The organism is Streptomyces deccanensis (genome assembly GCF_022385335.1).
Classification (GTDB): Bacteria; Actinomycetota; Actinomycetes; order Streptomycetales; family Streptomycetaceae; genus Streptomyces; species Streptomyces deccanensis.
This window is the reverse complement of record NZ_CP092431.1, coordinates 8190543-8247249: the sequence shown is the minus strand read 5'-3', so window position 1 is coordinate 8247249 and position 56707 is coordinate 8190543. Positions and strand designations below refer to the sequence as shown.

Annotated in this window: 50 protein-coding genes (1 of these 50 running past the window's edge); 21 read left to right on the top strand and 29 right to left on the bottom strand. The window is 72.0% G+C overall.

What is annotated here, in order from left to right:
* Positions 1–335: 335 nt before the first annotated feature.
* Positions 336–1016: a HemK2/MTQ2 family protein methyltransferase gene (locus tag L3078_RS36425; RefSeq protein WP_239758186.1), complete on the bottom strand. Its 681-nt coding sequence runs from the start codon at positions 1014–1016 to the stop codon at positions 336–338.
* 140 nt (positions 1017–1156) lie between these two features.
* Positions 1157–1372: a hypothetical protein gene (locus L3078_RS36420; protein WP_239758185.1), complete on the bottom strand. Its 216-nt coding sequence runs from the start codon at positions 1370–1372 to the stop codon at positions 1157–1159.
* A gap of 157 nt (positions 1373–1529) precedes the next feature.
* Here L3078_RS36420 and L3078_RS36415 point away from each other — a divergent pair, with 157 nt between their 5' ends.
* Both L3078_RS36415 and L3078_RS36410 read left to right on the top strand, forming a co-directional pair.
* Positions 1530–1952: a CBS domain-containing protein gene (locus L3078_RS36415; RefSeq protein WP_239758184.1), complete on the top strand. Its 423-nt coding sequence runs from the start codon at positions 1530–1532 to the stop codon at positions 1950–1952.
* A gap of 30 nt (positions 1953–1982) precedes the next feature.
* On the top strand, positions 1983–2204 hold the full coding sequence (locus L3078_RS36410; protein ID WP_239758183.1) for a DUF6480 family protein: 222 nt from the start codon (positions 1983–1985) through the stop codon (positions 2202–2204).
* Positions 2205–2216: 12 nt separating this feature from the next.
* Here L3078_RS36410 and L3078_RS36405 read toward each other — a convergent pair whose 3' ends face one another.
* Positions 2217–2633 (bottom strand): ATP-binding protein, encoded by a 417-nt coding sequence (locus L3078_RS36405; RefSeq protein ID WP_239758182.1) that lies wholly within the window; start codon positions 2631–2633, stop codon positions 2217–2219.
* A 268-nt stretch (positions 2634–2901) separates the two neighbouring features.
* On the opposite strand from L3078_RS36405, the gene L3078_RS36400 reads away from it, so the two are divergent.
* Complete coding sequence (locus tag L3078_RS36400) at positions 2902–3264, top strand: hypothetical protein (protein ID WP_239758181.1); 363 nt, start codon at positions 2902–2904, stop codon at positions 3262–3264.
* Positions 3265–3320: 56 nt separating this feature from the next.
* Here L3078_RS36400 and L3078_RS36395 read toward each other — a convergent pair whose 3' ends face one another.
* From L3078_RS36395 to L3078_RS36380, 4 genes are all read right to left on the bottom strand, one after another.
* Positions 3321–4286 (bottom strand): YihY/virulence factor BrkB family protein, encoded by a 966-nt coding sequence (locus tag L3078_RS36395; protein ID WP_239758180.1) that lies wholly within the window; start codon positions 4284–4286, stop codon positions 3321–3323.
* Between the two features lie 10 nt (positions 4287–4296).
* Positions 4297–4722, bottom strand: coding sequence for a DUF6003 family protein (locus tag L3078_RS36390; protein ID WP_239758179.1), 426 nt, complete (start codon positions 4720–4722; stop codon positions 4297–4299).
* Between the two features lie 112 nt (positions 4723–4834).
* Positions 4835–5584 (bottom strand): DUF1775 domain-containing protein, encoded by a 750-nt coding sequence (locus L3078_RS36385; RefSeq protein ID WP_239758178.1) that lies wholly within the window; start codon positions 5582–5584, stop codon positions 4835–4837.
* 175 nt (positions 5585–5759) lie between these two features.
* A complete protein-coding gene (locus tag L3078_RS36380; protein WP_239758177.1) occupies positions 5760–6410 on the bottom strand; it encodes a hypothetical protein in 651 nt (216 codons plus the stop codon).
* A gap of 288 nt (positions 6411–6698) precedes the next feature.
* On the opposite strand from L3078_RS36380, the gene L3078_RS36375 reads away from it, so the two are divergent.
* From L3078_RS36375 to L3078_RS36365, 3 genes are all read left to right on the top strand, one after another.
* A complete protein-coding gene (locus L3078_RS36375; protein WP_239758176.1) occupies positions 6699–8471 on the top strand; it encodes a hydroxysqualene dehydroxylase in 1773 nt (590 codons plus the stop codon).
* A gap of 93 nt (positions 8472–8564) precedes the next feature.
* Entirely contained in the window at positions 8565–10313 is a 1749-nt protein-coding gene (locus L3078_RS36370; RefSeq protein WP_239758175.1) for a SulP family inorganic anion transporter, read from the top strand.
* 74 nt (positions 10314–10387) lie between these two features.
* On the top strand, positions 10388–11173 hold the full coding sequence (locus tag L3078_RS36365; RefSeq protein WP_239758174.1) for an MBL fold metallo-hydrolase: 786 nt from the start codon (positions 10388–10390) through the stop codon (positions 11171–11173).
* A gap of 38 nt (positions 11174–11211) precedes the next feature.
* Here the strand turns inward: L3078_RS36365 and L3078_RS36360 are convergent, their stop codons facing one another.
* The 3 genes from L3078_RS36360 to L3078_RS36350 all read right to left on the bottom strand — a co-directional run bounded on the left by L3078_RS36360 (position 11212) and on the right by L3078_RS36350 (position 13871).
* Entirely contained in the window at positions 11212–12126 is a 915-nt protein-coding gene (locus tag L3078_RS36360; protein WP_239758173.1) for an alpha/beta hydrolase, read from the bottom strand.
* Positions 12127–12286: 160 nt separating this feature from the next.
* Positions 12287–13096, bottom strand: a complete 810-nt coding sequence (locus tag L3078_RS36355; protein ID WP_239758172.1) for a VOC family protein — start codon at positions 13094–13096, stop codon at positions 12287–12289.
* A 109-nt stretch (positions 13097–13205) separates the two neighbouring features.
* A complete protein-coding gene (locus L3078_RS36350; RefSeq protein ID WP_239758171.1) occupies positions 13206–13871 on the bottom strand; it encodes an SDR family NAD(P)-dependent oxidoreductase in 666 nt (221 codons plus the stop codon).
* A 156-nt stretch (positions 13872–14027) separates the two neighbouring features.
* Here L3078_RS36350 and L3078_RS36345 point away from each other — a divergent pair, with 156 nt between their 5' ends.
* The 4 genes from L3078_RS36345 to L3078_RS36330 all read left to right on the top strand — a co-directional run bounded on the left by L3078_RS36345 (position 14028) and on the right by L3078_RS36330 (position 18489).
* Positions 14028–15398, top strand: a complete 1371-nt coding sequence (locus L3078_RS36345) for an MFS transporter (protein ID WP_239758170.1) — start codon at positions 14028–14030, stop codon at positions 15396–15398.
* A gap of 84 nt (positions 15399–15482) precedes the next feature.
* Complete coding sequence (locus L3078_RS36340) at positions 15483–16373, top strand: PaaX family transcriptional regulator (RefSeq protein WP_420864137.1); 891 nt, start codon at positions 15483–15485, stop codon at positions 16371–16373.
* Positions 16374–16696: 323 nt separating this feature from the next.
* Positions 16697–17362: a response regulator gene (locus L3078_RS36335; protein ID WP_239758169.1), complete on the top strand. Its 666-nt coding sequence runs from the start codon at positions 16697–16699 to the stop codon at positions 17360–17362.
* Complete coding sequence (locus tag L3078_RS36330) at positions 17359–18489, top strand: sensor histidine kinase (RefSeq protein WP_239758168.1); 1131 nt, start codon at positions 17359–17361, stop codon at positions 18487–18489. Before L3078_RS36335 ends, L3078_RS36330 begins: the two co-directional genes overlap by 4 nt.
* Positions 18490–18521: 32 nt before the next feature.
* Here the strand turns inward: L3078_RS36330 and L3078_RS36325 are convergent, their stop codons facing one another.
* A complete protein-coding gene (locus L3078_RS36325) occupies positions 18522–19187 on the bottom strand; it encodes a TetR/AcrR family transcriptional regulator (protein WP_338059543.1) in 666 nt (221 codons plus the stop codon).
* Between the two features lie 204 nt (positions 19188–19391).
* On the opposite strand from L3078_RS36325, the gene L3078_RS36320 reads away from it, so the two are divergent.
* Positions 19392–20906: an MFS transporter gene (locus tag L3078_RS36320; RefSeq protein ID WP_239758167.1), complete on the top strand. Its 1515-nt coding sequence runs from the start codon at positions 19392–19394 to the stop codon at positions 20904–20906.
* A gap of 22 nt (positions 20907–20928) precedes the next feature.
* On the opposite strand, the gene L3078_RS36315 is transcribed toward L3078_RS36320, so the two are convergent.
* On the bottom strand, positions 20929–23340 hold the full coding sequence (locus L3078_RS36315) for a SpoIIE family protein phosphatase (protein WP_239758166.1): 2412 nt from the start codon (positions 23338–23340) through the stop codon (positions 20929–20931).
* 227 nt (positions 23341–23567) lie between these two features.
* Here L3078_RS36315 and L3078_RS36310 point away from each other — a divergent pair, with 227 nt between their 5' ends.
* A complete protein-coding gene (locus L3078_RS36310; protein ID WP_239758165.1) occupies positions 23568–25331 on the top strand; it encodes a serine/threonine-protein kinase in 1764 nt (587 codons plus the stop codon).
* Here the strand turns inward: L3078_RS36310 and L3078_RS36305 are convergent.
* Entirely contained in the window at positions 25318–26811 is a 1494-nt protein-coding gene (locus L3078_RS36305; RefSeq protein ID WP_239758164.1) for a hypothetical protein, read from the bottom strand. The two genes, L3078_RS36310 and L3078_RS36305, sit on opposite strands and share 14 nt — an antisense overlap.
* Before the next feature lie 151 nt (positions 26812–26962).
* Between L3078_RS36305 and L3078_RS36300 the strand changes: the two genes are divergently transcribed.
* Positions 26963–28717 (top strand): acyltransferase, encoded by a 1755-nt coding sequence (locus L3078_RS36300; protein ID WP_239758163.1) that lies wholly within the window; start codon positions 26963–26965, stop codon positions 28715–28717.
* Between the two features lie 342 nt (positions 28718–29059).
* Entirely contained in the window at positions 29060–30025 is a 966-nt protein-coding gene (locus L3078_RS36295) for an alpha/beta hydrolase (RefSeq protein WP_239758162.1), read from the top strand.
* An 81-nt stretch (positions 30026–30106) separates the two neighbouring features.
* On the opposite strand, the gene fxsT is transcribed toward L3078_RS36295, so the two are convergent.
* The 8 genes from fxsT to L3078_RS36255 form a co-directional block, all read right to left on the bottom strand.
* On the bottom strand, positions 30107–34093 hold the full coding sequence (fxsT, locus tag L3078_RS36290; protein ID WP_239758161.1) for an FxSxx-COOH system tetratricopeptide repeat protein: 3987 nt from the start codon (positions 34091–34093) through the stop codon (positions 30107–30109).
* On the bottom strand, positions 34090–35427 hold the full coding sequence (gene fsxC, locus L3078_RS36285) for an FxsC protein (protein WP_239758160.1): 1338 nt from the start codon (positions 35425–35427) through the stop codon (positions 34090–34092). Before fsxC ends, fxsT begins: the two co-directional genes overlap by 4 nt.
* Positions 35428–35431: 4 nt before the next feature.
* The gene (locus L3078_RS36280) at positions 35432–36088 is read right to left on the bottom strand and encodes a TIR-like protein FxsC (protein WP_239758159.1); all 657 of its coding nucleotides are present in this window, start codon (positions 36086–36088) and stop codon (positions 35432–35434) included.
* Positions 36089–36258: 170 nt separating this feature from the next.
* Positions 36259–38712: an FxsB family cyclophane-forming radical SAM/SPASM peptide maturase gene (locus tag L3078_RS36275; RefSeq protein WP_239758158.1), complete on the bottom strand. Its 2454-nt coding sequence runs from the start codon at positions 38710–38712 to the stop codon at positions 36259–36261.
* A 33-nt stretch (positions 38713–38745) separates the two neighbouring features.
* Positions 38746–38901 carry an FxSxx-COOH cyclophane-containing RiPP peptide gene (gene fxsA, locus L3078_RS36270; RefSeq protein ID WP_005482117.1) on the bottom strand — a complete coding sequence of 52 codons (156 nt, stop codon included), beginning with the start codon at positions 38899–38901 and terminating at the stop codon, positions 38746–38748.
* A 195-nt stretch (positions 38902–39096) separates the two neighbouring features.
* On the bottom strand, positions 39097–39996 hold the full coding sequence (locus L3078_RS36265) for an ATP-binding cassette domain-containing protein (RefSeq protein WP_239758157.1): 900 nt from the start codon (positions 39994–39996) through the stop codon (positions 39097–39099).
* 8 nt (positions 39997–40004) lie between these two features.
* Complete coding sequence (locus tag L3078_RS36260) at positions 40005–41081, bottom strand: ABC transporter permease (RefSeq protein WP_239758156.1); 1077 nt, start codon at positions 41079–41081, stop codon at positions 40005–40007.
* Between the two features lie 5 nt (positions 41082–41086).
* Positions 41087–42103 (bottom strand): sugar ABC transporter substrate-binding protein, encoded by a 1017-nt coding sequence (locus L3078_RS36255; protein WP_239758155.1) that lies wholly within the window; start codon positions 42101–42103, stop codon positions 41087–41089.
* A 535-nt stretch (positions 42104–42638) separates the two neighbouring features.
* Between L3078_RS36255 and iolD the strand changes: the two genes are divergently transcribed.
* Both iolD and L3078_RS36245 read left to right on the top strand, forming a co-directional pair.
* Entirely contained in the window at positions 42639–44516 is a 1878-nt protein-coding gene (iolD, locus tag L3078_RS36250) for a 3D-(3,5/4)-trihydroxycyclohexane-1,2-dione acylhydrolase (decyclizing) (RefSeq protein ID WP_239758154.1), read from the top strand.
* Between the two features lie 80 nt (positions 44517–44596).
* Positions 44597–45367 (top strand): GntR family transcriptional regulator, encoded by a 771-nt coding sequence (locus tag L3078_RS36245; protein WP_239758153.1) that lies wholly within the window; start codon positions 44597–44599, stop codon positions 45365–45367.
* A gap of 43 nt (positions 45368–45410) precedes the next feature.
* On the opposite strand, the gene L3078_RS36240 is transcribed toward L3078_RS36245, so the two are convergent.
* Entirely contained in the window at positions 45411–46562 is a 1152-nt protein-coding gene (locus L3078_RS36240; RefSeq protein WP_239758152.1) for a Gfo/Idh/MocA family protein, read from the bottom strand.
* A gap of 111 nt (positions 46563–46673) precedes the next feature.
* Here L3078_RS36240 and L3078_RS36235 point away from each other — a divergent pair, with 111 nt between their 5' ends.
* The gene (locus tag L3078_RS36235) at positions 46674–47690 is read left to right on the top strand and encodes a LacI family DNA-binding transcriptional regulator (RefSeq protein ID WP_239758151.1); all 1017 of its coding nucleotides are present in this window, start codon (positions 46674–46676) and stop codon (positions 47688–47690) included.
* Between the two features lie 15 nt (positions 47691–47705).
* On the opposite strand, the gene L3078_RS36230 is transcribed toward L3078_RS36235, so the two are convergent.
* Positions 47706–48194: a MarR family winged helix-turn-helix transcriptional regulator gene (locus L3078_RS36230; protein ID WP_239758150.1), complete on the bottom strand. Its 489-nt coding sequence runs from the start codon at positions 48192–48194 to the stop codon at positions 47706–47708.
* Positions 48195–48337: 143 nt separating this feature from the next.
* Here L3078_RS36230 and L3078_RS36225 point away from each other — a divergent pair, with 143 nt between their 5' ends.
* Positions 48338–48712: a DoxX family protein gene (locus L3078_RS36225; protein ID WP_239758149.1), complete on the top strand. Its 375-nt coding sequence runs from the start codon at positions 48338–48340 to the stop codon at positions 48710–48712.
* A 3-nt stretch (positions 48713–48715) separates the two neighbouring features.
* On the opposite strand, the gene L3078_RS36220 is transcribed toward L3078_RS36225, so the two are convergent.
* The 5 genes from L3078_RS36220 to L3078_RS36200 all read right to left on the bottom strand — a co-directional run bounded on the left by L3078_RS36220 (position 48716) and on the right by L3078_RS36200 (position 52927).
* A complete protein-coding gene (locus tag L3078_RS36220; RefSeq protein WP_239758148.1) occupies positions 48716–49141 on the bottom strand; it encodes an ankyrin repeat domain-containing protein in 426 nt (141 codons plus the stop codon).
* A 78-nt stretch (positions 49142–49219) separates the two neighbouring features.
* Positions 49220–49831 carry a hypothetical protein gene (locus tag L3078_RS36215; RefSeq protein WP_239758147.1) on the bottom strand — a complete coding sequence of 204 codons (612 nt, stop codon included), beginning with the start codon at positions 49829–49831 and terminating at the stop codon, positions 49220–49222.
* Positions 49828–50700, bottom strand: coding sequence for a carbohydrate ABC transporter permease (locus tag L3078_RS36210; protein ID WP_239758146.1), 873 nt, complete (start codon positions 50698–50700; stop codon positions 49828–49830). Before L3078_RS36210 ends, L3078_RS36215 begins: the two co-directional genes overlap by 4 nt.
* Positions 50697–51638 carry a carbohydrate ABC transporter permease gene (locus tag L3078_RS36205; RefSeq protein WP_239758145.1) on the bottom strand — a complete coding sequence of 314 codons (942 nt, stop codon included), beginning with the start codon at positions 51636–51638 and terminating at the stop codon, positions 50697–50699. The genes L3078_RS36210 and L3078_RS36205 overlap by 4 nt, the downstream gene beginning before the upstream one ends.
* Entirely contained in the window at positions 51635–52927 is a 1293-nt protein-coding gene (locus L3078_RS36200) for an ABC transporter substrate-binding protein (RefSeq protein ID WP_239758144.1), read from the bottom strand. The genes L3078_RS36205 and L3078_RS36200 overlap by 4 nt, the downstream gene beginning before the upstream one ends.
* Positions 52928–52996: 69 nt before the next feature.
* Here L3078_RS36200 and L3078_RS36195 point away from each other — a divergent pair, with 69 nt between their 5' ends.
* Positions 52997–54346, top strand: a complete 1350-nt coding sequence (locus L3078_RS36195) for a Gfo/Idh/MocA family protein (RefSeq protein ID WP_239758143.1) — start codon at positions 52997–52999, stop codon at positions 54344–54346.
* A gap of 47 nt (positions 54347–54393) precedes the next feature.
* On the opposite strand, the gene L3078_RS36190 is transcribed toward L3078_RS36195, so the two are convergent.
* A complete protein-coding gene (locus tag L3078_RS36190) occupies positions 54394–55626 on the bottom strand; it encodes a cytochrome P450 (protein ID WP_239758142.1) in 1233 nt (410 codons plus the stop codon).
* 236 nt (positions 55627–55862) lie between these two features.
* Here L3078_RS36190 and L3078_RS36185 point away from each other — a divergent pair, with 236 nt between their 5' ends.
* Both L3078_RS36185 and L3078_RS36180 read left to right on the top strand, forming a co-directional pair.
* Entirely contained in the window at positions 55863–56318 is a 456-nt protein-coding gene (locus L3078_RS36185; RefSeq protein ID WP_239758141.1) for an SRPBCC family protein, read from the top strand.
* A gap of 76 nt (positions 56319–56394) precedes the next feature.
* Positions 56395–56707: the 5' portion of a class I SAM-dependent DNA methyltransferase gene (locus L3078_RS36180; RefSeq protein WP_239758140.1), read on the top strand. 338 nt of this gene lie beyond the right edge of the window; only the first 313 of its 651 coding nucleotides appear in the window; the start codon lies at positions 56395–56397; its stop codon lies off the right edge, out of view.

Sequence of the window (56707 nt, the reverse complement as noted above, 5' to 3'; positions counted from 1 at the left end):
GGGCTCGGGGTGCCGGCGACGCGCGGGTACGAGCGGATCCAGGGCCTCATGCGCGCAGGACCCCGTCAAGGAACGCGGGGCACCGACGGGTGACGAAGCTGCCGCCGACGCGAAGTCCCCATCGTCGCGGGCCCGAGGCGCCCGACGCCCTCGCCGACCGGCTCGTCGCCGCCGCGCCGTGCGTGGTTCTTCGCCGCGCCGTGCGCGATTCGTTCGTCGAGCCGTGCGCGGTTCGTTCGCCGGGGCGTGGAGGGTGTCGGTGTGGGCCACGGTCCGTGTGGTCGGCGGGCGGCGTTCCGCGTGTCCGGCACGCGTGGGCCTGGCGTGTCGCGCCGTCACGGGCGTTCGGCGCGGATGACGACCAGTTCCTCGTGGCTGTCGGTCTCGTCGATCAGGCCCTGGCGGACGAGCCAGGGGCGGCGGGAGCGCAGTACCGGGCCGTAGGGCACCTCGGCCCGGTCGACGACCGAGGCGCGCAGTCCGCCCTGCTCGAGCCCCCGCAGTGTGGCGTCGGTGCCGCACAGGCCCGAGTGGACGACCAGCAGCACCCCGCCCGGTCGCAGCATCCCGGGTGCCGCCACGCAGAGGCGGTCCACGAACACCCGGCCGTCCCGTCCCGCCTCCCACGCCCGCGCCGGGCCGCCGCGCGGCACCCGGTCGGCGGGCGAGGGCACGTACGGCGGATTGCTGATCACCAGGTCGTACGCGCGTCCGGCGACCGCCGTGGTGAGGTCACCGTGCCGGACACGGACCCGCCGACGGGCGAGCAGCGCGTTGACCCGTGCCGTGAACACGGCGAGCCGCGAGATGTCCACGGCGGTCACCCGGGCGCCCAGACGCGCCGCCTGTACGGCGACGGCGCCGCTGCCGGTCCCCAGGTCGAGTACGTCGGTGGACGCGTCGACGTCCTCTCGGCACAGGGCGCGCACGAGCAGTTCGGTGTCCCACTGCGGGGCGTACACACCCGGCGGGGTGAACAACAGCGTCGACGTCGACATCAGCGTGAGCGCCGCCATCGGTCACCTCCGTTCTCTCGGGCACAACGGCGACACCGCCGCCACGAGCTGCCCGGTGCCGGATCGGCACACCCGACACACCCGACACACCCGTATCGCGCCTCACGCGAGTACCCGGGGATCCGGGGACCACACGGCGACTACGGGTGGTCCGGCTGCTGACCCGGCGGCACCCCTCCTCCCTTGCCGCCGCCCTTGCCGCCCTTGCCGCCCTTGTCCGTGCCGTGGGCGTGGCCGCCCTTCGTCTCCGACTGCCGGGCCTTCAGTTCGGCGCTGTCCTGCGGTGTGGCACCGCCCTTGTCACTGCGCCGCTGTTCCGGCTGCTGCGGGTTGGACATCTGTGACACCTCGCTCACTTCAGGAATGGTCAGGGTTGGTTGGGATGGTTGAGACCGGCGGGTTCCCCTGAGGAGGCTTCCGATGCGAGCGCGTGGGGTTTTGTCGCTTATGGGGTACTCGGGAGACCGAGCGGCGGCGAAGGCGCCGTCCCACTCCACGGAGGGATGGGTTCCCATGACTACGCATGTCAGCGAGCTGATGACAAGCGCCCCGGTGACCGTCGAACCGCAGACGTCGGTGGCGACCGTGGCCCGGATGATGCGGGACGAGGACATCGGCGCCGTTCTGGTCACCGAGGGCGAGCGGCTGCGGGGGCTGGTCAGCGACCGCGACCTGGTGGTCCGCACGCTGGCCGAGGGCGGCGACCCGGACCGGACGACCGTGGCCGACGCGTGCAGCGACGACCTCGTCACGGTGGGCCCCGACGACGACGTCAGCCGAGCGGTGGAATTGATGCGCGAGCACTCGGTCCGTCGTATGCCGGTCGTCGACGCGGAGCAGCACGCGGTGGGCATCGTCTCCCTCGGGGACCTGGCCATCGAGCGCGACCCCGAGTCGGCCCTCGGCGACATCAGCTCCACCAAGCCCAACAAGTAGCCGCTCACGCCGCCGAAGGGAGCGTGCGCCATGACGAGTCCTGATCCCGGCCCCCGGCGAACGCCCGGAGCCGACGTACACGGTGGGGTACCGCCCGGTGAGACACCACCCGGCGAAGGGGGGACCTCCGGGATCTCCCATCCGGAGCCGCCCGCACCACGCACGGGATGGGGCTCGATGTCCCTCGTGCTGATGATGGTGGTGGTGGCACTGATCGTGGTCGGCCTCGTCGGTATGGCCGTGGTCCTCTGATCTCCCCCGCCGCTACCGGCCGCTGCCGGGGGGCGGCGGGTCCGCCAGGGCGATGCGTGCCGTGATGCGCTTGCCGACCGGTTCCTGCTCGATGAAGAGATCCTCGGTCACGGCCTTGACGATCTCCAGCCCGTGCTGCCCGACCCGGTCGGGGTCGGCGGCCCGGGCCGCGGGCACCGTGGGATCGCTGTCCCAGACGACGATGTCCACGCTGTCGGCGGTGACACGCAGTTCCAGGAGCACGGGCCCGGGGGCGTACTTGCGGGCGTTGGTGACCAGTTCACTGACCACCAGCTGCGTGAGGTCCCGTACCCGTGCCGAGACGACCAGTCGATGGTCGGCGTGGGCGCGGTCGAGGAAGGCGAGGGCGTGGTGGCGGGCATCGGCGATGCAGCCGTCCTCGCCACCCAGGGCGTATCCGGCCCGCATCAAGCACCTCTCCGGTCCGCTACAGCCGTCACCGTCGGCATTCGATCCCACGTGTCCCGCCCTCATTCCCCCCTCACATACGCGCCCGTACCCGCGATGGTTTCATCCATGCCACCCCATCGGCCTCGGGAGGGCCGGCCTCGCCCGGACCGGACGAGCGGCGAAATGGCCGGAAGGTGCCGCCCCTGCGAGTTCGGAAGCGGACGCCCGGGGCATTCGGACGGCGGAGACGTGCTTGCGCTCATGGAGCCTCAGGGGAGGAGAGGTCATGTATCTGGCACGGGGAGGGAGCGCGGACGGCACCGGGTTGCTGTGGGCCATGGGCGCTCTGGCGCTGTACCTGCTGATCAGTTACGGGCTGCACTACCGGGCCCGGGCCCGACGCGGCTCCGGGCGGGCCGCCCGGGAAGCCCTGCACGACCTGAAGGACCGCGAGGACCCTCAGCCGCAGCAGCGCTTCGTCAGCCGCATGATCATGCTGTGCGGCGGGGCGGCCACCGGTCTGGCCGCCTTCGCGACCAGTGGCGTCGTCCGCGTCGTGGCCGTGGGGCTCACCGCCGTGGTGGGCGTGGCGGTGTGGGCGTACTACGACCACCGCGTGGAGACGCGCACCCCGGCCACGGACCGATGACCCGCCCGCCCCGACCGGGATCACGGCCCCGGCCGGCGTCACAGCCCCGGCCGGCGTCATGGTCCCGGCCCCGGATCCGGGCGTACCGCCTCCGTGATTCCGGCGCGGGCCGCTTCGAGTTGGGCGGCGAACGCGATGCCCAGGAACAGCACCACACCCGTGAGGTTGGCCCACAGCAGGAGGGCGACGAACGCCGTCAGCGGTCCGTACACGGCGCCGAACGATCCGCTCTTCGCGACGTAGAGCGCCAGCAGCCACGTGGCCGTGACCCACAGGACCAGGTGGACCGCCGAGCCGAACGCCAGCCAGGTGTAGCCCGGTTGATCCCTGCGCGGGGCCCAGCGGAAGATCACCGCCGACGCGACCCAGGCGAGCAGGACGCCCAGCGGCACGTCGAGAGGGCCCCACCAGTCGAGCCACCCCTGTGACCAGTTGAGGGCCTCCACCACCGCGGCCCCCACGGCGTCCCCGGCGACGAGCACGAGGAATCCCAGCACCATCGGCATGCCCGCCGCGAGGGCGAGGAGCAGCGCCCGCCCGTACTTGGCCAGGAAGGGCCGGTCGCGTTCGACGCCGTAGATGCGGTTGGCGCCCCGCTCCACCTGCCCCATCGCCGAGGCGAGGTTGAGCAGGGCGAAGGCCAGTCCCAGCCACATGGCGACGGCGTTCCAGAAGCCGGAGCCGGCGCTGCGCGCGGTGGCGTCCAGCGCGTCCTCGACCAGACTCGCGCTGGCGCCCGGCACGATCCGGCCCACGGTCAGCTCGATGATCCGGCCCACGCTCTCCGTGTGCACGGTGGTGGCCACGCCGACCAGCGCGATGGTGAACGGCACCAGGCCCAGCACGATCTGGAAGGCGAGCGAACGGGAGTGCGAGAAGCCGTCCGCGTAGCGGAACCGGGCGAACGCGTCGAGGAGCAGCCGGCGGCCCCCGTAGCGCCTCAGCGCGGTCAGCGCCTCGTCGCCGGACAGTTCCTCACCGATCATGTCCCGTGTCTGCGGGACGTGGACCACGGTCCCCATCGCGGGCGTCTCAGCCGCTCGCCGCGGCCGTCACCGTGTCGGGGTCCATCCCCGTCAGTTCCACGATGCGGTGCGGCGGCACGCCCGCGGCCAGGGCGCGGCCGATCAGGCCGTCCCGGCCCTCCGCGCTGTCGCGGTAGGCGAGCAGTTCCTCCTCGATCCGGGCGAGCGGCTCCGGCGCCAGTCGGTGGCGGACCCGGCTCAGTTCCTCGTCGCTCAGCGGGACGGGCAGCCGTTCCGCCCCCTCGGGAATGGACCCCGTCTCCTCCGGCGGCAGCAGGCGCAGGCGCGCGGAGGTCGGCGTGGTCCCCTGGGCGTCCAGCCACGCGCGCACGGCGGGAGTCTCCATGCAGGCGAGATCCTCGACGGCGGCGGGGGCCACGCCGAGCGGCACGGACTCGTCGTCGAGCAGGAACAGATAGGCGTCGTCGGTCATCCTCGATCCTTTCCCCACGGCTGCTGACCGACATCCGCATACCCCCTCGTGGCCGATTAACCGTCCGACGGGCCCGGGCTCACCCGAACCGGGCCCGCGTCGACTCCCGGGGTCAGGCGGTGGTGCCGCGACGGCTCCGGAACCACCACACTCCGCCGCCGACCGCGACGAGGACGGCCGCGCCGATGCCCAGCGGCACGGCCGGGGAGAGACCGTCGTCGCCGTCGGTGCTCTCCGCCGCCGGCTCGGCGGCCGGCGTCCCGGCCTCCGACTCCTTCGTGGCGTCGGTCGTGGGGGCGGCCGTCGTGGGTTCCGCGGAGGGCGTGGGCGTGGGGCTGACGAGCTTCGCACCGGGCGCGGCGGGCTTCAGGTCCAGCCGGGGCGCGGGGTGGCCGTGCCCGTGGCCGTCGCCCTCGGACTCCTCCTCCAGTTCGATCCAGCGGTCCACCTTGCCGTCGCTGTAGGACTGCAGGGTCTTGAAGGCCAGCGACTTGGCGTCGGGCAACTGCCGTACGGTGACGACGTATTCGACGTCCTCCCCCACCGCGCGCTTCTCGCCCGAAACGGTGTAGCCCCGGCTGGTGGGGGCGAACTTCCAGCCGTCCGGGCCCTTCTCGTAGGTGATGTCGCCGGGGGCGATGCCCTCGGGCAGGACGACCTCCAGCTTGGTGATGCCGGCGGAGGCGGACTCCGACTCCGCGGAGAAGGTCAGTTCGACGTTCTGGTCGAGGGCGCGGGCGCCCTCCGCCTCGACCTCCGCGTGGGCCGCGGCGGGCCCCGCGCCGGCGAGGACGGACGCGAGGGCGACGGCGGTGAGCGCGGCGGAACGACGCAGGGTGCGCGGCATGGTGGAGCGAGGCACGGGGGAACTCCCTTGAACGGGCGGGCTGAAGACTGTGGTGGGACACGAGGCGGCCCCCGCGCACGCGGATCGGCCGGGGGGCTGATGCGTCGGGCACGCGGGTGCGGCGCCTGCCCGGGGCCGTGGAGCCGACAGAGCGTCGTCTCCGGAGGCGTCCCCGGGTGACCGGCTGTCGTCAGACGGCGACAGCGGTCCCGACCGGCGGCCCCCGGGAGGTGATCGCGTGGATGAGGAGGTAGCGCCGCGGCTCGCGGTCCGTACGGGCGCGGCGGGCGCGGACCCGCGGACGGTACGGCGGGGCGGACGGCCGCAGGACCAGGCGGAGCGGCGCGGTCAGCCAGCCGGAGAGCGCCCGCAGGATGCGGAAGGCGGCACGCTCACCGTGGGCGAGCCAGAGGCCGCAGAGCAGCGCGGCCAATAGATGGGCGGCGAGCATGCCCGTCGGGGGCAGGTCGCCCATGACGTGATGCGTCGCGTGCGCGACCCCGGCGCCCGCGTGGTCCATCGACGGCGACGAGGGCGGGGCTCCCGTCGGGTGGTCCATCGGCGCCATGGCGGGTGCGGCGCCCGTCGCCGTCTGGGCGAGCGAGAACATGACGTGGAGGGCGGCCTGGGCCGTGACCGCGGCGGAGCCGACCAGGAGCGGTCCCCGCTCCCGGGCGCCCGACCACCAGGCCGCGCCGCCGGTCGCCACCGCTCCCGCGACCATCGCCCACCAGGGCACCGGGGTGCCCGACATCATGACGTGCCCGAGGGAGGTGAGCAGCACGCAGACCGCCGCGAACACGGCGGCCCTGAGCGTGCGGGAACACCCCCCAGCGGTCATCGAGCCACATCCTCGCAGTCCTGGTCCCATGCGTCACGAGAGGGTACGTGAACGCCCCGGGCCCCCCACTCAATCCAGCCGCGGTGACACACGCCACACCGGCTGGGCCCGTGGGCACGCGATGGGAAGCGACCGTGCGCGACCGTATGCGGCCCTACGCGGCCCCCGTGGGCGGTTTCTGATGCGGCATCAAGCCAAAGTGACGCGGGCCGCGTCGGTCGCCTTCCGGGATCCGTGTGCCGCTCCTATCTTCGTACGCCAATGGTTACCGACGGTAAGGGGTGGGCGATGGGCACATGGGCCGGCACCACACGCAGAGGGTTCCTGGGTACGGCGACGGCCGCCGGTGGCGCCGTCGCCCTGGGCACCACCGGGCGCGCGGCGGCCCGGGAGGCTGCCGCCGCACCGACCGTGGCCGTCCTGGGCGGGGGTGTCGCCGGGCTCACGGCCGCGCACGAACTCGCCGAACGCGGTTTCCGGGTGACGGTCTACGAACGCAAGGCGCTCGGCGGCAAGGCCCGCAGCATGGACGTGCCGGGCAGCGGTACGGGCGGTCGTGCCCCGTTGCCCGGGGAGCACGGCTTCCGCTTCATCCCGGGGATCTATCACAACCTGCCCGACACCATGCGCCGCATCCCCTTCCCGGGCAACGCCCAGGGCGTGCACGACAATCTCGTGGCCCCCAAGGAGATGCTGTTCGCCCGGTCCGGCGGCCGGGAGGACATCAGGATCCCGCTGCCCTGGCCGGACAACAGCCCCGCCGAGCTCACCCCCGACGAGATCCGCCGCGCCGTCACCTCGGTGCTGGACACCGCCTTCCACCTCCCGCTCCACGAGGCGCTCTACTTCGCCAACCGCTTCCTGGTCTTCCTCACCAGCTGCGACGAACGCCGCGACGAGACCTGGGAGCGGACGCCGTGGTGGGAGTTCGTACGGGCCGGGCAGATGTCGTTCGACTACCAGCGGATCCTCGCCGTAGGCATCACCCGCAACATCGTGGCCACCAAGGCGGAGGAGGCCAGCACCCGGACGGTCGCCACCCTGCTGGAGGCCTTCGCCTTCAACCTGCTGGGGCGGGGCGCGGACGGCCCGCTGGACCGAATCCTGAACGCGCCCACCAACGAGGCCTGGATCGACCCGTGGGTGACACACCTGAGGTCGCTCGGCGTCGAGTTCCGGGTCGGCTGGAGCGTACGGGACCTGACGCTGGAGGGGGGCCGGATCGGCGGGGCCGTCGTGGAGGACCCGGCGGGCGCCCGGCGGACCGTCACCGCCGACCACTACATCTCGGCCATGCCGGTCGAGCACGCCCGGCGCACCTGGAACGCCGCCGTGCGCGCCGCCGATCCCCAACTGGCCGCGTGCGACCGGCTGCAGACCGACTGGATGACCGGCATCCAGTTCTATCTGACCGAACGCACGCCGATCCTGCACGGTCATCTCGACCTCATCGACTCCCCCTGGTCGCTCACCGCGATCGCGCAGGCGCAGCACTGGCCGGGCCACGACTTCCCCGCCGACTTCGGCGACGGCACGGTCGCCGACTGCCTCTCCGTAGACGTCTCCGAGTGGGACCGGCCGGGCATCCTGTACGGGAAGACCGCCAAGCAGTGCACCCGCGCCGAGGTCGCCCGCGAGGTGTGGGCGCAGCTCAAGGCCGCGCTCAACGACACCGGCCGTACGGTCCTGAAGGACTCCGTGCTGCACTCCTGGTTCCTCGACCCGGCCGTGGACGGTCTCGGCACCCCGAACCCGGTCAACGACGAGCAGTTGCTCATCCATCCGACGGGGACCTTCCACCACCGGCCACGGTCCGCCACACGGATCCCCAACCTCTTCCTGTCCGGCGACTACGTGGCCGTACCCATCGACCTGGCCACCATGGAGGGGGCCAACACCTCGGCCCGGCAGGCCGTCAACGCCCTGCTGGACCGGATCGGTTCGTCCGCCGAACGGTGCGCCGTCACCCCGCTGTACCGGGCGCCCGAGTTCGAGGCGCTCAAGCGCCACGACCGCACCCGGTTCCTCCTGCGGCTGCCGAACCTGTTCGACCTGGGCTGACAGCGCGGTCCGGCACGAGGGGCGACACCTCACCGCCCGGCGCCGGGGTCTCGCCGTTCGCGTGCCACGCTTGCCGGGACGGAAGGACGGTCTGTGACAGCCGAGCACAAGAGTCGAGGGCTCCTCTCCCGGGTGCGGGCGGTTCCCGGGGTCCGCGCGGTGGCGTCCTACCGGCGCGAGTGGCTGGTCAAGGACCTGGTCGCGGGGGTCGTCCTGACCACGCTGCTGGTGCCGCAGGGCATGGCGTACGCCGAACTGGCGGGCCTGCCGCCCATCACCGGTCTCTACACGACGGTGCTCTGCCTGCTCGGGTACGCGGTGTGCGGGCCGTCCCGGATCCTGGTGCTGGGCCCCGACTCCTCGCTCGGGCCGATGATCGCCGCCACCGTGCTGCCGCTGGCGGCGGCGGACGGGGACCCCGACCGGGCCGTCGCGCTGGCGTCGGTGCTCGCGCTCATGGTGGCGGCGATCATGATCCTGGCGTCGGTGGCGAAGCTCGGCTTCATCGCCGACCTGATCTCCAAACCGACGATGATCGGCTACATGAACGGCCTGGCCCTGACCATCCTGATCGGTCAGCTGCCCAAGCTGCTCGGCTTCAAGGTCGAGGCGGACGGTCTGATCGGCGAGTGCGCCGGCTTCTTCCGGGAGCTCGCCGACGGGGCGGCGGTACCGGCCGCCGCCGCGGTCGGCATCGGCGGGATCGTGGTGATCCTGGTCCTCCAGCGTTTCCTGCCGAAGGTCCCCGCGGTGCTCGTGATGGTGGTCCTGGCGATTGCCGCGGCCACGGCCTTCGACCTCGGCGCGCACGGCGTCAGCCTGGTCGGCGAACTGCCCGACGGTTTCCCGCCGTTCACGATCCCCGACGTCCGGCTCGCCGACCTCGGGCCGCTGCTCGGCGGGGCCCTGGGCATCGCCCTGGTGTCCCTCGCCGACACGATCTCCAACGCGTCGGCCTTCGCGGCCCGTACCGGGCAGGAGGTCCGCGGCAACCAGGAGATGGCCGGGGTCGGGGTGGCGAACCTGGCGGCCGGTCTCTTCCAGGGCTTCCCGGTCAGCACGAGCGGGTCCCGGACGGCCGTGGCGGAGCGCGCGGGAGCGAGGAGCCAGCTCACCGGGGTCGTGGGAGCGGCCCTCATCGTCCTCATGCTGCTGCTGGTTCCGGGCCTGTTCCGCCATCTGCCTCAGCCGGCGCTGGCCGCCGTGGTCATCACCGCGTCGCTCTCGCTGGCCGACGTGCCGGGGGCCGTACGGCTGTGGCGGCAGCGGCGGGAGGAGTTCCTGCTCTGCCTCGCCGCCTTCCTGGGCGTGGCGCTGCTCGGCGTCCTGTCCGGCATCGCCGTCGCCGTGGGCCTGTCCGTCCTCAATGTCTTCCGGCGCGCCTGGTGGCCGTACAACACCGTGCTGGGGCGGGTGCGGGACCTGGAGGGCTACCACGACGTCCGCTCCTACCCGCAGGCCCGGCAGCTGCCGGGCCTGGTGATCTACCGGTTCGACGCCCCGCTCTTCTTCGCCAACGCCAAGGCCTTCCGCGACGAGGTCCAGCGCCTGGCCTCGGCCGAGCCGCGGCCGAGCTGGATCGTGATCGCGGCGGAGCCGATGACCGACGTCGACACCACCGCCGCCGACGTCCTGGAGGAGCTCGACGAACAACTCAACGCCCGGGACGTCCATCTGGTGTTCGCCGAGCTCAAGGATCCCGTACGACGCAAGATCGAGCGGTACGGCCTGACCCGCACCATCGACCCCCGGCACTTCTTCCCCACCGTGGAGGCGGCCGTCGCCGCGTTCCGTCTCCGCACCGGAGCGGACTGGGCTCCGCCACCCACCGAGCAGCGCTGAAGCCGGGGTCCGGGCCCGGTGCCGGCCGTACGCTGTGCGCCAGGTCTCCCCGACACCCGTAAGGCGGTACTGCCGTGAAGGTGCACCACCTCAACTGCGGGACCATGCTCCCGCTCACCGGCGCGCTGGTCTGCCACGTCCTGCTCGTCGAGGCGCCGGGGGGACTGGTGCTGGTGGACTCCGGGCTGGGGCTGCGTGACATCGCCGAGCCCGGGCGCCGGGTGGGGTACTCCCGGCATCTGATCAGGCCCGTGCTCCGGGCCGAGGAGACTGCCGCGCGTCAGGTCGAGGCCCTCGGGTTCCGGCGGGACGACGTACGGCACATCGTCGTCACGCACTTCGACTTCGACCACATCGGCGGCGTGGCCGACTTCCCCCAGGCCCAGGTCCACACGACCGCGGCCGAGGCCCTGGCGGCCATGGTCTCCCCGTCCCGGCGGGAACGGTCCCGGTACCGGTCGGCGCAGTGGGCCCACGGACCGAAGATCGTCGAGCACACTCCGGACGGCGAGGCGTGGCGCGGATTCGCCGCCGCCAAGGAACTCGACGGCGTCGCCCCGGGAATCGCCCTGGTGTCCCTGCCGGGGCACACCCGCGGCCACGCCTGCGTCGCGGTCGACACCGGAAGCGGCTGGATCCTGCACGCCGGCGACGCCTTCTTCCACCGCGGCACGCTCGACGGACGCTCCCCCGTCCCGCGTGCGCTGCGCACCGTGGAGAGCCTGCTGGCGCACGACCTGAAGCAGGTGCGCGCCAACCACGCCCGCCTCGCCGAACTGCACCGCCGCGCCGACGCCGATCTGACCGTCGTCAACGCCCACGACCCCGTCCTGTACGAACGCGCCCGCACCGCACGCTGACCAGTCGGCCGCCCGCGCCGCCCCGGGGGCTCCTGCCGTCAAGCCGCCGCGTCGGGGACCGTCGCGTCGAAGGCCGTGCGCAGGGAGGTGGCCATCAGGTCGATCGCCTCCTTGCCGGCCGGCACCGGGCCGGTGTGGGTGAAGTAGTGGTCGACGCCCTCGAAGACGCGGTGGGTGACCGGGACCCCGGCGGCCGCCAGGGCCTCGGCGTAGGCGTCGCCCTCGTCGCGCAGGCGGTCGTTCTCGGCGGTGATGACGAGGGCGGGCGCCAGTCCGGAGAGGTCGTCGACGAGGCCGGGTGAGGCCAAGGGGTTGGCGAGGTCGGCCGGATTCGGGACGTAGGCGGCGGTGAAGATGCGCATGAGCCCCGGGGTGAGCAGCGGCTTGGCGATGCGGGACCGCTTGGTGGCCGGGTCGGCGACCTGGTCGAGCAGCGCGGAGTCGATGATCTGCAGACGCGGGGTGAAGGTGCCCCGGGCGCGGGCCGTCTGGCAGACCACGGCGGTCAGGTTGGCGCCCGCGCTGTGTCCGCCGACGGCGACCCGCGAGCCGTCCCAGCCCTGGGCCTCGCCGTTCTCCACGACCCACGCGACGACGTCGTAGGCCTGGGTGACGGCGGTGGGGAAGACGCGCTGCGGGGCGACGGCGTAGTCCACGTTGACGACGACGCAGCCGGCCGTCGCGGCGATGTAGCGGCAGATGTGGTCGTCCTGCTCGGGGCGGGCCACGATGAAGCCGCCGCCGTGGAAGTTGACGTAGACGGGAGCCGGGGTAGCGGCAGTGGTCGGCGGGCGGTAGACGGTGCAGTCGACCGGGCCGGCGCCGGTCTCCACCCGAAGGGCTTCCGTCCGCTTCGGGACGTCGGTGAAGCGCAGGTCCTGGTGGACGCGGGACATGACGCCGCTGAGCAGCAGCTGGACCCCTCTGGCCTGGATTCTGGCACCGAACGACATTGATCGCACCCGCCCATCGTTCCAACATTGAAATAACAGGATTCCTGTTGGTGGGATGATGGACGCTGTTCCCGTTTTCCGCAACGGTGAGCACGCCACCGTCCCGGGGACGGTGGCGTGAGGAGGTACGTGGGAGGGGTGCGGGCGGGGTGCGGGCGGGTCAGCTCTCGGCGGCGAGGACGACGAAGTCGGCGTCCGACGGGTCGAGGCAGACGGCCAGCCGCCCGACGCCCGGCGCGTCCTCGGGGCCCATCTGCACACTGCCGCCGTTCCCGGTGACCGCCGCCACGGCCGCGTCACAGTCGGTGACGGCGAAGACGGGGTGCCAGTACGGCCGTCCGCCGTTCAGGCTGAGGTCCTCGGCGCGGAGCTGCATCAGGCCGCCCTGCATCCGCTCCTCGGGGAGCCCGGCGGGGGTGACGAGCGTGTACGAGCCCCCGTCGCCCGGCATCGGCATCTCGCCGAACTGCCAGCCGAGCACGCCGCCGTAGAACTCCTTGGCGGCCGCGACGTCGGTCGTGTAGAGCTCGGTCCAGGACAGCGAGCCGGGCTCGTCCGCGAGTTCGAAGCCGGCGTTCGTCCCCGGCTGCCAGACGGCGAACTGGCCGCCGAGCGGATCGCTGTACTGCGCCATCCGCCCCCAGTCGCCCAGGTCCCTCGACGGCACCCGCACCGTGCCGCCGGCGCCCTCGACGGCCCGCGTCGTGGCGTCCGCGTCGGTGACGGTGTAGTAGATCATCCAGGCCGAGCGCGCGCCCTGTTCGGTGAGTTCGCCGAGCCCGCCGACGACCTTGCCGTCCTTGCGGAAGACTCCGCCCGAGCCCTCCGCCTCCTCCCCCTCGGCCTCGCCGCCCATGGGCTCGTACTCCCAGCCCAGCACCGCCCGGTAGAAGGCCGCCGCGGCCGGGATGTCGCGCACGCCGAGGTCCAGCCAGCAGGGGGAGCCGGGCTTCAGGTCAGTGGTGATCACGGGATTCCCCTTCGCGTTCTCGGTGCCTGTGCCTGTACCTGTACCTGTGCCTTCAGCCTGACACCGCGCGCGGACGCCCGCGCGCCGACTGTACCGACCGTGCCGACCGTCAGGCGTCGAGGTCGTCGGCGAAGTGCCGGAAGCCGTGGCGGTCGCGGTGGATGCCCCAGAGGGTGTCGGCGAGGACGGCCGGATCCTTGCGCGGGTGCCCGGGGACGATCGCGCCGGGCACCACCAGCTGCGCGACATGGACGCCCTCGGCCCCGAGGGTGTCGTGCAGCAGGTGGCCGTAGGCGCTCTCGGCGGCGAACGCGATGGACGTCCCGGCCCGGTCGGGGTGCGGGACCACGGCCGTGCCGCCGTTGACGAACAGGATCGTGCCGCGGCCGAGGGCGCGCATACCGGGCAGCACCTGCCGTACGGCGGCGACCGCGCCGTAGACGGAGAACTCGATCGGGCCGACCAGGTCGGTGTGGCTCGTCTCCAGCACGGGCCGCATGAAGTCCGGGTGCGGCAGCGGGCTGTACTGGAGGACCTCGATCGGACCCAGCGCCGCGTGCGCCGCGTCCAGCGCGGCGGTCAGGGCCCGCGGGTCACGTACGTCGGCGGCGAACCCCTGCGCGGTGACGCCTTCGTCGGCCAGTTCGGCGGCGAGTGCCTTCGTTCGCTCCGGGTCCCGGGCGACCAGCGCCACGGCGAACCCCTCACGGCCGAAGCGACGGGCGACGGCCGCGCCGAGACCCGGCCCGGCTCCGATGACGGCGATGGTGGTCATGGCTTGTGTGCCTCCCTGACGGAACGGGCTCGACGGTCCCCACGGTTGTTGACGGACCCCACTGTCCCCGAGCTGTCAATGTTGTGCACTTTCTTGACGACGATCAGACAAGCACCTAAGTTCGCGGTGTCCTTCCCCCGGCCCAGGGAGACCGCGATGCCCTCGTCCCCCGTCGCTTCACCACCCCCGAACTCCGCACAGGCCGAACAGACCGAACGCACGCGTCAGTTGCGTCGCGTGGCGCTGTCCGGACTGCTCGGCACCGCTGTCGAGTTCTACGACTTCCTCGTCTACGGAACGGTCGCCGCGCTGGTGTTCGGGGAGCTGTTCTTCCCCGGCGCGGATCCGGCCGTGGGCACGATCGCCGCGTTCGGCACGTTCGCCGCCGGGTATGTCGCCCGTCCGCTGGGCGGGATCGTGTTCGGGCACTTCGGCGACCGGCTGGGCCGTAAGTCGATGCTGCTGCTGACGATGGGTCTGATGGGCGGCGCGAGCTTCCTCATCGGTCTGCTGCCCACCTACGACACCATCGGCGTGTGGGCGCCCGTGCTGCTGATCACCCTGCGGGTGGTGCAGGGCGTCGCCATCGGCGGTGAGTGGGGCGGGGCCACGCTGATGGTCGTCGAACACGCCGGTGAGCGGCGGCGCGGCCTGTGGTCGAGCTTCACGCAGATGGGAGCGCCGCTGGGCTCCCTGCTGTCCTCGCTGGTCGTGACGCTCGTGGTGGCCATGCCCAGGGACCAGTTCGCGGCGTGGGGATGGCGGGTGCCGTTCCTGCTGAGCGTGGTGCTGCTGGGCGTCGGGCTCTTCGTCCGCCTCAAGGTCGTGGAGAGCCCCCTCTTCACCAAGGTCAAGAAGGACCGGGCGGAGGCCCGGATGCCGATCGTCGACGTGCTGCGCCGGCCGCGCGCGCTGGTGCTGGCGGCGTGTGTGGGGATCGGCGCGTTCACCGCGCAGTCGCTGCTGACCAGTTATCTGATCGCGTACGCGACGGGGATCGGCTATCCCCGGCCGCAGGTGCTCACGGCGTTGACGGTGTCCGCGGCGGTGGCGCTGGTGGTGCTGCCGTGCGCGTCGGCGCTGTCCGACCGTGTCGGGCGCCGCCCGGTGGTCCTGGCCGGTGCCGTCGCCTCTGCCGCCCTCGCCTTCCCGGTCCTGGCACTGGTGGACTCCCGCTCGCCGGGGCTGCTGATCCTCGCGGTCGTGCTGGGGCACGGCATCGCCCAGTCGGTGATGTACGGGCCGCTGGGGGCGCTGCTGACCGAGATGTTCGGCACGCGGGTCCGCTACACCGGGGCCTCGCTGGGCTATCAGCTCGCCACGCTGATCGGGGCGGGGTTCTCCCCGATGATCGCCGGGAGCCTGGTCGCGGCGAACGGGGGTTCCGGGACGCCGGTCGCCCTGCTGATCTGCGGGGGTGCCGCGATCACGGCGGTGACCGTGTGGTTCGTACGCGAGACGCACCGGGAGTCCCTGGGCGAGGCGACGGTCGCCGAGGACGCCGTGAAGGAAGGGGTGGCGTCCTAGAAGGTGGCGCTTCTCGTGCGGTTCCCCGCACCCCTTCCGGGGCGCGGGGAACCACGTACGGCGGGCGGTCGTACGCTTGCCCCCGTGGAGGACTACGACATCCTGGACACCCCGGACAGCGGCACCCCCGACGGCGACGCCTCGGACGGCCCGCAGCCGCGCCCGCAGTCGCTCATGCTCGCCTTCTTCGGCAACCACGTGCTGGAGGAGGGCGACGGTGATCTGTGCGTGTACTCGGGCAGCATCATCGACGTGCTCGGCCGCGTCGGCGTCGGTGAACAGGCCGTACGTTCCACCCTGACCCGGATGGTCAACCGCGGTCTGCTGCGGCGCCAACGCGAGGGCCGCAAGATGTACTTCGGCCTCAGCCCGCAGGCGTCGCGCGTCCTGTGGGACGGCCACACCCGCATCTGGGAGCAGGGCGCGGTCAACGACGACTGGGACGGCACCTGGACCCTCCTCGGCTTCTCCCTCCCCGACTCCTGGAAACGCCAGCGGCACGACCTGCGTTCGCGGCTGACCTGGTCCGGGTTCGGCGCCCTCTACAGCGGGCTCTGGATCGCTCCCGGGAACGTCGACATCGCCGGCGTCGTCGCCGAGCTCGGGCTCACCGACCACGTCAAGATCTTCCACGCCCAGGCGGACGTGGCCACCGACATCGAGCTGATGATCCGCGACACCTGGGACCTGGAGAGCATCGCCGCCCGCTACGTCACCTTCGACAAACGCTGGACGGCCCTCCTGGGATCGGGGGCCGGCCCGGGCGGCGATCCGATCGGCACCCGGCTGCGGCTGGTCAGTGAGTGGCTGTGGACCATCCGCACCGACCCCCGGCTCCCCGCCCGGCACCTCCCGTCCGACTGGCCCGCCCGCCCGGCCGAGGAGACCTTCCGCCACCTCGCCGAACTGACGGCCACCCCGGCCCGGCGGACAGCCGTCGAGCTGCTCGACACGGTGCCGCTGCGCCGGGACTGACCGGCCCGCCTCCGCGAGCCACCGGGACCACCGGGACGCCCACGGAGGCCACCGAAAGCCACCGGTCGGCGGATCCGTAGCGGCGGCTCGGCTCGGCCTCGCAGAGCCCCGGAGAGCCGCAGCCCCTCCTGTCGTCCGCCCCGGCGTCGGCCCCGCTCTCCCCCCGTACGGCTGGAACGCTCCCCCCGAGTGGCGGGAGTGTGGGGCCCGGTCGTCGTTCGGGGGCGGTGCCGCTCTACGGTCGGAGGGGTGGCAGTGGACGGTGAGGTGCGGGCGGCGGCGCGCGCACGGGACGACGAGGCGGGACGCGTGTGATCCGGGTGATGGTGGTCGACGACGAGGCCCTGGTGCGGTCCGGCTTCAAGCTGATCCTGAGCGCGGCGCAGGACATCGAGGTCGTCGCGACGGCGACGGGCGCGGACGCGGTCGAGACCGTGCGGCGGGAGGCGCCGGACGTGGTGCTGCTCGACATCCGGATGCCGGACGTCGACGGCCTGACCGTGCTGCGGGAACTGCGCGCGCTGCCGGAACCGCCGGTGGTGGCGATGCTGACGACGTTCGACGCCGACGAGTACATCCTCACCGCGCTGCGGTCCGGCGCGGCCGGCTTCCTGCTCAAGGACACCGAGCCCGAGCAACTCGCCCAGCTGGTGCGGACGTTGACGGCCGGCGGGGTGGTGATGTCACCGAAGGCCTCCCGGGCCGTCTGGCAGAGCCACCCCGGGGGCCAGGCAGTCGACGACCTGGAGGCCGCCCGTGTGGGACGGCTCACCGGACGCGAGCGGGAGGTGCTCGTGTTGATCGCGGAGGGTCTGTCGAACGCCGACATCGGTGCCCGTGTCCACCTCAGCGCGGGCACGGTGAAAGATCATGTCAGCGCGATCCTCGGCAAGTTGCGGGTGAGCAGCCGGGTGCAGGCCGCGCTGCTCGCACAGCGGGCCGGGCTGCTCGACGGCGGCTCGCGGTGCTCGCCGGAGGCGGGCCGATGACCTCGCGGAGACCGGGGGCGTGGTGGGCCCGGGTGCCGGAGCCGGTGGTGGACGCCGCGGTCGTCGCGATCGCGGTCGTCGACCTCGTGCTCAACCTGTGGGACGCCTCGCCCCTCGCCACGGCGATCGCGGCCGGGGGCTGTGCCGCCCTCGCGCTGCGTCGGCGGTTCCCGCTCGCGGTCTTCGCGTGCACGCTGCCGGCCGCCCTGTTGCTGGAGGTCATGTTCGCCCCGTTCGCGGCCCTGTTCACCCTGGCGGAACGGTCACGCGACCGCCGTCTGCTCGGCATGTGCGCCGTGCTGTTCGCGCTCGCCTCCGCCACCCCCTGGCCGCTGAACGACGTCAGCTCGCACGACCGCAACTGGACGGTCGTGTTCTTCTTCTACCAACTCGCCACCGCCGCCGCCCCCGTCCTGCTGGGCCAACTCGTGCAGGCGCGGCGGGACCTGGCGGGCCGGCTGGTCGAGATCGAGGACGCGCGGGAACACGAGCGGCTGTTGCACTCGCAGGCCGTGCTCGCCCGCGAACGCGCCCAGCTGGCCCGTGAGATGCACGACGTCGTCTCCCACCAGGTCAGCCTGATCGCCGTGCAGGCCGGCGCGCTGCAGGTCGCCGCCCGGGACCCGGAGGCCAAGGAGGGCGCCCGCACCATCCGTTCCCTCAGCGTCGACACGCTCGACGAACTGCGCCACATGGTGACCCTGCTGCGCGCCTCCGGCGGCCGGGCCACGGAACTCACGCCGCAGCCCACCCTGGCCGACCTCCACCGGCTGGTCACCACCAGCGGGATCGAGACCGACCTGACGGGTGAACTCCCGCCGGACATCGGCACCCCCGCCCAGCGCGCCGTCTACCGCACGGTGCAGGAGGCCCTCACCAACGTCCGCAAGCACGCCCCGGGCGCCACCGCCACCGTACGGCTGTGGTGTGCCGACGACGGCGCGTCCTTCGGTGCCACCGTCACCAACACTCCCGCCGTCCGCCCTTCCCTGCCGCTCCCCGGTTCCCGGCAGGGCCTCGTCGGGCTGCGGGAACGCGCCGAACTCCTCGGCGGCACCCTGGAGTCGGGCCCGACGGCCGACGGCGGCTGGGAGGTGGAGCTGCGGATCCCGGCCCACGCGGAGTGACCTCCCGGGGCCCCGGCAGGACGGCCCCGGACTCAGGAGCGCCCCTTCCCGCCCGTCCCGAGCAACCCGTCGAGCACGAGCGACGCCAGTGACTCCGCCGTGGCGGCGATCCGTTCGGGAGAGGAGGCGTCGGTGCGGCCGAGGCGGCGGGCGAGGGGCACGTCGAGCATGCCGGAGACCGTCGGGACGACGGCGAAGAACAGCACGTCCATCGGGACGGGGGCCATCCGTCCGGCGGCGACGAGACGATCGACGCAGGACGCCATCTCGCCCACGACGACACCGATGTAGTTGTCGTAGAGGTAGTCCAACCGCTCGGTGTCCTGGTTGAGTTCGTCGACGAAGAGACGGCCGACCAGGGGGGTGTCGGCGGCGGTCCGGTAGAAGGCGGTGATCAGCCGCCGCAGGTTCTCCTCGTCGTCGAGCGAGGGGTCGGACGCGGGCATACGGGCCACCTGCGCCCCCAGGGCGGAGTCCACCACCGCGCGCCAGAACGCGGCCTTGGAGCCGTAGCGGTCGTTGATGAAGTTGTGGCTGACGCCCAGGCGGCGGGCGAGTTCGCGGGCGGACGCCCGGTCGTAGCCCAGCTCGGCGAAGGCCTCCAGGCCGCGCCGGAGGATGCTCTCCTCCTCCGGCAGGGCGGGAGTGTCCGCGCCGGGACGTCCCGGCCGACGGGCGGATTCGGCTCGTGCTCCCACGCTTGTCTCCATCGCTCGGGCGCCTGCCCGTAGGCGGTGCGGGTGGTCCGCGCCCATTTTAGGGACCCACGGGCCCGTTATTTGACACCTGTCAGATTACCGTTAATCTGACAGGTGTCAGAGCGGGTCGTCGCCCCGCTCGCCCGCCGTGGCTTCCCGCAACGCCGCGGCTTCCCGAACCCTCGCCTCCTCAGGAGTTCCGTCATGCCTCGAACCGTCTCCGGCACCCGGACCGGCACGTCCGGACCCCCGCCGCCCCCGGCGACCGTCGACCCGCCGCACCGCCACCGCTGGTGGATCCTCGCCGTCATCGGCCTGGCCCAGCTGATGGTGGTGCTGGACGCCACGATCGTGAACATCGCGCTGCCCTCGGCCCAGCAGGACCTGGGCTTCTCGGACGGCGACCGGCAGTGGATCGTCACCGCCTACGCCCTCGCCTTCGGCAGCCTGCTGCTGCTCGGGGGCCGCGCGGCGGACCTGTTCGGCCGCAAGCCGACCTTCCTGGTGGGGCTGGTGGGCTTCGCCGTCGCCTCCGCCGTCGGCGGCGCGGCCGGCAGCTTCGAGATGCTCGTCGCCGCCCGGGCGGGCCAGGGCCTCTTCGGGGCGCTGCTCGCCCCGGCCGCCCTGTCGCTGCTGACCACGACGTTCACCGACCCCAGGGAGCGCGGCAGGGCCTTCGGTGTCTACGGCGCGATCGCGGGCGCCGGCGGTGCCGTCGGCCTGCTGCTCGGGGGCGTCCTGACCGAGCACCTCGACTGGCGCTGGACCCTGTACGTCAACCTCGTCTTCGCCGCGGCGGCCTTCGTCGGCGGGCTGGTCCTGCTCGGCCGCGGCAGCCGCGACAGGACCGCCAGGATCGACGTACCCGGCGCGGTCCTGGTCTCCGCCGGACTGTTCTGCCTGGTCTACGGCTTCTCCAACGCCGAGAGCCACGACTGGGACGCCCCGGCCACCTGGGGCTTCCTGCTCGCCGGGGCGGTCCTGCTGGCCGCGTTCACGGTGTGGCAGACCCGCTCGCCGCATCCGCTGCTGCCCCTGCGCGTCCTGCTCGACCGGAACCGCGGCGCGTCGTTCGTCTCCGTGCTGATCATCGGCGCCGGCATGTTCGGTGTCTTCCTCTTCCTCACCTACTACCTGCAGCAGAGCCTCGGCTACACGCCCATCGAGACCGGTCTGGCCTTCTTGCCCATGATCGCCGGGCTGATGCTGACCTCGACGCTCGCGTCCACGGTGCTCGTACCGCGCCTCGGCCCCAAGCCGGTGGTCCCGCTGGGCATGGGCATGGCCGCCGCCGCGATGGCCTGGCTGACCGCCCTCGATCTGCACAGCTCGTACACCACCGACATCCTGCCGCCGCTGGTCCTCGCCGGACTCGGCTTCGGGCTGATCATGGCCCCCGCGATGAGTCTGGCCACGGACGGGGTGGCCGCCGAGGACGCGGGTGTCGCCTCCGCCGCCGTCAACACCATGCAGCAGGTCGGCGGCTCCCTCGGCACCGCCCTGCTCAACACCCTCTCCACCAGCGCCGCCGCGGAGTATCTGGTCGGCCGGAACCCGAAGGACCCCGCCGTCGTCGCCCAGGCCGGTCTGGAGGCCTACTCGACCGCGTACTGGTGGTCCGCCCTCTTCTTCGTGGCCGGTGTCGTCGTCAGCTTCCTGCTCTACCGGCGCGGCGCCCCCGTCCACGACCCCGACGCCGCCCCCGTGGTCCACATGTGACCCGACGACTGACCGCACGCCGCTAGAGGGCGGCCGCCTCCGGGAGGGCGAGGTCGGCGGAGTCGTGCAGTTCGGCCCAGACCGTCTTGCCCTGGCGGGCGCGGCGGGTGCCCCAGTGCTCGGCGAGCTGGGCGACCAGGAGGAGGCCTCGGCCGCCTTCGTCGTAGCCCCGGGCGCGGCGCAGGTGGGGGGTGGTGCCGCCGGAGTCGGAGACCTCGCAGATCAGGGTGCGGTCGTGGATGAGCCGCAGCCGGACGGGGGGCCGGCCGTAGCGGATGGCGTTGGTGACGAGTTCGCTGACCACCAGCTCGGCGGTGAACTCCAGCTCCGCGAGGCCCCACGCGGCCAGCTGCCGGGTGACGTACGCCCTGGCCCGCGCGACGGCGGCGGGTTCGGCCTCCAGCTCCCAGGTGGCGACCTGGGTCGCGCCGAGGGCGTGGGTCCGGGCCAGGAGCAGGGCCACGTCGTCGGGTGGCGTGGCCGGGAGCAGCGCTTCGAGGACGGCGTCGCAGGTGGCCTCCAGAGAGGGCGCCGGCCGGGCCAGGGCGGCGCGCAGCCGGGCCAGGCCCGCGCCGATGTCGTGGTCCCGCGCCTCGATCAGACCGTCGGTGTAGAGCGCGAGCAGACTGCCCTCCGGCAGCTCGAACTCCGCCGCCTCGAACGGCAGCCCGCCCAGACCGAGCGGCGGGCCCGGCGGCAGCTCCAGGATGTCGACGGTGCCGTCCCGGCCGACGACGGCCGGCAGCACATGCCCCGCGCGCGCGAGGGTGCAGCGGCGCGACACGGGGTCGTACACGGCGTAGAGGCAGGTGGCCCCGATGTCCCCGCCCCCGGCATCGGCGACGGCGGTCGCGTCGGCCACGGCGGTCGCGGCGGTGGCGGTGGCGGCCCCCTCGTCGCCCGCGTCGCCCTTGCCGTCCCTGTCGTCCGCGTCGCCCGCGTCGCCCGCGTCGCCCGCGTCGTCCTCCTCCACCTCGGCGGCGAGGCGGAGCACGACGTCGTCCAGGTGGGTGAGGAGTTCGTCGGGCGGCAGATCGATGTCGGCCAGGGTGCGTACGGCGGTCCTGAGGCGCCCCATGGTGGCGGCGGCGTGGATGCCGTGCCCCACGACGTCGCCCACGACGAGGGCGACCCTGGCTCCCGAGAGGGGGATGACGTCGTACCAGTCGCCGCCCACACCACCCTGGGCGTCAGCGGGGAGGTAGCGGAAGGCGACGTCGACGGCGGACTGCCGCGGGGTGCGGCGCGGGAGCAGACTCCGCTGCAGGGTGAGGGCGGTGGCGCGGGCGTGGGTGTAGCGGCGGGCGTTGTCGACGGCGATCGCCGCCCTCGCCGTGATCTCCTGTGCGAGCAGCAGATCCTCGTCGTCGAACGCGTCGGGATCGCGGTCCCGGCAGAATTGGGCGACACCGAGCGTGGCCCCCCGCGCCCGCAACGGCACCACCAGCGTGGAGTGCACCGGCCGCCCACCGCCACGGCCGCCGTCCACGGCACGCCCGGCGACTTCGCCTTCGGCCCGCCCGCCGCTGCCCCCGCGACCGCCCCTGTCGGCCATGCCCCGGCCCTCGCCTCCGGCCCCGGCGCACCCGCCGCCCGCGGGCTCGGCGGCCGCGTACGGCCCCCGGCTGCCGCCGTCGAGGCGGTGTCTGGTGGGCTGGCCCGTGGCCAGGGCGCGGGCCTGCGGGGAGCCGGGCGGGAAGGTGTGGGGCAGCCGGGGCGTGGGCGCGGCGTCCGCGCCGGGGCGGGCGGCCGACCGCTGCGCGACCCGGTGGAGCACGGGCGACCTCGGCGGGTCGTCCGGCGGTGTCTCCTGGGCGCCGCCGAGCGCGGAGTCCAGCAGGTCGACGGTGACGAGGTCGGCGAAGTGCTCGGTGGCGAAGTCGGCCAGTTCCTGCGTGGTGCGGGCGATGTCCAGCGTGGTGCCGATGCGGACGCTCGACTCGTTCACCATGGACAGCCGCCAGCGCAGTCGCCGGTCCCGCTCCTCCTCGTAGGCCACGACGCCCTGCTCGGAGGCGCGGTCCAGGTATCCGGTCGCCGACGCGATCAGGCTGCGCGCGGCCTCGCTGATCAGGGCGGCGTCGTCGGTGCACCGGGGCATCTCCGCCAGCAGGTGGTCGAGGATGATGCCCTGGGCGAGCCGGAAGGCCCGCAGCACCGTGCTCACGGGGATCCCGTGCCGGGCGACACGGCGTACCCGCTCCAGTCCGGCGGACGGTGCCTCGATGCCACCCGGTGCGACGCCGTACCGCAGCGCGGACAGTCCCGCGACGACGTGCTCGGCGACGTTGTCCACGGTCATGGCGTCGGGGTGCGCCCACAGTTCGGGCATCTCGCGGCGCAGGCATCGCTCCACCTCGGCGGTCAGCTCGTCCGCTCGGGGGACGAGCTCACGCGCGACACGGGCCACGAGACCGTCAGCCGTGGAGTCCACAGTCACGACGGTACGCCGAACACCCGCCGACACCCCACCGCGAGCCGGCCCGCCCCGTCCGGTCCGCCGCCCCTGCCACCCCGCCCGGTCCGCCGGTTCCGCCGCCCCACCCGGTCCGCCGCTCCCGCCGTCCCACCGTCCCGGAGTGGTCCTCCTCCCTGCTCCTTACCCGGGGCCGGTTATGGTGACGAGGCAAATCGAACGTACGCAGGGCTGGCGGAGGGCACGTGGTGTCGGACGTAGGGCGGCTCGTCGCCGGGCGCTACCGGCTCACGGAGCAGATAGGCCGCGGCGGCATGGGCACCGTGTGGCGGGCCGGTGACGAGGTCCTCGACCGCCAGGTCGCGGTGAAGCGCCTGCACGTGCAGCCGCACCTGTCGCCCGACGACCTCGTCACCCTGTACGAGCGCACGCGCCGCGAGGCCCGCAGCGCCGCCCGGATCGCGCACCCGAACGTGATCGTCGTGCACGACGTGGTGGACGACCACCTGGACGCCGACGCGGGCGACCCCCTGGACGGCGGCCGGGGCCGCGCCCCGAGTGGTTCCGGCGACGGCCGGCCCTGCATCGTCATGGAGTACGTCCCGGCGCCCACCCTCGCCGACCTCCTCACCGACGGCCGGACCGTCCCGCCCGAGGAGGCGGCCCGTATCGGTCTGGGCATGGTCGCCGCGCTGCGCGCCGCGCACGCCGCCGGTGTCCTGCACCGTGACGTGAAGCCCGGCAACGTCCTCCTCGGCGCCGAGGGCAGGATCGTGCTCACCGACTTCGGCATCGCGATGACGGCGGACGCCTCCACCCTCACCAAGACCGGCGAGATGGTCGGCTCCATCCACTACATGGCCCCGGAGCGCATCCGCGGCCAGAAGCCCGGCCCCGCCTCGGACCTGTGGGCCCTCGGGGCCACGCTCTACCAGGCGGTCGAGGGCCGGCCGCCGTTCCGCCGCCTCACCGCGATGGAGGCCGCGTACGCCATCGCCGTGGACCCGCTGGAGCCCCTGAAGCGGGGCGGTGCCCTGGAGCCCCTCATCGAGGCCCTCCTGGCCAAGGACCCCGCCGACCGGCCCACCACCGAGCAGACGGAACGGGCACTGCGCGCCGTCATCTCCGGCCAGGCGACCATGGCCCTGCCGATACCGACGCCGACGCCGGTGCCGACAGCGGGCCCGATGCCTTCGCCGATGGCCGGAGGCCCGGCCGGGGGTAGCACGCGCTCGTACGACAGCGACGCGACCGGCCGTGGCGCGACCGGCGGTGGCACGGTCGGCGTCGACGTCGCCGGTGGCGGGATCGGCGGTCGGCACACGGGCCAGGGCATGCCCCCGGCCGACCACGGCGGCCCCTCGGACGGCGGACGGCCGGAGCACGGCGGCCGCAGGAGACGTCGGCTCCTCGTCCCGGTCGCCGTCGCGGTGACCGTGGCCGCGACGGTCGCCGGCGCCGCGCTCTACCTCGTGTCGAACCCCGCCGGGGAACCCACCTCCCCGAAGGACGGCACCTCCGCCGCCCCCACCCACTCCCCCTCGCCCGTACCCGCCGGTTATCACCTGGTCAGGGACAAGACCCTGGGGATCTCCTTCCCCGTCCCGGACGGCTGGCGGGCCGGCAAGCGGACGTCCGAGTCGGTCACCTACACCGACGAGACGAAACTGGTCGAACTCACCATCGGCGTCGTGGACCCCGCCGGCTCGCACCCCGAGGCCCACTTCGAGGACATCGAGGCGAACACCAAGATCAACTACCCGGACTCGTACCGGCGTCTGCGGATGCAGCGGACCACCTTCCGCGGCGAACCGGCGGCCGTCTGGGAGTTCACCTTCCAGGGCCGGGCCCGGGCCTTCCGCGCCATCGACCTCGGATACGGCCGCGAGGGCGAACGCGAGTACGACATCTACCTCTCGGCCCCCGACCTCGACTGGGACGTCTACCGCCCCGTCTTCGACAAGGTCAAGGACGGCTTCACCACCGACGCCTCCCTCAAGGCCCCGTGAGCGCCCGTCCCCCGGGCGGCGCCACACGCAGCCGGAACCCCGCGACCCGGTGCTCCGGCCACGCCCGCGCGAACTCGGGCGCTCCGCCGCCCGGTGCGACGAGTGCCGCCACCGGCATGCGGTCGGCGGTGCGCAGGATGCCGTCCCGGGTGATGTTGGCGTTGTTGCCGCTGGTGTGGGCGGAGGAGCAGCCCGCGTAGTAGGCGATGGGGATGGCGTAGTCGCCGGTCAGCAGGCAGGGCGGCCGCACTCCGAGGCGCCGCAGCTCGGCGGCGACACGGCCCCAGTCGCGGTGGAACGCGGTGGTGCGTGTGACGGTGCGCTCCAGCACCGCGTACTGCACCGCCAGATGCCCGACGAGCCCGAGCCCCACCACGGCCCCCACGACCGGTCGCCAGGCCCCGCCCGGCCCCCTGACGAGGTCCAGCAGCGCGTCGGCGACCGGGATCGCGAGCAGGGCGTACGCGGGCAGCAGGAAGCGCGGAGCGGCGTACCCGATCAGGAACAGGTAGGGGACGGCGGCCGTGGCGGCGCAGACCAGCGGCACCGCCGTGGGCGTCGGGCGCCCGGCCCGGGCCGCGACGGCCAGGCCGAGAGCGGCCAGCACCGGCAGGACGAACCACCAGGCGATGACCGCCGGGTGCGGCAGGTCGCCGGTGCACGGCCGGCACAGCGTACGCCCCACCAGGCCGCGCAGCTGGTCGTCGACGGCGATGTTCCAGCCCAGCCCGCCCTGGATCCGCGACCCGTCGGCGAGCCGCCGGGCCGGGCCGCCGAACTGCGCGTACGCCTCCACGACCCACGCGACGGCCCCGGTGCCGAGGCCGGCCGCCATCACCCCCAGAAGCCGAGGCCGCCGCCACCGCCGTACGGCCAGCAGCAGCGCGAACAGCGGGAGGGTCACCCAGACGGTGTCGGTGGGCCGCATCCACGCCATCAGCGCCGTGGCCGCGCCCGCGCCCCACAGTGCCGTCCGGTCCCCCGGATCGTTCCGCGCCCGCAGGAAGCACCCCACGCAGCCGAGCGCGCCGACCGCGACCCAGTAGTTGGGCATGGCCTGCGGACCGTAGAAGAGGGTCACCCACAGGGTCGCGAAGAGCGCGCCGGCGGCCGCGAGCACCCGGGCCGGGAAGAGTCCTCGCCAGGCGTACAGGGCGAGGTGGAGCGCCACGCCCGACAGCACCGCCAGATACACCCGCAGCACCACGGTGGAGGACGTCCAGACGACCACCGGGGCCACCAGCAACGGCACCCCCCGGGTGCGCGGGGCGCTGAAGAACGCCGCCGGCGCGTGCGGGCTGACCTGGCTGACGTACACGGTCTCGTCCCAGCCGAGGCCCATCCCCGGTGGTACGAGCAGGAGTTGGGCCAGCGCGAAGGCTCCGGCGACCACGGCGACGGGGCCGGGTCCCGCGGTCGGCCCGGCCGCCGGGACGGCGACGGGCGCGACGACCGGAGCGGCGTTCGAACTCATGCGCATGGACCCATCCCGGGGCGACACCGACAAGCCTCTGACACGACAAAAGCATTTAAAGGGACAAAGGGGCCGTCCGCTCCTCGGGTGGCCATGCGGTGCCCGATGGGTGATCACCCTCTTCCGCACGGGACGCGGGTCTGCCTAGCGTGCGCCCATGGACCATCGACAGCCGCCGCCCTCGCAGCCCTTCGCCGACGCCGAACGCCCCGACCAGCCCGACAGCCTCGGCCGGGCGGCCCGCTTCGACCACTGCCCCTGGCTGTTCGAGAAGGAGGCGACGGAGGAGGAGCGGGCCGCGCAGCGGGAGCGGCAGGGGTCGCTCGACGGCGACAGCGAGGTGGGCGAGCGCTGCTACGTGGCCGAGTCGGCGGCGGTCCTCCCCGACCTCCTCCGTCTGGGCGACGACTCGTACATCGCCGCCCACGCCTATGTCACCGGCACCCTGACCACCGGCACGGACTGCACCCTGAACCCCTTCACCGTGGCCCGCGGCACCGTCTCTCTCGGCACCGGGGTACGCATCGGAGCGCACACCTCCCTCCTCGCCTTCAACCACTCCATGGACCCCGACCGGCCGATCCACCGGCAGCCCCAGACCAGCCGGGGCATCACCGTCGGCGACGACGTCTGGATCGGCTCGCACGTGGTGATCGTGGACGGCGTGACGATCGGCGACCACTGCGTGATCGGCGCGGGCGCCGTGGTGACGAAGGACGTACCGGCCTGGACGGTGGCCGCGGGCAACCCGGCCCGCCCCATACGGGACAGACGGGAGCCGACGGGTCCGAAGCGGGAGACCGCCGGAACGGGAGCGGGAACGGCCGGCCCCGAGGGCCTGGCGCGGTTCGGTGATGCCGCTCGGGCACAGGCCGCCGACCTGCTCGCCCGCTGTTGGGACGGTGACCGGTACGTGGACCGGCCCGGCGTCGCCCCCACCGTGCGGGCCCACTGCGACGCCGTGGAGATCGCCGACCTGCTGCTGTCGGCCGCCCCCGCACAGCTCGACAGGGCGGAACACATCGAGCGCCTGGCGTCCCTCCAGGACCGGGACACCGGCCTCGTACCCGAACTCGGCGAGCGACTGCCTCCCATGGACGCCGACGGCTTCACCGGCGAGGGCCCGGCGCTCTACCACGTCCTGTCGGTGGGCTACGCCCTGGACCTCCTGGGCGGCGCCCTCCCCCAACCCATCAGCGGCGTGCGCGACATGACGGCCCATCAACTCGTCGCCCGGCTGGAGCGGTTGCCGTGGCGCGACGGCGCCTGGGAAGCGGGCGCGTGGATCGACTCCTGGGCCACGGCCGCCCACTGGAACCGCCGGCACCCGGACGGCGCGGCCCTCGTCCCGGGCACCCTGGAAGCCCTCTTCGGCTGGCTCCTCACCCGCGCCGACCCCTGGACCGGCATGTGGGGAACCCCCTCCACCGGCGCCGGCCGCCTCCAGGTGGTGAACGGCTACTACCGGCTCACCCGGGGTTCCTTCGCACAGTTCGGGGTACCCGTCCCGCATCCGGAACGGGTCGTGGACGCGGTACTGGACCACGCCCGTGACACCCGCTACTTCGGTGCGGGCCGGGAGAACGCCTGCAACGTCCTCGACGTCGCCCATCCGTTGTGGCTGTGCGCACGGCAGTTGAGCGGCGGGGGCGGAAGCGACGGCGGCTACCGGTCGGCCGAGATCCGCGGGTGGGCCGAACAGCGACTCACGGCCGTCCTCGCCCGCTGGCAGGACGGAAAGGGGTTCGGGTTCGGACCGGGTACGGCGGGACCGGGCCCGGAACCGGGGCTGCAGGGGACCGAGATGTGGCTGGCCATCGTCTGGCTGCTGGCCGATCTGCTGGGCCGCTCCGACGCCCTGGGCTACCGGCCCCGTGGTGTGCACCGCCCCGAGCCCGCCACGGGGGCGTGAGACACACCACTTGCCGGAACGTCAGCGTCCGTACTGCTCCTTACGGGTGGTCGCGCCTTCACCCAGGTGCCGGGCATCACGGAGGGGCGGAAAGGCCCTCGGGAGCACGGTGAGGCGGCATATCCCATGACGCGTACGGCCACCACGAATTCGCCGCTCGTCCGGCGACCCGTGCCCCGGTGCACTACCTTGGGCCGTGAACAGCCGAGCGGCCCACGTTTACCCAATTCTTGCCATATGAAGCCAGAACGGCTGAGCAGCTACTAGGAGCGGGGCTTTCCATGCGTAATGCTGGGAGGTCCCGCGCTTCACTCCACAGCCGCTGGCACGGGAGGGCATCGGGTGGTTAAGACAGTGAAGACGCCGTCCGGCGGACGGACGATCGCCTACGAGACCTGGGGCGATCCGGACGCACACCCGGTGTTTCTGCTGCACGGAACTCCCGGAAGCCGACTCGGGCCCCGACTGCGCACCTTCGACCTGCACAAGCTCGGAGTGCGCCTCATCGCCTACGACCGGCCGGGGTACGGCGGTTCCGACCGCCACGAGCGCCGCCGGGTGGTCGACGCCGCCGAGGACGTCGCCGCCATCGCCGAGGACCTGGACCTCAAGAAGTACTCCGTGGTGGGCAGATCGGGCGGCGCACCGCACGCGTTGGCCTGCGCGGCACGGAACATGGGCAGCCAGGTGGCGAGCGTCGCGGCGTTAGTCTCGCTCGCTCCGCCGAAGCCCGACAGCGACGACGACAGCCCCGGCGACAGTGCCGTGGACGGACTCGACTGGCCCGACTGGCGCAAGGAGATGTCCGAGTCCAATGTGTCGACCTACGAGCTGCTGCGACGCCACGCACCCGATGTGACCGAACTGGGCGCGCTGCTGGCCCGCAACGCCGAGACCATCCGGCGCGACCCCACCGTGTTCCTCGCGTCCCTGCGCGACGAGATGCCGAGCGTGGACCGGGTGATCGTCGAGGACGCCGGGATCCGACAGCACCTCCTGCGGAACTACCTGTCCGCGGTGGGCGAGGGGGAGGAGGTCGACCCCCGCGCGCCGATGGGCTGGGTGGACGACCTGGTCGCGTTCCGCCGGCCCTGGGGCTTCGACCTCAAGGACATCGACGGTTCCGTGCCCGTGATGCTGTGGCACGGCGAGCGGGACATCTTCGCCCCGGTCGCCCACTTCCACTGGCTGGCCAGGAAGATCCCCTCGGCCAAGGCCATGCTGCAGCCCTCCGCGGCCCACTTCGCGGCGCTGCCCGCCCTGCCCCAGGTGCTGGCCTGGGCCCGGAACACGGCCGGGCCCTCCTAGACCGGACGCGCCTCCCGATCAGACCGGGTACGGCGCCCGAGACCGGGTGCGGCGCCCGGTCAGATCGGACGCGGCTCCGGATCAGATCGGGTGCGGCTCCAGGTCGAGGCAGCTGAGTTTCCAGTCCTTCAGGGCCAGCACACGGGGATGGTCCCTGCCGATGCGCTTGCTCAGCGCGGCCAGCGCGTCGTGGTGCTTGGTGCGGGCCTCGTCGGCCTGGCCCAGATGACTGAGGGCGACGGCGTGGTTCCCGGCACAGGTCAGTGTCGACGGGTGCAGCGGGTCGAGATTCTCCTTGAGCAGTTCGTACGACGCGGCGCTGATCCTGCGGGCGTTCTCCCAGCTGCCGAGCGCCGCCTCCGCGACGGCCAGGTTCGCGTGGCAGATGAGGGCGAACGGGTGCCGTTCGCCGTTGAGTTCGGTGAACCTGGCCTGGGCCCTGCGCAGCAACTCCTGTGCCTCGCCCGCCGCTTGAGGGTGAATGGACCCGATGTCGTGCAGGAGCAGCACCGCGTGGTTGACCGAGCAGGCCACCGTGTGGGAGTGCCCTTCCCCCAGCTTGTCCCTCAGGTTCTCCTGGACCCTGCGGATCAGATCGAGTCCTTCGTCGACCCGGCCCTGGGCGGCCATGTCCCCGGCCAGGCTCATCTCCAGCAGCAGCTCCTCCGACGTCGACTTCTCGCCGTCCGGAGTGCTTCTGAGCACATGCCGTACGAGCTCCTCGGCCTCCGCCGCCCGGCCGGCCCTGCGCAGGGAACCGGCCAGTCCCTTGGCCGTGTTCAGCACGGTCGGTGAGCCCTGGGTGAGGCGGGGATTGCGCAGACAGCGCTCGTAGGCTCGCCGCAGCAGCGCGACGGATTCGTCGTAGTCGCCACAGTCACGCAGATCACGGCCCAGGTTCACCGCCGACTCGATGGTCAGGGGGTGGTCGTGGAGCTGGATCGCCTCACGGAGTTCCAGTGTTCTGCGGTCGAGATCGCGGGCGCGGTAGTAGTTGCCGGAGAGTCTGAGGGCGACGGCGAGGTTGTTGGCCGCGCTGAGCGTGCGCGCGTTGTCCTCGCCGTAGTTCTGGTCGTATCTGCGGTAGGTCTCCTCGTCGTACTGCAGGGCCTCGGTCAGCCGTCCCAGACCGCGCAGGTCGGCGGCGATGCTGCTGGTCGTCATCAGGATGTGCTGGTCGTCGATGTCGTCCAGCACCTCCAACTGCCGCTCCAGGACCTCCTGGTCCAGGGCGAGGGACTCCTCGTACTTGCCCTGGGCGCGCAGGACGTTGGCGATCTGGAAGCGCATGTGCAGCGTCCAGCGTTCGTCGGGCGACTCCTCCGCGGACCAGGCGGCCACGCGCCGCAGGCTGTAGTCCATGGCCTGGCTCAGCTCGCCCCGGCGGCGCAGCTGACGGACCCGGTCCACATAGAGTTCCTTGATGCCCTCGTCGGGGGCCCGCTCCGCCCAGGGAGTACCGAGGTGCGGCCAGATGATGCGGTACTTCTCCCAGGTATTGGGGTTCTCCGGGTCGTCCCCGCTGGGCCGGGCGGCGATCAGCGAGCGGTAGACGGCCTGCTGAGCCGCTTCGCGCTCCTCGGCGGTCATCTCCTCCCGCATCGCGCTCTGCATCATCCGGTGCACCGTCACGCTCCGGGCCTTGCGGTCCAGCGTGACGAGGGAGAACTTGCTGAGTTCCTTGTAGGCGCGGGAGACCGTGCGCACCCCGCCCAGCGCGCGGGAGACCTCATAGCCCTCCAGGAGATCCATGGAGATCTCCTCGGGGCTGTAGTACGAACAGATCTGCAGCAGTTTCACCGCCGGCGGGAAGCTCTCCCGCAGCTGCTTGAGGCCGAACTCCCAGGTGTTCGTACCGGACTTGACGACCGCGCCCACCGAGTTGTCGTCGGGGGCTCCGGTGGCCTGCGGCTGGAGCTTCTTGATGTAGTCGCGTACGTCGGCCCGGGTCTGCTCGATGAAGGCGGCGGCCCGTTCGATCGCGATCGGCAGGTCGCCCAGGGCCTCCGCGATCTGGTCGGCCTCCGTCCAGCCGCAGTCGGGCAGCCGGCTGTGCAGGTGGGCGATGCTCTCGTTCCGCTCGAACACCGGGATGTCCACGGTGTCCACGTGACGTCCCCAGCCCTCGGCGCGCTGGCTGGTGACCAGGATGTGGCCGCTGCGGCCGTCCATCATCCACTCGGGCAGGTGGTCCGCCTCGGGGACGTTGTCCAGGATCAGCAGCCAACTGTCGTACCGGTCACCGTGGTTGAGCGCCTCGTACACCATCTTGGCGGTGTCGGTGGGGTTGGTGCGCGCGGGCAGGCCCAGTTCCTCGGCCATGCCCGCGTACTGCTCGACGGCCAGGATCTTCTGCTCGGCCTGGATGTGCCAGACCACGTCGTAGTCGCTCTTGTAGCGGTGGGCGAACTCCTGGGCCAGCAGGGTCTTTCCCACCCCGCCCATGCCCTTGAGCACCAGGGCCCGGGTGTCGTCCTTCCAGAGCTTCTCCCGGATGCCCTCCAGGAGTTCCGTACGACCGGTGAAGGACGACGTGCGCAGGGGGACGCCGAAGACCGAGGGCTCGGTCTTCGGGAAGCGGGGCAGTTTCGGCTCGTCGCCGGTGAAGTGGTTGCGGGACAGGGAGTCGGCGCTTCGGCCGAACCAGGTCAGCAGGGCGTCCCGGCCCGCTTCGCCGTTGTCGCAGCCCGTCATGTCGGCGAGCTGTTCCGTGAAGGGCGCCTCCAACGACATCTGGTCGACCTGCATCGAGACCAGCTGGTGCGCGCGCCGGTCGCTCTCCGCGTAGACCGCCTCCCAGGTGGTGCGGAAACGGGACGACCTGAGGTAGGCCTCGGAGAAGATGACCAGGGTGTGCGAGGCCGACTCGACGCCCCGTTCGATCTCGTCACGCACCTGCGAGCTCTCCGTGGTGCCTTCCTGTGCCAGGTGCACCTTGAAGCCCGCCTGCTCCAGCACCGCGCCCGCCCAGTTGGCCCAACTGCGGTCCTGCGGGACGAAGCTGACGTACACGTCGGAGATCCGCGGCGGGCGGTGGCGGGTGTACCGGTCGAGGGTCTTGTGACGCAGCGACTCGTCGATGCGCGGCATCGAGTCGACCTGGCCGTCCGTGATGACCTCGGTGAGTCTCTCGTAGGCCGCGAGCAGGCTCTTGGGGTCCCCCGGCTTCTCCCTGAACGGGGCGAGCGTCTCCTCGTAGGAGTAGATGGGCCGGTAGGGGATCTCCACACTGCCCCAGTAGCTCTCCGGGTCCCGGTCGGGGATGTGTTTGCGCACGATGCGGTCGAAGCGGTACTGGATCTGCCCCCGGGCGGCGTCGAGCCGGTCGGCCTCGGCGTTCTCCACCCGCATGGGGACGGGCAGGATCCGGATGTCCCGGTTGCCGTACAGCATCCCGTCGATGCGCTCGGCGACCCCGGCGGCGCCCTCGATGCTCTGGCTGCTCGGGGTGAAGCAGGTGACCACGGTGTGCGGCAGGTTGACCGTGCAGATGTCGGAGATGTCGTTGAGCCCGGTGCGGCTGTCGATGAGGACGTAGTCGAAGTTCTCGACGAACTCGCGCTTGAGCCCTTCCAGGAACCTGGTGGCGAGGGGCCCGTCCATGAAGTCCTTCCAGTCGAACTGGGAGAACGCCGAGAGATAGCCCTTGTTCTTGGTGCCCGCCGGCATGTAGTAGAGCTGACCACCCGAGGGGAAGTTCCAGTCGACCTGGATGAGGCAGCTGTTGAGGGTGATCCCGTCGGCCGCCTCCAGGTCGGACCCGCCCGCGTAGTCGGAACCCAGTTCGAACTGCGGGAGGGTGTCGCCCCTGCTCTGCATCGAGCGCGCGAACTGCGTGGACCGGCTGACCAGTTCGAGCACGCCCGGGGTGGTCCGCAGCTGACTTTCACTCAGGAAGGGGTGCAGGAAACGGTCCAGGCCGGGGGCGTCGAGATCCCAGTCGACCACGAGGACGCGGTTGCCCGCGGAGGAGAGGATCCAGGCCGTGTTGGCGAGCGCCATCGTCCGTCCCGTACCACCCTTGTACGAGTAGAACGTGATGATCCTGCGCGCGTCCTCGCCGGTCATGGCCTGCCCTCCACGCGACTGCCGTCGCTCGATGCCCCGTTGCCCCGGCCGGTGTCGGGCCGTCGGGGCAGGTCCGCACCGGAATCCTGGACGCCCCGGACACCAGTGCCGCTCCGGGGCAATTGCGAGTGAATGTACCGCAAGTAGCGGATCTTGGTTGCCTCAGCCAGTTCGCTGAACCACCGGGTGAAGACATCCGCCCCGGCCAGCCCGCGTACCGCTTCCTGCTCGCCCACCCGGCCCTCGCTGATGAACCGGGGAAAGTTCGCCGCCAGCAGTCCGCGCAGCCGGTCGGACTGCTCCTTCGTCTGCAGATCGTCCCCCGCCAGAGTACTCAGCACCGCCGTCCACGGCCGCCGGGCCCGGTCGAACTCCTTGGCCTGACGCGCCATTTGGGAGTTCTCCAGCGCCCAGGGGTCCACCACCAGGAGCCATGGGGCGGTCGGCAGTTCCGTGTCCCTGAGCTCCGTCTGGAACTTGTCGAAGGGCTTCACGGTGGGCTCGAAGCCCAGATTCCGGGCCAGCGCCTCCATCAGCTCGACCAGCGGGCCCACCGCCGTGCCGTACGGGCGCCAGTCGTCCACCCCCGGTCCGTAGCGCGCGCCGTCACGCCCGACCGGTAACCCCTCCTCGGTCGGGGCGAGCACGGTGATGTGCAGCGGGGAGGCGTAGGGCGGGTCGGCGAAGGCGTCGTCCAGCCCCGCCAGCGTCTCCGGCCGCGGCGCCCTTCCCTCGCCGCCCGGCGTCCGCGGCCGCGCGGGACCCGTGGCCGCCAGGTCGACGATGCGCTGGGCCAGCCAGTCGGTCACCTGGGCGACCTGTGCGGACAACCGGTCCGCCGCGCCCTCGTCCTCCGGGTCAGGCCGTTCGGACAGGTCGAGCGCCTGGTCGAGCAGCCGGTGCAGTCCCATGGACGCGTAGTTCTCGGCGGCCTCACCGATGCCGTCCAGCACCTCCGGGTACGGCTCCGTGACCTTCTTCGGGAGCGACGCGGGCGAGTACGGCGTCCACAGCACCGGGACGATGCTCGGCCGGTCCTCGGGAACCCCCTGGGCGACGGCGGTCCACTGCCGACCGCACTGGGGATTGCTGAAGTACCGCTTGGAGAACAGCGGAACGAAGACCTGGCAGTCCAGCAGCGCCTGGACCGACTCCTCCCCCGGTGTCCCCGGCCGTTCGACGAAGCCGGCCTCCTCCTGCGTCACCCTCGCGCGCCGCGCCACCTTGGCGCACAGTTCGTCGAAGAACCGGAAGACCAGACGGTTGGGATCCTGTGAGGCGTCCCGGTGTCGGGGAACAGGAACCCGCGCATAGCTCATGAAGAACATCGGCATCCTGCTACTCCCCCTCGAAGACGTTGCGGAGGTCTTTGAACAGCTCCACGTCGCACGGTTCAAGGCTGGTCTGCTGAGCCACTTTGACGATCATCTGGGCGAGCGCCCACACCGAGCTGCGGTACTTGGCATGGCGGCCCGCCTGCTTCAGCCCGTAGAGGCCCGACTGTAGGTAATCCTTACCCAGGGCGGGGTGAGCGTACTGCACCTTCGCCGCGACGGGCGGCAGTGTCAGATGCTGCTGTCCCACCCAGAGGACGGGGATGATCGCGTTGCCCGTGTACGGCCGGGTGCGAAGCTGTTCCTCCTGACGTCGTGCGAAGGCGTCCCATTCCTTTCCGCACCATTCCCTCTTGAAGTACCGGCTGGTGTAGATGGGCACGAACACCCGGCAGGTGGCCAGGGCGTGTTTGAGTCTGCTCTGCCAGTCCTCACCGAGATCGATGCTCTGGTCGAGGAATCCGGGCGATTCCTCGCCGTCGTGATCCGTCAACTGCATGATGTCGCTGCATAAATGGGCGTGGAACTGCTCCAACGCCACATCCGACGGGTCTTTCCTGGTCCTTGTGCCCGTCATCGGCAACCGTGCGTAACTCATGAAGAATACGTACGGATCGGAGGAATCCGACGCCGGTGCCGCCTGAGAAGCCGGATGAATCATGGACTCGCCTTTCCACTCCCCCGTCGCCCACCTCGGGTCTCCCCGCCCCGAGCATCACCGCTGAATCTCCTCCAGGATCCATTGGAACGCGAAAACCACTGTGGGTGCCAGGGGTCGACCGGAGCAAGTTGTACCGGACACCGGTGCCAGGAAGGGGAGTTGGCGCGACATCAGACCGCGATCGGACCGGTTTCGGCCACTCCGCCCAGGGTCTCGGCCTCGCCCCGGAGCCCGCGCACGAAGCGGTGTCCCAGGGCGGTCAGGGAGCCGGTTCCGGCCACCGTGTCGAGGGCGTCCAGTACGGCCGTACGCCACTTGTCCGCCTCCGCGCGGGAGCGTTCGTACAGGGCGGGGCCGACGCCGGCCGCACCGCGGCGGACCCTGAGCCGCCAGATGTCGGCGACCGCGAGGTGGGCGTACGCGCCCTGCACGATGGCGTCGAGAGGCCTCGCGTCGGGGCGCCACAGCACGCGGTAGCGCCGGTCGTCGAGGCCGTCGAGCAGGTCGAACATGTCGAGCATCGCGCCCAGTTTGACGTGTTGGTACTCGTGGACGATCAGCATGGCCAGATCCTCGGCCGAGCGGGGCAGCGCGATACCGACCGCTCCGAAGGCGTGCCGCGAGGTGGCGCTGACGTCGTCGCCGGACGCCGCGGGCGCGAGCGGGGTCACGGTGGTCAGGCCGGCGGCGATGCCCTGCGCGTACTCGGCGTACTCGGTCCTGATCAGCTGCCAGGCCTCGCCGAACATCGTCTCCCACCGTCGGAATTCGGCCTCGGACAGGCGGGGCAGGGGCTGGTAGCCGTAGCAGTCGCGGGAGGGGTCGAGGTCGTCCAGGGCCACTCGCAGTCCGTCGGCGGACAGATGACGCAGTGGCTGCCAGCGCATGCCGTCGGGGGGCAACTCCTGTCCCAGGGTCCGTCCTTCGACGGTGAGCGCGGTGTCGGCGGCCGTCACGGTGACCGTCCCGGCGCGCCGGTCGCGGCCGTCGGTGCCCAGTGACAGCCGGCCCAGGCCGGGGAGGTGGATCGCCGACCCCTCGGGCTCGTGCCGCAGCGGGACGGCCAGGGTCAGCCGGCCGCCGACGCGTGCCACGGCCGACAGCGCGGCCTCGGCCGGACGGCCCTCGGCCCGCCGTCGCACCGGCTGTCCGCACGCGAGGGCCCAGACGCGGAGATACGGATCAGCCAGCAGGACGTCCAACGCGGCGGCCGGCAACGCCAGAATCGCCTCCCATCCGGGCCCCGAGCCCACCGGCCCGGCCGCCCTCGCCGCCCCGGCCCCCTGAGCCGCGCCCGCACCCGCCGGGACCGAGATCGGCCCCGCCGTCAGTCCCGGGCCGGGCCCCGGTGCCTCGCTGTCCGCGCGGCGGGCAGCCGCCAGCAGTGCGCGGCGTTGGCTGTTCTGGGCGGCGGCCAGGGAGCGGACGGCCGCCGCGCTGCCGTATCCGGCGGCCAGTTCGTCGAAGTGGGTCCAGGACAGACCGTGCCAGCCGTGGCGAACGTCCGCGGCGTCGCGTTCCGTGGTCTGGACGTACTCGATGATCTTCAGCAGATCGGCGCAGTAGACGGAGGGGTTGTCGAACCCGTTGGAGGCGCGGTGGCGGTGGCCGTAGAGGCCGCCGCCGCACACCGACACGACGGGGCAGGCGCGGCACTGCGCGCTCAGCCCGTCCAGTCCGGCGCGGCGGGCCTGGATGCCCCGGTGCTCGGCGGCCTCCTCCAGGCGGTGGGTGGCGAGGTGCATCCCGGTCGCCGGGGCTCCCTGGTAGGCCGTCTTCAGCCAGTCCGCCTGTTCGAGCGCACCGTCGGTCTCGATCACGAGCAGGTCCGAACTGCCCAGCCCCAGCGCCTCGGTGAGGCTGCCACGGCCTCGGGTCAGCCGGCTGATGGACTCGAACATCCGGATGCGCATGGGCATGCCGTCGGCGGTCCACTGCTTGTGCACGGCGATCAGCCAGTCCGCGTAGTCGGTCTCGCCGCCGGGGCGGGCCGGCGGGAACTCCCAGGTGGCGTGCGGCAGCAGGAAGTCGATGGCCGGCGGGCGGAGTTCGGCCAGCGCCCGGTACACCTCGACCGGATCGTTGTCGACGTCGATCGTGCAGAGCAGCCCGCCGAAGGCGGCGCGGTGGGGCGGCGCGCCGAGGATCCGCACCGCGCGGACCACGTCGCGGTAGGAGCCGGAGCCGTCGCGCCTGATCCGGTGGCGGTCGTTGGACGCCTCGTCGCCGTCGAGCGAGATGCTGGTGACGATGGACTCGTCGACGAGCATCGCGCAGAACTCGTCGTCCAGGCGGAGGCCGTTGGTCTGCATGCGCAGGTCGAGTTCGGCCACGCCGTGCAGCGCCGAGCGGAGGGTGCGGGCGAAGCCGCGCAGGCGTTCCCGCCCGGCGAGCAGGGGCTCACCGCCGTGCAGGACGACGTGCACCCGGGTGAGTCGGTGCGCGGCCGCGTGTTCGGCGATCCGCGCGGCCGCACGACGGAACGTTTCCTCGGACATCGTCACCGGACGCCCGCGCCAGCTCTGGTCGGCGTGCTGGTAGACGTAGCAGTGGTCACAGGCCAGATCGCACCGGCTGTGCACCTTGATCACGAACTGGCGGAAGGGCCGCGCCGCCACCGTCACCGGGACGATCCCTCGTCGTTCCGGCCAGGCCGGTCAGAGCGACGACTGGAAGGCGGCCACCGGCTCTCCGCCACCTGCGAGCATCCTTGCCATGGCCGACTCCTGCGCGGACTCGGGCACCTCGTCCAGTGAGGTGTCGTGCAGGTCCCTGACCACGCTCGTGGCGAAGGGCTGCTCGTACCTGTCCATAGGCGTCGTCTCCTCGGGCGTACGGCTCCGGGCGGCACACCTCATAGTGACGGCCCGGTAACCGAACAGCAAGGCGATCGCAAGCCAAGTACCGCTGACCGGCGAGAAGTCGTCAGCCGACCGGCGAGGGGGCTCCTCGCGGAGCGCCCTCGCCGGGTCGTCGGCCGCGTGACCGCTCACGAGGAGCGGCCGGGGTCAGGCAGCCCCGTCCTTCGAGGAGACCACCGGTGCGGTGAGGTCGCCCTCCTCGGGGAGTTCCTCGACGTCGACGCCGCGGACCTGGGCCAACTCGTGCTTGAGCGCCGCGAGTTCGGTGCCGCCGGCCATGTGGTTGGTGAGTTCCTCGAGGCTGACCTGGTCGCGGGGGGCGGACATTTCGAGGGTGCCCAGACGCAGGACGCTGAAGTGGTCGCCGACCATGTAGGCGTGGTGGGGGTTGTGGGTGATGAAGATGACGCCCAGTCCGCGGTCGCGGGCGGCGGCGATGTACTTCAGCACCACACCGGACTGCTTCACACCCAGCGCGGCGGTGGGCTCGTCCAGGATGAGGACGCGGGCGCCGAAGTAGACGGCGCGGGCGATGGCCACGCACTGGCGCTGGCCGCCGGAGAGGGTGCCGATGGGCTGGTCGAGGTCGTCCAGGACGATGCCCATGTTGCGCAGTTCGGTGTCCGCGGTCTCCTTCATCCGGGCGATGTCCAGGCGGCGGACGGGCCAGGGGCCCTTGGTGAACTCCGAGCCGAGGAAGAAGTTGCGCCAGACCGGCATCAGCGGCACGGTCGCCAGGTCCTGGTAGACGGTGGCGATGCCGGCGTCGAGGGCCTCGCGCGGGGTGGTGAAGCGCACCGGCTTGCCGTCGACGAGGACCTCGCCCTCGGTGTGCTGGTGCAGGCCGGAGATGATTTTGATCAGGGTGGACTTGCCGGCGCCGTTGTCGCCCAGCACGCAGGTGACACGGCCGGGGTGGACGGCGAGGTCGACGCCGTGCAGGGCGCGGACGTTGCCGTAGGCCTTGCCGGTGTTGCGCAGCTCGACCACGGGGGCCTCGCCCGCGCCCGAAGGGGCGGGAGTGGCGGTGTCGTTGCTGGTGGTCATCGGGTGGTTCACCTCCGGGTGGCCTGGCTGCGGACCCACAGATTGACGAGGGCGGCGATCAGGAGCATCACGCCGAGGAAGGCCTTGAACCAGTCGGGGTTCCAGTTGGCGTAGACGATGCCCTGGGAGACCATGCCGAAGATGAAGGCACCGATCACCGGGCCGACCGCCGAGCCGTAGCCGCCGGTCAGCAGACAGCCGCCGATCACCGCGGCGATGATGTACAGGAACTCGTTGCCGACGCCCTCACCGGACTGCACCGTGTTGAACGAGAACAGCAGGTGCATGCCCACGAACCAGGCGCCCGCGCCGACCCCCATGAACAGGGCGACCTTGGTGAAGTTCACGGGCACGCCGACGGCCCGCGCACTGTCCTTGTTGCCGCCGACCGCGAAGATCCAGTTGCCGAACTTGGTGCGCAGCAGCAGCCAGGTCGCGATCGCCGCGAACGCCAGCCAGTAGAAGACCGTGATCTTGACGTTGACGTCGCCGATGCCGATCTCGGAGGCGAAGACGCTCTTGGCCTGGTCGAAGCCGTCCATGTCGCTGATGGAGTCGGACGCCACGTTGCCGGTGAAGATCTTCGTCACCGCCAGGTTCGAGCCCTGGAGGATCAGGAACGACCCGAGGGTGACGAGGAAGCTGGGCAGCCCGGTCCTGATCAGCAGCCAGCCGTTGAACGCGCCCACCGCCAGCGACGCGATCAGCGCGACGATCACGCCGGTCCACACGTTCACCGACAGCTGGAAGCTGAGGATCGCGGCGGTCAGGGCGGAGGTGGTGACCGCGACACCGGCGGACAGGTCGAACTCGCCGCCGATCATCAGCAGGGCCACCGGGATCGCCATGATGCCCATGACGGAGGCCTGGTAGAGCACGGTCGCCAGCGAACTGGCCTCCCGGAAGGACGGGGCCACCGAGAAGAAGAAGACGTACACCCCGATCGCGGCGATCAGCGCGCCGACCTCCGGGCGGGCCAGCAGCCGGCGTCCGAGCGAGCGCTGCACGGTGCGCCCGTCCTTCTGTGTGCCGGCCGGCGGAGCCGGCGGCGAGGAACTCGCCGCCGGTGCCGTTGCTTGGGTCATTCAGATCACCGGGTGCCCTTCGCGGCGAACTCGGCGATCGTGTCGACGTTCTCCTTGTCGACGAACGCGGGGCCGGTCAGCACCGCTTCCTCGCCACCGCCGCTGTAGTTGCCGTTGTTCTTGTAGAGCCACATCGAGTCCACGGCGAGGTAGCCCTGCAGATACGGCTGCTGGTCCACCGCGAACTGGATGTCACCGCTCTTGATCGAGTCCGTCAGCTCCTTGTTCAGGTCGAAGGTGGCGACCTTCGCCTTGCTGCCGGCGTCCGCGACCGACTGGACCGCGGTCAGGGCGTAGGGGGCACCGAGGGCGACCACGTAGTCGATGGCGGTGTCCTGCTTGAGCTTGGCACTGATGGTCGACTTCACGGACGGCATGTCGGTGCCGTTGACGTTGAGGACCTCGGTGTCGCCCTCGAAGGTCTTCTTCACGCCCGCACAGCGCTGCTCCAGGCCGACGTTGCCCTGCTCCTGCACGACACAGACGGCCTTCTTCGCGCCGGCCTCGTTCAGCCGCTTGCCGAACGCCTCGCCCGCCACGCTCTCGTCCTGCCCGAAGAACGACATCAGACCGAGGTTCTGCCAGTCGCTCAGACCGGAGTTGAGGCCGACGACCGGGATCCCCGCCTTCGTCGCCTTGGCCACGACGTCCTTCATCGCGTCGGGCTTGGCGAGGGTGATGGCGATGCCGTCGACCTTCTGGTCGATCGCGTTCTGCACCAGGTTGGCCTGGTTGCCGGCGTTCGGGTCCGCCGAGTAGATCAGCTCGATGTTGTCCTTGTCGGCCGCCGCCTGGGCGCCCTTGCGGACGATGTCCCAGAAGGTGTCCCCGGGGGCCTGGTGGGTGACCAGAGCGACCTTCATCCGGGGGGTGTCGGCCTTGCCCGCGGAGGCGTTCGACCCGCCCTCCTCGGCCTTCTTCCCGCCGGAGTCGCTGGAGCAGCCGGCTATCAGCAGCGCGGAAGCCGCGGCCATGGCGAAGAAGGGGGCCACTCTGCGTGAGCGGGAGTACGTGCGGTCCATCTTTCCTGCACCTCACTGTGCGACAGGGGGAAAGGGAACGGGACAGCGTCGGGCGGATTGCCCGCGCGGGCCCGGACGTTCGAAGTCCGGATCATTGTGCCGGTAGGCCGACTGCGCTGTTTCGTTGGGACGGGATACAAACCCCTGACGGACCCCGCTGTCAAGACTTTGTTAAGACATCATTTCACGAGCAGGTCAGGATGTCAGTACAAACTGTTGACACGGGGTCGGTTCGGGTCCTAAACATGGGATACATCCGGTCCCGGGCGTTCGCATCCCCGCGCGCGGCGGTCTCCGGTGGCCCGCATCCCCCACCCGAGGAGCGACGCGCATGCCCGAGCCCGCCGAATCCTTCGATCCGATCACCAGGGGTCGTATCGGAATCGATCCCTATCCGTTGCAGACCGGCGTCCCGGCGCGACCCCAATGGGGCTTCTCGCGCAATTCCCCGCGCCCCTGAAAAGCGGGGGCTGGTCACCCGCACCCGGCAACGCACCGCCCGAAGACCATCACCACCCCAACCCGCGAGGTCCCGATGCCCCAGTCCCCCACCCGCCGTCTGACCGTCGCCCAGGCGCTGGTGCGGTTCCTGTCCGCGCAGTACAGCGAGCGCGACGGGGTGCGCCATCGGCTGATCGCCGGGACCTGGGGCATCTTCGGCCACGGCAACGTGGCGGGCATCGGCCAGGCCCTCCTTGAGGCCGGGGAGGAGACGATGCCGTTCCACCAGGGCCGCAACGAGCAGTCCATGGTGCACGCGGCCGTCGGTCACGCCCGCCAGCTGAACCGGCTCTCCGCGCAGGCGGTCACCACCTCCATCGGCCCCGGCGCCACCAACCTGGTCACCGGCGCCGCCCTGGCCACCATCAACCGCCTGCCCGTACTCCTCCTCCCCGGCGACTACTTCGCGACCCGCACCGCCGACCCGCTGCTCCAGCAGCTGGAGCACCCGACCGAGGCCGACGTCTCGGTCAACGACACCCTGCGCCCGGTCTCCCGCTACTTCGACCGGATCACCCGCCCCGAGGCGCTGATCCCGGCCGCCCTGAACGCCATGCGCGTCCTCGCCGACCCGGTCGACACCGGCGCCGTCACCCTCGCCCTGCCGCAGGACGTCCAGGCGGAGGCGTACGACTGGCCGGAGGAGTTCTTCGCCGAGCGGGTGTGGCGCGTACGGCGTCCCGTGCCCGACCCGGTCGAGCTGGCGGAGGCGGTGCGGGCGATCCGCGCCGCGCGGCGGCCGCTGATCGTCGCGGGCGGCGGCGTCCACCACAGCGAGGCCGAGGAGGCGCTGAAGGCGCTGGCCGACGCCACGGGCATCCCGGTCGCGTCCACCCAGGCGGGCAAGGGCTCCCTGCGGTACGACCACCCCGCCGACCTCGGCGGCATCGGCCACACCGGCACGGCGGTCTGTGACGACATCGCCCGCACCGCCGACCTGATCGTCGGCGTCGGCACCCGGTACACCGACTTCACCACCGCCTCCCACACCCTCTTCCAGAGCCCGGACGTCCGTTTCGTCAACTTGAACATCGCCTCCTTCGACGCCCACAAGCTGGCCGCCCGGACGGTGGTCTGCGACGCGCGGGCCGGACTCACGGCGCTCACCGAGGCACTGGACGGGCACCGGGTGGACGAGGCGTACGAGGCGGAGTACCGGGCCGGCAAGGAGCGCTGGGAGCAGGTCGTCGAGGCCGCCTACCGCGCCGCCGACGAGCACGCCGTGCCCACCCAGACCCAGGTGCTCGGCGCCCTGGACGCGGTCGTCGGCGACGAGGACGTGGTCATCAACGCGGCCGGGTCCCTCCCCGGTGACTTGCACAAGCTGTGGCGGGCCCGCAGCCCCCGCCAGTACCACCTGGAGTACGGCTACTCCTGCATGGGCTACGAGATCCCCGCCGGGATCGGTGTCCAGCAGGCGGCGCCCGGCACGGCCGTCTGGTCCCTGGTCGGGGACGGCACGTATCTGATGATGCCGACGGAGATCGTGACGGCCGTCCAGGAGAACCTGCCGGTCAATCTGGTCCTCGTCCAGAACCACGGCTACGCCTCCATCGGCGGCCTCTCCGAGTCGGTCGGCGGCGAGCGCTTCGGCACCGCCTACCGCTACCGCGCCGCCGACGGCACCTTCTCCGGGGCGCCGCTCCCGGTGGACCTCGCCGCCAACGCGGCCAGCCTCGGCATGGACGTCATCCGCGCCAAGACCGTGAAGGAGCTGCGCGACGCGCTGGCGGCGGCCCGTTCCTCGGACCGGCCCACCTGTGTGTACGTCGAGACCGACCCGACGCCCACCGCTCCCCCGGCCGAGGCCTGGTGGGACGTCCCGGTCGCCCAGACCGCCTCCCGGCCGGCGGCCGTCGAGGCGCGCACGACGTACGACCGCGAGGTGGCCGACCAGCGCCGCCACCTCTGACGGCCGCCGCCGCACGGGCCGCGCTTGTAAGGACAATGCGATGACAGGGGTTCCTGTCATCCGGACGGACGGATACCCTCATGGGCGTGACCAGCGCGACTACGGGGAGTACAGGGAGTCTCGGCCTCAGTGTCGACCGGAGCAGCCCGGTGCCGCTGTACTACCAGCTGGCCCGGCAGCTGGAGTCGGCGATCGAGCACGGTGCGCTCGGCCCGGGCAGCCTCCTGGGCAACGAGATCGAGCTCGCCGGCCGTCTCGGCCTGTCCCGGCCGACCGTACGGCAGGCCATCCAGTCGCTCGTCGACAAGGGCCTGCTCGTACGCCGCCGGGGCGTGGGCACGCAGGTGGTGCACAGCCAGGTCAAACGGCCGCTGGAGCTGAGCAGCCTCTACGACGACCTGGAGTCGGCCGGGCAGCAGCCCACGACCAAGGTGCTGCTGAGCGAGTTCCGGCAGGCCTCGGCCGAGGTCGCGGCCGCCCTGGGCATCGCCGAGGGCGCCGACGTGCACCTCTTCGAACGGCTGCGCCTCACCCACGGGCAGCCTGTGGCGTTCCTCTCCAACTTCGTCCCGGCCGGGCTGCTGGACCTGGACACCGAGCGCCTGGAGTCGACGGGCCTGTACCGGATGATGCGCAACGCCGGCATCACCCTGCACAGCGCCCACCAGAGCGTCGGCGCCCGTATCGCCACGCCGGAAGAGGCGGACCGCCTCGGCGAGCCGGAGGGCGCCGCGCTCCTCACCATGCAGCGCACGGCGTACGACGACACCGGGCGCGCGGTCGAGTACGGCAGCCATGTCTACCGGGCCTCGCGCTACTCCTTCGACTTCCAGCTGCTCGTCCGCAACTGACGACCGGGCGGCGGGAGTTCGGGGCCGCCCGGCCGCCGGGGGCTCAGAGGTCCACCCACGCCCCGGACTCGGCCGAGCGGCTCATGGCGTCCAGCGCGGTGGCGCTGTGCACGGCGTCGGCGAGGGTGGTGCCGTGCGGGGTGCCCTCGGCGATGGAGGTCACGAAGTTGTACGCCTCGATCACCTTGAGGTCGTCGTAGCCCATGGCGTTGGCGGAGCCCGGCTGGAAGGCGGAGTACGAACCGTGGCCGGGGCCGACGTAGACGGTGTGGACGGACTGGTCCTGGTAGGCGTCGCCCTTGCTGACGCCCAGCTCGCCCATGCGGCGGAAGTCCCAGAAGAGCGCGCCCCCGGTCCCGTGGATCTCGAAGCCGTAGTTGTTCTGCTCGCCGACGGAGACGCGGCAGGCCTCCAGGACGCCCCGTGCGCCGGAGGCGAAGCGGAGCAGGCAGTTGACGTAGTCCTCGTTCTCGACGGGGCCGAGTTCGCCGCCGGAAGCACGGGTGTGGCCGGCCGTGGCGCCGGAGGGCCGGGCCCGCTCGGGGACGAAGATCGCGGTGTCGGCGGTGAGGGAGGCGATGTCGCCGAGCAGGAAGCGGGCCAGGTCCACGCCGTGCGAGGCGAGGTCGCCGAGGACGCCGCTGCCGCCGCGCTGCCGCTCGTACCGCCAGGTCAGGGCACCCTCGGGGTGGGCGGCGTAGTCGCTGAAGAGGCGGACGCGGACATGGGTGACCGTGCCGATTTCCCCGGCGGCGATCAGTTCGCGGGCGGCCTCCACGGCGGGCGCGTTGCGGTAGTTGAAGCCGACCGTGCCCTGGACGCCGGCCTTGTCGACCGCGTCGGCGACGGCGCGGGCGTCGGCGGCGGTGAGCCCGACGGGCTTCTCGATCCAGATGTGCTTGCCGGCCTCGGCCATGGCGACGCCGATCTCCCGGTGCAGGAAGTTCGGCGCGGTGATGCTGACCGCCTGGACGCGCGGGTCGGCGATCACCTCGTGCCAGTCCCGGGCGGTGGTGGCGAACCCGAACTGCCGGGCCGCCTCCTCGGCGCGGCCGGGGACGTCCTCGACGACGGTGACCAGCTCGGGCCGCAGGGCGAGTTGCGGGAAGTGGTGCGGCAGCCGGGCGTACGCCTGGGTGTGCACCCGTCCCATCCAGCCGAACCCCACGACGGCGACACCGAGCCCACTCACCATGACTGCCCTTCATTGGACCGTTCCAAAACCGTATGCCGCTCACACTGCGGGCAGGCCCCCGCACTGTCAAGCCCTTTGACACGGCCGCACCGCTGTGGAACGGTCCAGGCCATGAGACCCGGACCCCCGACCCCGACGATCCGTGACGTCGCCGAGCGGGCCGGTGTGTCCAAGTCACTGGTCTCGCTGGTGCTGCGCGGCTCGGCGCAGGTCCGCGAGGAGAAGCGGCGGGCGGTGCTGGCCGCCGTGGACGAGCTGGGGTACCGGCCGAACGCGGCCGCGCGCAGCCTGAGCGAGCGCCGGACCCGTACGGTCGGCGTGCTCCTCAACGACATGCGCAACCCCTGGTTCGTCGAGCTGCTCGACGGGCTCAACTCCCGGCTGCACGACAACGGTCTGCGCATGCTGCTGGCCGACGGCCACCTCAACCGGCGGCTCGGCGAGGACCTCACCCGCACCTTCACCGAGCTGCGCGTCGACGGGCTGATCGCGGTCGGCACCCTGCCGCCCTCCGAGGCGCTGCGCACGGCGGCCGGGCTCGTCCCGACGGTGGTGGCGGGCGCCCGCGAGCCCACGCTCCCCCAGGTGGACGTCGTCGCCGGCGACGACCAGCTCGGCGCCCGTCTCGCCACCGAGCACCTCATCGGTCTCGGGCACCGGCGCATCGCGCACATCGCGGGGGACGGTGTGGTCGGGGCGCTGCGCCGCCGCAGCTTCGAGACGGTGATGCGCGAGCACGGGCTGGGCGATCTGGCGACCGTCGAACGGGGCGACCTGACGGAGGAGGGCGGCTACCGGGCCACGGTCCGGCTGCTGAACCTGCCCGAACGCCCCACCGCCGTGGTGGCGTTCAACGACATGGCCTGTGTGGGCGCCCTGTCCGCCGCCGAGGAACTGGGGCTGAGGGTGCCGCGCGACCTGTCCCTCGTCGGCTACGACAACACCTATGTCTCCCGGCTGCGCCACCTCTGGCTCACCACCGTGGACAACGCCAGCCACGACGTGGGCCGCACCGCCGCGCAGTGCCTGCTGGACCGCATCGCCGATCCGGCCCGCCCCGCCAGGGTCGTCCTGACCACGCCGACGCTGGAGGTCCGGGGCACCACCGGCCCGCCGGGCGGGCCGTGAGGGTGTGGCGGGCCGTCAGCTCGGCGGCAGGCAGTGGTCGTCGGGCGCGACGCTCTGCCAGATGCGCCGCCCGATGTCCCGCAACTGCCGCTGCTGGGCCTTGGTGAGCGCGTCGAACACAAAGCGGCGTACGGCGTCGGCGTGGCCCGGCGCGCTCTCGACGACCTTGGCGTGTCCGGCGTCCGTGAGGACGGCCAGGGTGTAGCGCCCGTCGGAGGGGTCCGGCTCGCGGCGCACCCAGTCGCTCTTCTCCAGCCGCTTCACGAGGTGGGAGAGCCGGGACAGCGACGAACCGACGTGCCCGGCCAGGTCGCTCATGCGCAGGGTGCGCCCCTCGGTCTGCGACAGCATCGCCATCACCACGTACTCGACGTGACTGACGCCCGCGTCCCGCTGCAGTTCCGCGTCCAGCGCGCTCGGCAGTCTGACCATCACGCCGGCCAGCGCGTGCCAGGTCTCCATCTCCTCGTCGGTCAGCCAGGGGGACTGCTGCGGTGTCTCCATGGCGCCCACTCTACGTGCAGCCTCCACGAACCAAGCGCCACATGACTTGACGCTTCAAGTCGATCGACCCTACGTTGAACCCCCGACCATCTGTTGAATGTTCAAGTCATACTCAGCCCCTCCTCCATCGGAAGAAGCCCGCCATGAACGTCACCCTCTGGATCATCGCGAGCCTGCTCGCCGCCGCCTTCCTCGCCGCCGGCCTGATGAAGACCGCCCAGTCCAAGGAGAAGCTGGCGGCCTCCGGAATGACCTGGGTCGAGGCCTTCTCCCCGGGCATGGTGAAGACCATCGGCGCGCTGGAGGCCCTGGGCGCCATCGGGCTGATCCTTCCGGCCGTCCTCGACATAGCCACGGTGTTCGTGCCGCTCGCGGCGACCGGCCTCGCCGTCACGATGCTCGGCGCGGTCGTCTTCCACCTCCGCCGCGGCGAGACCAAGGAGACGGCACCGAGCCTGGTGCTGCTGATCCTGGCGGCCGTGGTGGCCTGGGGCCGGTTCGGACCGTACGCGTTCTGAGCCCTACCCGGCGTCAGGAACGGCCCCCGCCGTGAGCAGCACGGCCGCCGTCTCGGTGTGGAAGCCGGCAGCCGCCCAGTCGAGCGGGGAGCGGCCCGTGCCGTGGTCCTCGCGGAGGTCGGGATCGGCGCCGTGGGCGAGAAGTTCGCGCACCGCCTCGAGGTGTCCCCAGCACGCGGCGCCGCACAGCGGGGTGCCCTCCGCGCCGTGTCCGCTCTCGGTGTCGGGCGAGGCCCCGGCCACGAGCAGCAGGCGCACGGTGTCGGCGGCCCCGTGGACGGCGGCCGCGTACAGGGGCGTCGTCCCCTCGGCGTCCGTCGTCTCGGCGGGGGCTCCGGCCCGCAGCAACGCGGCGACGGCGGCGGTGTCGCCGACCGCCGCGGCCCACACCAGCCGGTGCGACAGTTTCTTCCGCCGCCGTCTGTTCACCGTCGCGCTCCCCCTTGGCAGGACGTCCGAGGCACGGGCCCGTCATGCGCGTCAGCCCGTCGTGCGGGGGTCAGCCCATCACACGCCCTCCCGCGCGGCGACCTCTTTTCCTCGTACGTCGACGGCCGTGAGCGCCAGCGCCAGCAGCCCCGGTACGAGGAACGCGAGCGGCAGCAGCATCCAGGCGCTCGCCGCGGCCGTCGCCACGGCGAGGACGACCAGGGCGCTGCCGCCCGGATCGCGTACCGTGTCCCGGGCCGCTGCCCGCACCGCCGCCGGCCAGTCCTCGACCGACTCGGGGCGGGCGCAGGCGCGCAGCCCGATCACGGCGGCGCAGGTGCCGACGGCGGCGGCGAGGAGGGCGAAGGCCCGGCCGCCGGGGAGTCCGGCACCGGCGAGCGCCAGATCGACCAGGGCGAGGGCCAGACCGGTGAGGGCCAGCAGCCCGGCGGCCAGGTCGCCGGGGCGCAGTCGCCGGCGCAGCGCCCCGAGGAACCGGGCGGCTGTCACCGGGCGGTCCTCCCGTACGCCCCGCAGGACCGCGCAGGCCGTGGAGAGCGCGGCGGGCAGGGTGACCAGTGGAAGGCTCACCATCACCACGGCGACACCGACGCTCAGCACGTCGGCGAACAGCGTCATGCGCGGGCCGAAGATCTCGCCCGGCTCCCGGTCGGTCCGCAGCGTGCTCACCCCTTGATCCCGGAGTTGGCCATGCCCTCCACCAGGAACCGCTGGAAGGCGAGGAAGAACAGCACGATCGGGAGGAGCGCGATGACGGACATGGCGAACATCGGGCCGAACGCCGAGGTGCTCGACGCGTCCACGAAGGACCTGAGGGCCAGCGTCAGCGTGAACTTCTCCGGCGAGAAGAGATAGATCAGCTGGGTGAAGAAGTCGTTCCAGGTCCAGATGAAGGTGAAGATCGCGGTGGTGATCAGGGCGGGCCGGGTGAGGGGCAGGATCACCGAGAAGAAGCTCCGGAACGGTCCGCAGCCGTCGATACGGGCCGCCTCCTCCAGCTCCCTCGGCAGTCCGCGCATGAACTGCACGATGAGGAAGACGAAGAAGGCCTCCGTGGCGAGGAACTTCGGCAGGATCAGCGGCCAGTAGGTGTTCACCATGCCGAGCTGGTTGAAGATGATGTACTGCGGGATCAGCACGGCGTGGTGCGGCAGCATGATCGTCGCGATCATGAAGGCGAACAGCGGTCCCCGGAACCGGAAGCGCAGCCGCGCGAAGGCGTACGCGGCCAGGGAGCAGGAGAGCACGTTCCCGACGACCGCGCCGCCGGCGATCAGCAGGGAGTTGCCGAGCAGCCGCCCCACCGACACGTCGTTGACGCCGTCGAGCGCGGTCTCGTAGTTGGACCACTCCAGCCGGCTCGGCAGCAGGTCGAGGCTGGCGATGACCTCGTTCGCGGGCTTCACGGAGGTCGCGAGGAGCCAGGCCAGCGGGTACAGCATGACGAGGAGCGCGGCCAGGCAGCCGGCGTGCAGGACCACCCGCCGCCAGGCAACGGGCCTGCGCGCTGCGGGAGTTGAGGGTGTGGTGGTGGTCATCGGTCCCCCTCGGAGGCGTAGAAGACCCAGGAGCGGGACGTGCGGAACAGGATCGCGGTGACCGCGCCGATGGCGAGCAGCAGGACCCAGGCCATGGCGGAGGCGTAGCCCATGTGGGAGGCGACGAAGCCCCGGTCGTAGAGGTAGAGGGTGTAGAAGAGGGTGGAGTCGGCGGGGCCGCCCTTGCCCGCGCTGATCGCGAAGGCCGGGGTGAAGACCTGGAAGGCCTGGATCGTCTGGAGGACCAGGTTGAAGAAGATCACGGGTGACAGCATCGGGACCGTGATCGACAGGAAGCGGCGCCAGGCGCCCGCGCCGTCCACCTCGGCGGCCTCGTACAACTCCCCCGGGATCTGCTGGAGTCCGGCGAGGAAGATGACCATCGGGGCGCCGAACTGCCACACCGTGAGCAGGGCCACGGCGAGCAGCGCCCAGCCGGGGCGGTTGACCCAGCCGCCGGTGCCGAGGAGGTGGTCGACGGTGCCGCCGTCGTTGAAGATCGCCCGCCAGACCAGGGCGATGGACATGGAGGCGCCGAGCAGGGAGGGCGCGTAGAAGGCCGAGCGGTAGAAACCGCGGCCGCGCTTCATGTTCTTCAGGGCCAGGGCGACCAGGAGGGCGAGGGCCAGTTGGAGCGGGACGGCGATGACGACGTACATCAGGGTCGTCACCACGGAGCGCCAGTAGCGCGGGTCCTCGGTGAACATCTGGGTGTAGTTGCGCAGGCCCACCCAGTTCGGGGCGTTGAAGAGGTCGTAGTCCGTGAAGGAGAGGTAGAGCGAGACGGCCATCGGGAGCAGGGTCAGGACGCAGGCCCCGAGCACCCAGGGGGAGAGGAACACCCAGGCCGCGCCCTCGCGCCGGCGGCGTCGGGCGGACCGGTCCGGCTGCTGAACTCCCTTGCCGCGTACGGTGGTCGGCAGTTGTGTGGTGGTCATGACCTCAGCTCCGCCTTCGCCTCGGTGAGGTAGTTCTCGGCCGCCTCGCGGGGGGACATCCGCTCGTAGGACACCTGGTCGTAGTCGCGCTGGAACGTGGTCTGCAGGGCGCTGTCGCCCGACGGGGGCGCCTGGGGCGGCGGGTCGAGCTTTCCTTCGACGGTGGCCTGGTAGTCGTAGATGGTCCTGTCGAAGTCCTTGAGGTCGGCCGCGATGTCCTCGCGGATCGACTCGTTGACGGGGATGCCCCGGGTGGCGCCGAGGATCTTCGCGGCCTCGTCGTCGTTGAGCAGGAAGTCGACGAGGCGGGTGGACTCCTCCGGGTGGCCGGAGTCGGCGGCCACGCCCATGAACATGGAGGGCTTGAAGTACTGGCCGGGCGTGCCGTCCTCCCCCGCCGGCATGGGGGCGAGGGAGATCCCGGTGGGGACGAGCGCGAGGTAACCGCTCGCGGGGGCGTCCCAGTTGACGTCCGAGGCGGCCGTGCCCCGGCCGAGCGGGGTGTTCTCGACCGTGCCGTCGAGCTGGGTGGTCTGCTCGGCGGGTGAGACGGCCCCCTCCCTGCGGAGCCGGTCGGTGAAGGTCCACCAGCGGGTGAGGTCGTCGGCGTCGAAGCCGAGTCGTCCGTCCTCGGTGTAGAGGGCCTTGCCCTGGCCGCGCAGCCAGATCTCGAAGGCGTCCTCGCTCTGGCCGGGGTCGGTGCCGCCGGGCTCCCCGGTCTTCTCGGCCACCGTCCGCATGGCGTCGGCCCATTCGCTCCAGGTCCAGCCCACACGGGGCGGTTCGAGACCGGCGGCCTTCCACTTCTCGGTGTCGTAGACCATGGTCTCGGTGCCCCGCCCCTGCGGTACGGCGTACTGCTTGCCGTCCACCTTGCCGGTGGCGAGCAGTCCCGGCTCGAACTCGGCGGTGTCCAGGGCCTGGCGCTGCTCGGCGAGGTCGAGGAGCACACCGCCGGAGGCGTACTGGTCGATCATCCGGTAGTCGAGCTGCATCACGTCCGGCGCGTCGCCGCCGGCGGCCTGGGTGGCGAGCTTCTGCTTGTAGGCCTCGTAGCCGGCGAAGGAGGTCTGAACGTCGATCCCCGGGTTCTTCCGCTCGAAGAGCTCGACGGCCGCCTGGGTTCTGGCGGCCCGGTCGGGGTTGCCCCACCAGGTGTAGCGCAGGACGACCTGCCCGCCGCCGCCCGAGCCGTCCGCTCCGGAGCAGCCGGTGAGCAGCGCGCAGAGCGCCAGTGCGGTGGCCGCCGCACGGGGCTTCCAGGACTCCCTTGTCCTGATTCGGGGCATGAGTGGGTCACCTCTTTCGCTAGAAAGCGCTTCCACCCCCCGTCCGTAGCGACCCTAGGGAAGGTCCGGATGTCACAACAAGCCCCCTGCACCACCTCCCCACAACCCCGTCGTGCCGCCGTGGTGGGGCTCGGTGCCCGGGCGCGGATGTTCACCGAGGCCCTGACGGGACCCTTCGCGGAACGGGTGGAGCTGGTCGGGCTCTGCGACCTGAACACACACCGCATGGCCGTACACAACGCCTGGATCGCCGCCGACCACCCAGGCCACGCGCCCGTATCGGCGTACGGGGCCGACGAGTTCGAGGGGATGCTGCGCCGCGAGCGGGTCGACCTGGTCGTGGTGTGCACGGTGGACCGGACCCACGACCACTACATCGTCCGCGCCCTGGAGGCGGGCTGCGACGTCGTCACCGAGAAGCCGATGACGACCGACGCCGAGCGCGCCCACCGCATCCTGGAGGCCCGGCGGCGGACCGGGCGCGAGGTCCGCGTCGCCTTCAACTACCGCTACAACCCGGTGCATTCGGCCGTACGGGAACTGCTCGCGAGCGGGGAGATCGGCGAGGTCGGCTCGGTGCACTTCGAGTGGCTGCTCGATCTGCGGCACGGCGCCGACTACTTCCGCCGCTGGCACCGCGACAAGGCGAACTCCGGCGGCCTCCTCGTCCACAAGTCGACCCACCACTTCGACCTGGTCAACTGGTGGCTCGGCACCCGCCCCGAGACCGTCTACGCCCAGGGCGGCCTCTTCTTCTACGGCGACGAGGCGGGCCGCCGCCGGGGCCTGGCCCGCGACTACACCCGCGCCCACGGCTCCCCGGCGGCCGAGTCCGACCCCTTCGCCCTGCGCCTGCGGGACTCCCCCGTCCTCACCGCGCTCTACCTGGACGCCGAGCGGGAGGACGGCTACCACCGCGACCGGAACGTCTTCGGTCCCGGCGTCAGCATCGAGGACGACATGGCGGTCCTCGTCCGCTACGCCTCCGGCGCCACCCTGACCTACCACCTCACCGCCTACTCCCCCTGGGAGGGCTACCGCATCGCCTTCAACGGCAGCGAGGGACGCGTCGAGCTGCTCGTGGAGGAGTCGACGTGGACGCGGCCCCTGGTACGGGTCACCGGCGCGAGCCCGGTCCTGCACGGCGCCGACGCGGGCGAGGCACCCGGCAGGACCCAGCTGCTCGTACGGCGCTTCTGGGAGCCGCCGCGCGAGGTGAAGGTGGAGACGGACGAGGGCGGGCACGGCGGCGGCGACGTCCGCATGCTGGCCGACCTGTTCGGGGAGCGCGTACCGGACGCGCTGGGCCGGGCGGCCGACGCCGTGGACGGGGCCCGGTCACTGGTGACCGGGCTGGCGGCGAACCGGTCGCTGGAGACGGGGATGCCGGTGACGGCGCGGGAGTTGCTGGACGTGTGAGCCGCCCTCGGCCTCCGCGCGCCGCCCCCGCGCTCACGCCGCGCGGATCACCAGACGAGGTCGAGGCGTTCCGGAGAGCGGTGGATCAACGTCGGCCGCATGGTGATCCGCTGGCCCTCCGCCAGCCGCAGCTCCGGGAGGCGGCTGGTCAACAGCTCCAGAGTCAGGCGGAGTTGTTCGCGGGCGAGTTGTGAGCCGGGGCAGGTGTGGGTGCCGAGGCCGAAGGAGAGGTGACGGCTGCCGGAGGGGCGGGCGATGTCGAAGTCGTCGGGGCGCGGATGGCGTGAGGCGTCGCGGTTGGCTCCGGCGAACGCTAGGAACACCGGTGTCCCGGCGGGGAGTTCGGTCCCGGCGAGGGTGACGGGGCGGGTGGTGACGCGACGGAAGCCCTGCAACGCGGTGTCGTAGCGGGCGGCTTCCTCGACGGCGGCCGGGACGCGCTCGGGTTCGGCGCAGAGCAGTTCCCACTGCCGGCGGTCGCGCAGCAGGTGCAGGACGGTGGTCCCGATGAGGGCCGTCGTGGTCAGGTGTCCGGCGATCAGCAGGTTCTGGAGGTGGGCGACGACCTGGTGGCGCTGGTCGAGCGTCAGCTCGCCGGTGCCCGGTCCGGCGACGGACGTGATGAGTTCGGTGCCCAGGTCCTCGCGCGGGTCCGCGCGCCGGGCGCGTACGAACGCGTCGAGCCGGTGGGCGGTGGCGACCACGTCCTCGGCCGCCGCGATCTGCTCGGCCTCCGTCATGGGCCGGAACAGCAACTGCTCGGCCCGGTGCCCGCCGTGCACCAGCGCCGGTACGTCGTCCGGGTCGAACCCGACGAGCCGCCCGATGACCTCCCCGGGCAGCCGCCCCGCGTACGCGGACATCAACTCGACGCGGCCGCCGTCGCCGTTCTTGACGAAGTCGTCGACCAGGGCGGCGGCCCGTTCCGCGGCGTACGGCAGGACGGCGGCCACCCTGGCGGGTGACATGCCCCGCACGATGGGGGCGCGCAACTCCTGATGCAGGGCGCCGTCGGCGGTGACGACGACGGGGCGACCGCCGAAGCCGCCGCCGAGCACGGCCAGGGCGGCGGGCGCGGGCATGACGTCGGGGCGCAGCGCGTTGGCCGAGGAGAAGTCCTCCGGGCGCCGCAGCACCTCCCGTACGTCGGCGTCCCGTGCCACCAGCCAGGAGTCCAGCTCGGGGACGTACGTCAGCCCTTCGGCCGCCCTGGCCCGCGCGTAGAGCGGATACGGGTCCCGCTGCAACTCGTCGAGTCTGCCGTGCAGTTCAGGATCCACGAGTGCACCTTCCGGCCAGGGGCGGGCGTGCGGTCGCGCTCATCGTGCCGTACGGCGCGGCGGGGCGGTAGGGGGTCTGCGGCGGGTGCGGCGGACGGGCCGGAGGGGCGAGGAGGACAGGCCGGGGCGGGCGCGGAGGACGGGCCGGGGGCGGGCCTCGGGGCGCCTGGACACGCGCCCCCGTACGCCGACCCCACCACCCGCCTCGTACGGAATTGTTCCCTTACTCTCACCCCGTGGTTCTCTTCCTCCTGGAACGTCTCTCCCGGCTCCCCGCAGACCGCGCCTGGCAGCTCCTCACCGACTGGCCCCGGCACGCGGACGTCGTGCCGCTGACCCGCGTCACCGTGCGCACTCCTCCGCCGACCGGCGAGGGCACGGAGTTCGTGGCCCGCAGCGGCGTCGGGCCGCTCGCCTTCGACGACCGGATGGAGGTCACCGTCTGGCAGCCACCGGGCGCCGGAACTCCCGGAAAGTGCCGGCTCGTCAAGCACGGTTCGTTCGTCACCGGTTGGGCCGAGATCGAGGTCCATCCGTACGGTGACGGCGGCTCCCGTACGGTCTGGCGCGAGGACCTGCGGGTGCGAGGGCTACCGGGGCTCTTCGACCGGCCGCTGGGAGGGCTGGCGCGGGTCATGTTCGGACGGGCGATGGACGGGCTGCTCGCGGCCGACGCCCGGCGCCCGGGCTGAGCCGCCGCCCTCAACAGGCCTTTCTCCCGCCCCTGTTCGCAGGTCACTGTCAGACCCCCGGACTACTGTCCGAACCATGAGCACAGACCAGCACACCACCCGGGAGTCCTACGACACGGTCGCCACCGACTACGAGAAGCTGCTGAGAGACGAGCTGGCGAAGAGCCCGTTCGAGCGGGCCATGCTGGGGGTGTTCGCCGAGCGGGTGCTGGCAGCCGGGGGCGGACGTGTCGCGGATTTGGGGTGCGGGCCGGGGCGGGTCACCGGGCATCTGGCCTCGCTGGGGCTGGACATCTGCGGCGTCGACCTCTCGCCGCAGATGGTCGCCGTGGCCCGCTGGGCGCACCCGCGCCTCCGGTTCGACGTGGGCACGATGAGCGCGCTCGACT

Excerpts from the sequence above, each read along its gene's own strand:
- L3078_RS36205 (WP_239758145.1), bottom strand. The coding sequence starts at position 51,638 with ATGACCACCACACAACTGCCGACCACCGTACGCGGCAAGGGAGTTCAG.
- L3078_RS36265 (WP_239758157.1), bottom strand. The coding sequence starts at position 39,996 with ATGACCACCAGCAACGACACCGCCACTCCCGCCCCTTCGGGCGCGGGC.
- L3078_RS36350 (WP_239758171.1), bottom strand. The coding sequence starts at position 13,871 with ATGACCACCATCGCCGTCATCGGAGCCGGGCCGGGTCTCGGCGCGGCC.
- fxsT (WP_239758161.1), bottom strand. The coding sequence starts at position 34,093 with ATGACCGGCGAGGACGCGCGCAGGATCATCACGTTCTACTCGTACAAG.
- L3078_RS36230 (WP_239758150.1), bottom strand. The coding sequence starts at position 48,194 with ATGGAGACACCGCAGCAGTCCCCCTGGCTGACCGACGAGGAGATGGAG.
- L3078_RS36320 (WP_239758167.1), top strand. The coding sequence starts at position 19,392 with ATGCCTCGAACCGTCTCCGGCACCCGGACCGGCACGTCCGGACCCCCG.
- L3078_RS36210 (WP_239758146.1), bottom strand. The coding sequence starts at position 50,700 with ATGACCACCACCACACCCTCAACTCCCGCAGCGCGCAGGCCCGTTGCC.
- L3078_RS36335 (WP_239758169.1), top strand. The coding sequence starts at position 16,697 with ATGGTGGTCGACGACGAGGCCCTGGTGCGGTCCGGCTTCAAGCTGATC.
- L3078_RS36345 (WP_239758170.1), top strand. The coding sequence starts at position 14,028 with ATGCCCTCGTCCCCCGTCGCTTCACCACCCCCGAACTCCGCACAGGCC.
- L3078_RS36225 (WP_239758149.1), top strand. The coding sequence starts at position 48,338 with ATGAACGTCACCCTCTGGATCATCGCGAGCCTGCTCGCCGCCGCCTTC.
- L3078_RS36390 (WP_239758179.1), bottom strand. The coding sequence starts at position 4,722 with ATGACCGACGACGCCTATCTGTTCCTGCTCGACGACGAGTCCGTGCCG.
- L3078_RS36240 (WP_239758152.1), bottom strand. The coding sequence starts at position 46,562 with ATGGTGAGTGGGCTCGGTGTCGCCGTCGTGGGGTTCGGCTGGATGGGA.
- L3078_RS36400 (WP_239758181.1), top strand. The coding sequence starts at position 2,902 with ATGTATCTGGCACGGGGAGGGAGCGCGGACGGCACCGGGTTGCTGTGG.
- L3078_RS36235 (WP_239758151.1), top strand. The coding sequence starts at position 46,674 with ATGAGACCCGGACCCCCGACCCCGACGATCCGTGACGTCGCCGAGCGG.
- L3078_RS36200 (WP_239758144.1), bottom strand. The coding sequence starts at position 52,927 with ATGCCCCGAATCAGGACAAGGGAGTCCTGGAAGCCCCGTGCGGCGGCC.
- L3078_RS36195 (WP_239758143.1), top strand. The coding sequence starts at position 52,997 with ATGTCACAACAAGCCCCCTGCACCACCTCCCCACAACCCCGTCGTGCC.
- L3078_RS36395 (WP_239758180.1), bottom strand. The coding sequence starts at position 4,286 with ATGGGGACCGTGGTCCACGTCCCGCAGACACGGGACATGATCGGTGAG.
- L3078_RS36300 (WP_239758163.1), top strand. The coding sequence starts at position 26,963 with ATGGACCATCGACAGCCGCCGCCCTCGCAGCCCTTCGCCGACGCCGAA.
- L3078_RS36330 (WP_239758168.1), top strand. The coding sequence starts at position 17,359 with ATGACCTCGCGGAGACCGGGGGCGTGGTGGGCCCGGGTGCCGGAGCCG.
- L3078_RS36415 (WP_239758184.1), top strand. The coding sequence starts at position 1,530 with ATGACTACGCATGTCAGCGAGCTGATGACAAGCGCCCCGGTGACCGTC.
- iolD (WP_239758154.1), top strand. The coding sequence starts at position 42,639 with ATGCCCCAGTCCCCCACCCGCCGTCTGACCGTCGCCCAGGCGCTGGTG.
- fxsA (WP_005482117.1), bottom strand. The coding sequence starts at position 38,901 with ATGGACAGGTACGAGCAGCCCTTCGCCACGAGCGTGGTCAGGGACCTG.
- L3078_RS36410 (WP_239758183.1), top strand. The coding sequence starts at position 1,983 with ATGACGAGTCCTGATCCCGGCCCCCGGCGAACGCCCGGAGCCGACGTA.
- L3078_RS36305 (WP_239758164.1), bottom strand. The coding sequence starts at position 26,811 with ATGCGCATGAGTTCGAACGCCGCTCCGGTCGTCGCGCCCGTCGCCGTC.
- L3078_RS36255 (WP_239758155.1), bottom strand. The coding sequence starts at position 42,103 with ATGGACCGCACGTACTCCCGCTCACGCAGAGTGGCCCCCTTCTTCGCC.
- fsxC (WP_239758160.1), bottom strand. The coding sequence starts at position 35,427 with ATGCCGATGTTCTTCATGAGCTATGCGCGGGTTCCTGTTCCCCGACAC.
- L3078_RS36260 (WP_239758156.1), bottom strand. The coding sequence starts at position 41,081 with ATGACCCAAGCAACGGCACCGGCGGCGAGTTCCTCGCCGCCGGCTCCG.
- L3078_RS36405 (WP_239758182.1), bottom strand. The coding sequence starts at position 2,633 with ATGCGGGCCGGATACGCCCTGGGTGGCGAGGACGGCTGCATCGCCGAT.
- L3078_RS36360 (WP_239758173.1), bottom strand. The coding sequence starts at position 12,126 with ATGTCGTTCGGTGCCAGAATCCAGGCCAGAGGGGTCCAGCTGCTGCTC.
- L3078_RS36280 (WP_239758159.1), bottom strand. The coding sequence starts at position 36,088 with ATGATTCATCCGGCTTCTCAGGCGGCACCGGCGTCGGATTCCTCCGAT.
- L3078_RS36375 (WP_239758176.1), top strand. The coding sequence starts at position 6,699 with ATGGGCACATGGGCCGGCACCACACGCAGAGGGTTCCTGGGTACGGCG.
- L3078_RS36425 (WP_239758186.1), bottom strand. The coding sequence starts at position 1,016 with ATGGCGGCGCTCACGCTGATGTCGACGTCGACGCTGTTGTTCACCCCG.
- L3078_RS36245 (WP_239758153.1), top strand. The coding sequence starts at position 44,597 with ATGGGCGTGACCAGCGCGACTACGGGGAGTACAGGGAGTCTCGGCCTC.
- L3078_RS36380 (WP_239758177.1), bottom strand. The coding sequence starts at position 6,410 with ATGACCGCTGGGGGGTGTTCCCGCACGCTCAGGGCCGCCGTGTTCGCG.